The sequence below is a fragment of the Marinobacter salexigens genome (genome assembly GCF_002806945.1).
GTDB classification, from domain to species: domain Bacteria; phylum Pseudomonadota; class Gammaproteobacteria; order Pseudomonadales; family Oleiphilaceae; genus Marinobacter; species Marinobacter salexigens.
On the sequence record NZ_NIHC01000004.1, the window covers coordinates 460,131 to 506,073 of the forward strand.

The window sequence follows — 45,943 nt, forward strand, 5'->3', positions numbered from 1 at the left end:
GAATTCACTTGGAGTGCCTGAAGGTGTCGCAATACTTGGCGTGTTCCTGATGTTTCTCGGGGTGCTGGTGGGTTTTCTTTTTGGAATGCTGCCGCTCATATGGACCCAGATCAGTGCCCTTGCAGGCGAGGCACCCAGGATTATCGGTGAGTTGCAGACCTACCTTGAGTTGCTGCCGGAGGAGTATCCACACCTTATCTCTGCCAAAACCGTCAGTAACCTCTATCAGCAGGTAAACACAGAAGTAGGGCACATGACCCAATGGCTGGTTTCCTTTTCGCTTTCCAGTATTCCCGGTCTTGTCGCACTGCTCATTTATATGGTGCTGGTGCCAATCCTGGTGTTCTTTTTTCTGAAAGATCGTGAAGTTCTGCTTGGGGCTATTTCCAGGCTACTCCCGCCCCAGCGCCCGATGATGCTGCAGATCTGGCACGAGGTGAACCTTCAGAGTGCTAACTATGTTCGCGGCAAGGCCGTGGAGATTCTGATCGTGGGTGGAACAACCTATGTGGCCTTCAAGCTTCTGGGTGTTCCCTATGCAGCGCTTCTGTCACTTTTGGTGGGATTAAGCGTTGTCATTCCATACATTGGTGCGGCTGTCGTGACCGTTCCGGTAGCCGTTATTGCGTTGTTTGCCTTCGGATGGGGTAGCCATTTCATCTGGGTAATGGTGATATACGGCTTGATTCAGGCGCTGGACGGCAATGTGCTCGTTCCTGTGTTATTTTCGGAAGTGAACAGTCTGCATCCAGTTGTTATCATCATATCTGTGTTGTTTTTCGGTGGCATCTGGGGGTTGTGGGGCGTTTTCTTTGCGATTCCGCTGGCGACCATGTTGAAAGCTGTATTCTTTGCCTGGCCGGTGAAGACGCCTGTTTCCCCAGCCAGTTCGGACCAAGTGTAATTTAATTCTCTTGTGTCAGTTCGTGCCCAACATTACCATATTCGTTTTATTCGGACGGAGCTTTTATGATTACGGGTAGCCTTGTCGCACTGGTCACGCCCATGCATCCAAACGGTGACATTCACTGGGAGCATCTGGACAAACTGGTGGACTTTCATCTGGACAACGGTACTAACGGCATTGTTGCTGTAGGAACCACCGGCGAATCCGCAACGCTCGATCAGCAAGAGCACTGCCGGGTAATCGGTTACATCATCAAACGCGTGAACGGGCGTATTCCTGTTATCGCCGGCACCGGCGGCAACAGCACCCGCGAAGCCATCTATCTGACCACCGAAGCCCACAAACTGGGTGCGGATGCCTGTCTGCTGGTTGTGCCTTATTACAACAAGCCTACCCAGGAAGGTCTTTATCAGCACTTCAAAGCCATCGCAGAAGCGGTACCCGGTATGAGCCAGATGCTCTACAACGTGCCCGGACGCACGGCCTGCGATATGCTGAATGAAACCGTTCTGCGGCTGGCCGACATTCCGAACATTGTTGCTATCAAGGATGCCACGGGCAACATTCCTCGGGGTTCAGAACTGATTGAAGCGCTCAATGGCCGGCTGGCGGTTTATTCCGGCGACGATGCCACCGCAGCAGAGCTGATGCTGGCAGGCGCCAAAGGCAACGTGTCGGTTACAGCAAACGTCGCTCCCAAAGGCATGTCTGAACTCTGTGCCGCGGCCATCGCGGGCAACCGGGAAGAAACCGAACGTCTGAATGAGCTTCTGATGCCTTTGAACCGCAAACTGTTCCTTGAGGCGAACCCCATTCCGGTAAAATGGGCGCTCCAGCGTATGGGCATAATCGGCGAAGGTATACGGCTGCCATTGACTCAGCTCAGTGAGAAGTTCCACGAGGAAGTGGAAGAAGCCATGGCCGCCTCGGGTGTACTCTGAGTTTGCCGATACAAACCCTGAAACAGTCCCACACAGAGAGAAGGCCGATGCCGGTTCTTTCAAGAACCCGTAGTGTTTTTGCTTTTCGTCACATGGCTACTGCGTCCGGATTGCTGCTGATCACAGCAGTATCCGGCTGCGGCTTGATTGAAGATCGCTCTGAACGCTATGTGAATGAAAGCGAAGGGGATGCCCTGGTTCTTCCGGAAGCAGCAGATACATCCCGCTTTTCGCAAGTAATGCCCATCCGGCAGGTAAACCCGGCAGATGCAAGTAAAATGTATGTGTCTGATATACCTCGTCCTCCGGACATGACCGCCGAGATCCTCGAAGAAAACTACCTGGTTGAAGAGCTGGATGGCCGTGCCTGGTTGTTGGTAAACGATGTGCCAGGGCGTATCTGGCCAGCCGTAACGGCTTATATGAATGAGCAAGGCCTGGGCGTTGCCCACGACAATCCTCAGCTGGGCCTGCTGCAAAGTGAGCTTGCAAACTTCAGCATGCGCGCCCGCGAACTTCTTGAGCTTTCCAGTGCACCTGCCGAGGCAACCACGGCAGAGCCAAAAGCAGTATTGCAGGTGCGTATAGCACCGGGGGTTCGCCGCAAAACCACAGAGATTCAGGTGCGGAAGCTCACTTCCGATGGCATGACAGAAGCTGAATCAGCCTGGCCTGGAGAACTGATTCCCTGGCGCGAAATTACTGTGCCGTCTGTCAATCAAATCGCCTTGCAGAAACGCCTTCTTGCCGATTTGGGCGAGTTCCTCAAAACCCGCGAAGAGAGTAAAACCTTCTCCCGTGCAGCCTCAGGCATGGTCGCCAAACCCTTGGTAAGGCTCATATCTGAAAACGACAGGCCTCAGGCGATCCGTATGGACCTGGATTATGGGCGTTCCTGGGCTGAGGTTAATCGCGCGCTCGTAGAGTCGGATGTCGGCATACTTGATCTTAACCGCAGTGAAGGCTGGTTTTTTGTTGATTTCCGCAGTGCCAGCGAGCGTGAGCCGGGCTGGTTTAGCTGGTTCAGTGATAAAGAGAAGCCTCGCCATACCCATACGGTCAATCTGGTTGATCGCGACGGCCAGATACAGGTTACAGCTCAGAATGCAGAGGGTTACAGCGGCGACCGGCTTGCCGAAGATTTGCTGAAACAGCTGTTCGATTACCTATACTGATTTAGAAGGAGTGCCTGCACTGCAGGCCTCTATTTCGGAGACTTACGATGGAAAAACGCGAAGAACTTTACGCAGGCAAGGCAAAATCCGTATACCGCACCGACGATCCGGAGCGCTTTGTCCTGGTCTTCCGTGACGATACGTCGGCATTTGACGGCGAAAAGAAAGAACAGCTCAACCGCAAGGGCATGGTAAACAACCGTTTCAATGCGTTTATCATGGACAAGCTTGAGGCAGCCGGTGTACCAACACACCATGAGGGTTTGTTGTCCGCGACGGAATCGCTGGTCAAGAAGCTCGACATGATCCCTGTAGAATGCGTTGTGCGCAATGTCTCTGCAGGTAGCCTGTGCCGCCGCCTGGGCGTGGAAGAAGGGCTGGAGCTGAACCCGCCAACCTATGAGCTGTTCCTGAAAGATGACGCTCTGCATGACCCTATGGTGAACGAATCCCTGGCAGTGAGCTTCAATTGGGCAACAGAAGCCGAACTCGCGCGAATGAAAGAATTGACCTACAAGGTAAACGGCGTTCTGAAAACTCTGTTTGATGAAGCCGGCATGCTGCTGGTGGATTACAAGCTGGAGTTCGGCCGTAGCGGCGGAGAAATTGTACTGGGTGATGAGTTCAGCCCCGACGGCTGCAGGATCTGGGATAAAGAAACCCGAAAGAAGATGGACAAGGATCGCTTCCGGCAGGGGTTGGGCGACGTTATCGAAACCTATGAAGAAGTTGGTCGTCGCATTGGTATCAACTTCGACTGATTTAACGCCATAAAATCAACCAGACGCTAAAAAACACAGGTGCACCATGCGAAAGCTCACACTAGCAGTAGGCAGTTCTTTAATCCTGGCAGCCCCACTGGCCCAGGCCGACATTGTGGGCCTTGGAGCTAGCGTTGGCTACTGGGATACGGATGTGTCTGGAAAGGTAGCAACAGGCAGCGATTCTGTTGATGTGAATGATGAGCTTCGCCTCAAAGACGATGGCAAAGCCAACGCCAGCATTTACCTGGAGCACCCTGTGCCCTTGCTGCCGAATGTGCGACTGGCTTACACGCTGATTCAGCAGAGTGGAAATGGCACGCTTACGAGTGACTATGGCAACGTTAGTGTTGGCAACGTGCGTTCTGAGCTTGACCTTGAGCAGCTGGATCTCACTCTGTACTACGAAATCCTGGATAACTGGGTGAACCTGGATCTGGGTCTGACAGTTCGGGATTTTTCAGGTGAGCTTTTGGTGACTCAAAGTGGCAGCACCCCTGAGCAAACCAAAGCCGATGCTGTATTGCCACTAGGCTATATCGCCGCACGCTTTGACCTGCCGCTAACCGGCGTAGCTGTTGGCGCTGAAGGCAACTTCATTGCCTATGACGGTGATTCCATCCGCGACTTCAACGTGTACGGCCAGTTCAGCATTTCTCTGCTGCAACTGCGCGCAGGCTATCGCCAGATTGCCGTCGATTACGAAGATGGCAGCGACCTGTTCGATGTAAAAATCGACGGACCGTTCATCAGTGCGGGCGTTACTTTCTAAGAGAATTTATCGCCAATTGGCCGATTAAAAGGGAGCGAAAGACTTGAAGATTCTGGTAACGGGCACCGCAGGATTCATCGGCGCGCAGCTGGCGCACCGGTTACTTGAGCGGGGAGATGAAGTCATCGGCGTTGACAACGTTAACGACTATTACGATGTCAATCTCAAGGAAGCCCGGCTTGCACGCCTTACTGGACGCCCCGGCTTCACAGAAGTGCGTCAGGACGTTGCAGACCGCTCTGTAATGGCCGACATCTTTGCAAAGCATCGCCCCGAACGAGTTGTGCACCTTGCTGCCCAGGCAGGTGTGCGCTATTCGATTGAAAACCCCAATGCCTATGTAGATGCTAACCTTGTTGGCTTCATGAACATCCTCGAAGGCTGCCGCCATAACCAGGTGAAACACCTGGTTTATGCATCCAGCAGCTCTGTTTATGGCGCTAACGAGGCCATGCCCTTTGCTGTTCGCGACAATGTGGATCACCCGTTAAGCCTGTATGCGGCCTCAAAGAAAGCCAATGAGCTGATGGCCCATACATACAGCCATCTCTACGGGCTACCAACCACTGGCCTGCGCTTCTTCACGGTATATGGCCCCTGGGGCCGCCCGGATATGGCGTTGTTTATCTTCACCAGGAAAATTCTTGCAGGTGAGCCCATCGATGTCTTCAATCACGGCCACCACAAGCGGGATTTCACCTACATTGACGATATTGTAGAAGGCGTTATCCGCGCTCTTGATCAGGTAGCACAGCCCAACGAGGAGTGGAGCGGAGCAGCGCCTGATCCAAGCACCAGCAAGGCCCCGTACCGCATTTACAACATTGGTAGCAACAACCCCGTTGAGTTGTCCCGCTTCATAGAGATCATTGAAGACAGAACGGGAAAAAAAGCGCAGAAGAACCTGCTGCCTATGCAGCCTGGTGATGTGCCTGCCACCTACGCCAATGTCGATGACCTGATCAGTGACGTAGGGTACAAGCCGGAAACCCCCGTGGAGGAGGGCATAGCCAGGTTCGTGGATTGGTATCGCGACTTTTACAAAGTCTGATTCAGGAGGCGTTGCCGAAGCGCTCTGCTAGCCAGGCATTAATATCATTGGATTCATACATCCATTGTTCGCTGCCGTCCTCATTCTGAATCCGCAGGCAAGGCACCTTCACATTACCGCCGCCCTGTTCCAGTTCGGCCCTGTGGGCTTCATTGTGCTGTGCATCCCGTTTCTCAATAGTCAGGTTCAGCCGCGTAATTTGTTTGCGTACCTTGACGCAGAATGGGCAAGTCTTGAACTGATACAGAGCAAGCCGCTCACAAGCTGCATCCACTACCTGTTGTTCTTCTGGACTGCGTTGCACGGGCTTTCCGCCGCCCAGCTTTTCGCTCAGTAGCACAAAGGGTGTCAAAATAAGACGTAACGTCCGGAAAAAATAACGAATAACCACTCGCATTGAATAAACCTTTAATTCGACAGATGAAATTCAGTGGGCAGTATAAAGCAAAACCGGTATGGTTCGGGTAATCAGCCTGCATACGTAAGTTTTAGAAGGAACTGCAAATGAAGTCGATCTCCCTTTGGGATTTGCCCACACGACTGTTTCACTGGCTTTTAGTGATTGCTGTTACAGGCGCACTGGTGTCCGTTAGCCTTGGTGGCACCTGGATGCTGTGGCACGAACGCTTTGGTATCGCCATCGTGGGGCTGATCAGTTTTCGTTTGGCATGGGGCATCGTTGGGTCCACCTACGCCCGCTTTTCGCAATTTGTTCCGGGGCCTTTTTCAATTGCTGCGTACTTGAAGGGGGAGTGGCAAGGTTTGGGGCACAACCCCTTGGGCGCTCTTTCTGTGCTGGCGATGCTGGGGCTACTGGGGTTTCAAGCGGTTACAGGCCTGTTTGCAACGGATGCCATAGCGTTTAACGGGCCACTTTACCGTGCGGTATCGTCTGGCTGGAACGATACAATCACCTCCTGGCACAAGCTGACGGAATGGTTCATTTATGGCTTGATCGGTCTGCATATCGTAAGCGCTTTTTTTTATACGCTGGTTAAAAAAGACAACTTGATCACACCGATGATCAGCGGACGCAAAAAAGTCAGTAAAGAGCATGGCGAGGAGAGAACCGGTGGTGGCCTGATAGCGCTTATTATCGCATTGGCGGTAGCAGCATTTGCAGTTTGGGTAGCCACTGGCGGGCTATTGTCACCCCCTCCGCCGCCGCCACCCGATCTGGGTTGGTAAGCGGCAGCAAAGTGGGTTACTGGTAAGGCTTACTCGGCACGGAACTCGTCGTGGCAAGCCTTGCATGACTTCCCGACTTCGCTGAACTGAGCAGCCAGGGCGCCTTTGCCGCCGCCATTCGCTGCGACTTCCTGAAGCTTGTTCGCAGCCTGCGCAAAGCCAATGGCAACCTCGCGAGCTTTTTCTGGCTTATCAAAAAACACTGGCTTCAGCCTCGTGTTGTCGTTTTTGTCGTTGGCGGAACCAGGGCCAAAGAGCCCGCCCAGCCCGGAGTTGGCTACTGAGGCAATGGCATTCGCCGCTGCCAGCATTTGTTGCTCGTTATAGGCAACAGTGCCGTCAATCGCCTGAGCCTTGATCTTACCCATATTCCACGCTGCAAACGTAAAGGCGCTTTGGCGGGTTTCAATCTGCTCTTCTACATCCAGTTGGGCTATAGCAGGGGTGGCTACGGCGGCGCTTAATGCCAAGGCCGCGAAAATTCCGGTTTTACGCATGGTGTTTATTCCTCTCTCGTCTATCAAAATAACTACAACGGTAAAGCCAGGTTGATGATTTCACATATCGGGGACGGTTTACATCAATAATGCCGTAAAAAACGGGTAAATCCAGTAGAGGTTTGGCAAATCGCAGGCGGGAATGTCTGAAAACAAAAAAAGCCAGTTCTCACGATCTCCGTAAGTAACTGACTTTCTTGGCAGAATTGGTAGGACCACCCAGATTCGAACTGGGGACCTCTACCATGTCAAGGTAGCGCTCTAACCAACTGAGCTATGGTCCTAATTCTGCAACGAGGCGCAATATACTGATTATACCGCCGCTGGTCAACCATATTTTATCGGGTTGAGAGATTCAGAGTGCTCCGAGGTTCGCAGTCCCATAGTCGTGTCGAGTTATTTAACAATAACAAACTGGGTGAGTTAATAGGGTGTTGATAATGTTCGTCTTTTTATAGTTGGTTCGTGTTTTGCTATGGAACAGCCGAGGGAACGCAAGATGTATAAAAAAGCGACCCGTCCACGAATGAAAATGGAGTTCATACTATGAAACGAATTTTGCAGGGTGTAGCACTTTTTTCCACGGCGGTAATTTGCCAATCCGCTTCCGCGCTGGTGATTGATTCCACCTCTACCGATGGCAACGCCATGGCGAACGCATTGGTAGGGTCAGGTATTACTATTTCCAACGTGAATTATGTAGGCGGAAGTAACCAATCCGGCTTCTTTTCCGACGGGTCATCGGTTCTCGGGATAGATAGCGGCTTGATCCTGACCACTGGCAGCGCATGGAGTGCCCCAGGCCCCAATACGTCCGATGGCGCAAGCACCACTGTTGGTACGCCTGGTGATGCGGATCTGGATGCTCTTATTCCTCAGAACACACGCGATGCGGCCGTCCTGACATTTGATTTTGAATCAAATTCGGGCGATTTGTTCTTCAATTACGTTTTTGCTTCCGAGGAATATAACGAGTACGTCGATTCTAGCTTCAACGATGTCTTTGCCTTTTTTGTTGATGGCGTCAATATCGCCGAGGCTCCTGACGGGCAGGCAGTCAGTATCAATAACGTAAACTGCGGTAATCCCTATTCCGGCATAGGTCCAAATTGTGATTACTATAACAACAATGATCTAAATGATGGCGGTCCTTACTTCGACATCGAATACGATGGCTTCACTGATGTGTTTGTCGCTTCGATACTTGGCTTGAGTGCCGGTTCCCATTCGATGAAGATCGCTATTGCTGACGCGGGGGATTCTGCTCTGGATTCTGCTGTTTTCCTGCAGGGCGGAAGCTTCTCTGATACTCCTCCTGAGGTTTCAGTCCCGGAGCCCGGCAGTTTGGCCCTGTTGCTGATGGGGTTAGGTGGTCTGGTTGCCACTCGGCGGAAGCAACATAACTGATACCCTTCTGTTAAAAGCTTCATCCGGACAATTCGTTTTTACAGGCATGTTCGGGCGTCAATAAAATGGGCCGGTGAAAAATCCACCGGCCCATTTTTATGTTTTTGTTTAACCTACCCGTCCAGATAAACAGGTTTGGAATTTTATTCGAGCGTCAGCAGCTATTTGGTTTCCCTTTTTTTCTTAATGCGGCCCGGAGCGCTTTGCTTAAAGCATTCCAGCGGTTAACAATCAACGCCGCGAAGATCAATCCGCAACCGGCCAGTTGCATGGGCGCCATGGTTTCGCCAAACCAGCCGGCCGCAAACAGCGAAACCCAAACCGGTTCCAGCACCAGAATCACCGCACCGTGGCTGTGGGTGGACAAGCTTTGGGCATAGGTTTGCACAAGGAATCGGCCTGCTGTGCCCACAATCGCACTGGCGAGTACCCACCAGATCAGCAGTGGAGGTGGGTTGGCGAATGTGGGCTGCCATGGCTCCATAAAGAGCGATTCAACCAGAGTAAGCGTTCCAACGGTAAGTAACGCAATGGCGGTCAGGGGCAGTGCGGGGATGCGGCGCTTTTCGATGGATTCGCCTTTACGATTGATCGCCGTTCGCTGATTGGCTGCCCGCGTATTGAGTGTAAAGTACAAAGCAAAAATGGTTGCGGCTACCACAAAGAAAACCTGGCCTGCTTCCGGTTTAAAGCCGTTTTTAAGGGATAGTAGAGCCAGCCCCGCTATGGCAACCGGAATAGCAAACCAGGTACTTGCCGGTTGCGCTTCTTTAAAAACGATACGCGCGATAATTGGTACAATCACCACACCCAGGCTCGTGAGAAAGGCGCCTTCCCCCATACTTGTGCCGTGAAACAGCCCCATCACCCAAAAGCTCATGGCAATGCCAAACACCAGGCCAACGCCAATCCCACGCTTTAGTTGATCCACATCCAGGCGCGCCAGTGAGCGCCACGCAAACAAAGCCAGAAACCCGCCCGCAATCAGAAAGCGAAGTGCCATAAACAGCAAGGGCGGCATCAGCAGGATGGCTTCTTTCGAAAAAATCCAGCTTACAGCGGCAAGCAGGGTGACTGTTACAAGAAGCAGGTCAGATTTATGGGCGTCAGACATTGAGTGAGAACTTCAGTTTGGGGAAAGTAAGTATTCCGGCAATGTATAGTTAGCGAACTAAAAAAGAAAGGTGACTTTCGGTGTATTTGTCTCAGCCAACTCTGTGCATAAAGCCGTATCTAAGATACATTCAAGATTAACCTACTTTCCGGGCAAGCTAGCAAAGGTGAGAATCATGCGTTACCTGCAGACATTCAACAACCGGCTGCGGCAGATGCGTGAAGCCGAGTGTCTATCCTTCCAGGATGTTGCTGAGATCTGCGGGGTCGATGAGGCGCAGGTAAAAAGCTGGGAGGCCGTGGATGCGAGGCAGCGCTCTTATCCTGATCTATCAGCGTTGTTGGACTTCTGCATAAAAACCGAAACCCCTTTGGAAGACTTGTTAGACCTCGCGGAGCCTGGGGGGGAGGGCCAGCTTGAATTGTTGGGGTTGGCCTTCAGCAACAGCGACGACCTTTCGGTAGCGTTGAAAGAACTGGAACAGGAGATAAACCGGGTTCAGTTGTCAGAACAAGAGGTGGAACTGCTGCGCCGGTTCCGCAAGACAACTGCGGAGAACCGGCGCATGATTTTGCAGATTCTGGGTGCCTGAGCGCGCTTGATGCCGGCCCAGGCTCGCCATAGATCCTATTTTTTCTTGTAAATATTCTCGTAAACGTGATTGGTTGCTTCTACAAAGCCATCAATGCTGCCGCAATCAAAGCGCCGGCCCTTGAATTTGTAGGCCAGCACGCAGCCATTCTTCGCCTGTTCTAGCAGCGCATCGGTAATCTGGATCTCGCCATTCTTACCCGCCGGAGTGCGCTCCAGAATATCGAAGATGTCCGGGGTCAGAATGTAGCGACCAATGATCGCCAGGTTACTTGGGGCGTCTTCCGGTGCAGGCTTTTCAACCATATCTGTCACGCGATAAAGCCCGTCTTTCATGGATTCGCCAGCAATAACGCCGTACTTGTGAGTTTCATCCGCCGGCACTTCTTCAATGGCAACAATGGAGCAGCGGAACTGATTGTAAAGCTTAACCATCTGCGCCAGCACGCCATCCTCACCTTCGTTCGGGCCAACACAAAAGTCGTCTGCAAGCACAACAGCGAACGGGTTATCGCCCATCAGGTTGCGACCACTAAGAATCGCATGGCCCAGTCCCTTCATTTCAATCTGGCGGGTGAACGCAAAGGTGTTGTTGTCGATCAGGTCTCGTATAGAAGAAAGCAGGCCTTCTTTTCCAGAACCGGCAATCTGATGCTCCAGTTCGTAGCTAATATCAAAATGGTCTTCAATGGCGCGCTTGCCGCGGCCGGTTACAAAGCCAAACTCATGAATGCCGGCTTCAGAGGCTTCTTCAACCCCGTACTGCACCAGAGGTTTGTTAACAATCGGCAGGATTTCTTTCGGCATCGCCTTGGTAGCAGGCAGGAAACGGGTACCGTAACCGGCAACCGGGAAGAGGCACTTCTTGATCATTTGATTCGTCCTTTGGTCGGGATTCGTGGCAGGTCCATAATTTCGGAGAGTTTACCAAGTTATCCGCCCGAATGGAGAGGGCAAACAGGCTTCATTGCGTTTTGCTAACCAACAGCACGGGTCGGGGTCTTGTAAAGGCATGATGATGACATTTGAGGTATTACTTGTAAGTGTCGCCATAACCTACTGTTTTATCGATTATTAAAATTGTAAGTTTTGGAAATAGACACTGGATTCTCCAGCCTCATTTTTTTAGAGTGCTGAGGCGGATCTTTTAAGAATCTTTATCGTGATTTTACTGTGCTGAGGCTTTGCGTGAGAACCATTCTGCTGGCAACCATGATTTTTGGCATTGCTGCTGGCCAGGCTTCAGCTAACAACGTGAAGTCTCGCGGCGAGTCGCCCTTATGGGATCTGTATCCGGCCGATCTTCTCCAGTCTGTTACGCAATATGTCGCTTCACATGTTGAGTTTTCCGGTGACTCCAGCCAGAGCAACGACAGAGCCAATGGTCGACTGAACCTGACCAGCAATAACCTGATCTGGTCCCAGCACGTGCTTGGCCTGGATTTTAGTGACTCAGTGGCAAGAGAAGGGAGTGCCGAGTCTACGACGCTGGCGTTGCGTTATTCGTTCCCACTGGCGGGAAGTGATTTCCGGATAGACCTTGAAAACCGGGATTATGCCGGTGCGGTGAGCGATTCCGGGCAGCGTTACGATACCTATGGTGAGCGGCGTAACCTCAGGGTAACTGGAAAACGAGGGCTCTGGTCATGGCAAGGCGTTGAGTTGGGCAGTGTGTTTTCCCACGCCAGTAGCCGAAGCAGTGCCTTCGAAGACGAAATATGGGTAGAGGATGCCTCTCACCAGCTTTCCAGCTTCGGGCTTCAAGGCAAGGCCTCGCGAGCATTGGTCGGCGGCTTTTTCGCTACAACGTCTTTAACGGCAATCGGCGGGCTGGATTCAGAAGAGACAACAGGTGCTTCAGGCTACAGCAGTGATTCTGATGGTTTCCACAAATTGGCAGTGGAGGCGTCTCTTAGCCGCGAAGTGTTGAGCTGGAATCTTGGCCTGAACGGGCGATATCAGTTTGCACCGGGAGACTTACCCTCCTCCGAGTACATGGTCGTGGCCGGGCCAAGCCTTATGCGGGGGTTTAATGGCCAGACTGTACGGGTTGTTGAAGGTGGCTTGCTGCGGTTGAATGCACGCAGTCCTGGCTACCACTGGCCGTATGCATCCGAGCTTAACTCCTCGATCACATTATCCCTGCTACAAGGCTGGGCACCCTATTCGGAGGCACAGTCAGACCGTTTTGGCAGCACCAGTGCTGGCGAGATCTCGTTACAGTTGTATTCCAGAGATTTTCGTGCAGACCTGAGTGTTGGGCAAATGCTTGATGCCTCCAATAGCGCGATCCTCATGCCCACCAGCCCGGATCTTTCCTTTTCCATTTCAGTCGACATCTGACAGACGCTTGCCGATAAGACTGCCATTCTGTGGTGTCCAAAGCCTCATTCAGCTATGGATTGTTTACAAAATAGACGGCGGATTGTTGACAATAGTGAGTATTATGAGTAGATTTTGTCACTATCACGTCAACATTGTCGACAAACTATGCTGGACACTGCACCACAAACCTACACGCGAGCAGATGAAGCCTTTGATTGTCTACAAACGGCAATCGTAAAAGGCGATCTTGCTCCGGGTGACAAAATCGGCGAGCTGGATCTCTGCTCCCGCTTCGATCTGACCCGCGGCCCGCTCCGGGAGGCCCTTGGCCGGCTCGAGTCCCGCGGACTTTTGGTGCGACGCCCCCATGCGGGGGTGCGAGTGGTGTCGCTAAGCGCGTCGGAACTAGTGGAGTTGTACCGCATACGGGAAGTCATGGAAGGCCTCGCCGCACGCCAGGCTGCAGAACGCATGACCGACCAGGAAATTGCCGACCTGCGGGCTACGCTCGATGCCCACGAAACCATGATCGACGAAGCTCATGGACAGGCCTATTATCAGGCTGAAGGGGATTACGATTTTCACCACCGCATCGCCACGGGCAGCCGGAACACCAAGCTTGCTCAAATGTTACTGGGTGACCTCTATTACATGGTGCGAATGTACCGCTATCGATTAAGCACCTCTGCGGGACGCCCCCATCGAGCCCTTGGGGAACACCGCCGTATACTTGAAGCCATTGCCCAACGCGATGGAGAGCTCGCAGAATTTCTGATGAAAAGACACATCAACGCCGCTCGTAAAAATATCGAGAAAAAGATTCAGGAAGGCGTTTTAACTATCTGATGGCACCAACCATTTAAAGAGAAGGAATAAGCATGGCGAACAAACTATCCCCGGGCGCGCGTTTTCGCAAAGCCCTGAACGACAACAAGCCCCTGCAGATCGTAGGTACCATTAACGCATACGCCGCCATGATGGCCGAACGAGTAGGGCACCAGGCTATCTACTTGTCTGGCGGCGGTGTGGCGAACGCCTCTTATGGCTTGCCGGATCTGGGCATGACCAGTCTGAACGATGTGATAGAAGATGTACGTCGCATCACTGCCGCAACCGACCTGCCGTTGCTGGTAGATATCGATACGGGTTGGGGTGGCGCGTTCAACATTGCTCGCACTATCCAGCAGATGGAACGTGCTGGTGCCGCCGCGGTTCACATTGAAGACCAGGTAGCTCAAAAGCGTTGCGGACACCGCCCAAACAAAGAAATTGTCTCCAAAGAAGAAATGGTTGACCGTATCAAAGCGGCTGCCGATGCTCGTGAAGACAAAGACTTCTTCATCATGGCCCGCACCGACGCCTTCCAGAAAGAAGGCCTGGAAGCAGCCATCGATCGCGCCAAGGCCTGCATCGAAGCGGGTGCGGATGGCATTTTCGCAGAAGCGGTGACTGAGCTGGAACACTACAAGGCGTTCTCGGAAGCTCTGGGCGACGTACCTTTGCTGGCGAACATCACCGAATTTGGCGCCACACCGCTGTATAATCGTAAAGAGCTGGGCGAGTCCGGTGCCGCAATGGTTCTATACCCGCTTAGCGCTTTCCGCGCCATGAACAAAGCGGCGGTTACTGTTTACGAGAACATTCTTGAGAAGGGCGATCAGAAAGACGTAGTTGATCTGATGCAGACCCGTATGGAACTCTACGATTACCTGAACTATCACGACTTCGAGCAGAAGCTGGATCAACTTTTCCAGCAGTCAAAATAATTAGAGGAGAGACATCCATGGCAGAAGCAAAGAAATTAGGTGGCGCAGGCCTTCGCGGGCAAGTCGCTGGTGAAACCGCACTGTGTACCGTTGGTAAAACCGGAACTGGCCTCACCTATCGTGGTTACGACGTAAGCGATCTGGCAGATAACGCCCAGTTTGAAGAGGTAGCTTATCTGCTGCTGCGCGGCAAGTTGCCCAACCAGCAGGAACTGGATGCTTACAAGAAGAAGCTCCAGAGCCTGCGTGGGCTGCCTGCAGCACTGAAAACTGTTCTTGAGCAGATCCCCAAGGATGCTCACCCCATGGACGTAATGCGCACCGGCGCCTCCATGCTGGGCAACCTGGAAACCGAACAGGACTTCAGCGAGCAAGACGACAAAATCGACCGCATGCTGGCCCTGTTCCCATCCATCATCACCTACTGGTACCGCTTCGCCCATGAAGGCGTACGCATAGAAACAGAAAGTGATGTGGACTCCATCGGTGGCCACTTCCTCGAATTGCTCCACGGCAAAAAGCCCAGCAAGCTGCACGAGCGGGTGATGAACGTCTCCCTGATTCTCTACGCAGAGCACGAATTCAACGCCTCCACCTTCACGGCTCGTGTATGTGCATCCACGCTGTCTGACATCCACAGTTGCGTAACTGGCGCTATTGGCTCCCTGCGAGGCCCACTGCACGGCGGTGCCAACGAAGCGGCCATGGAACTGATTCAGAAATTCCAGACCCCTGAGGAAGCAGAAGAAGGCTTGATGGGCATGCTGGAGCGCAAGGAAAAGATCATGGGCTTTGGCCACGCGATCTACAGCGAATCCGATCCGCGCAACGTGATCATCAAGAAGTGGTCAGAAAAGCTGGCTAAAGAAGTAGGGGATACGGTTCTGTACCCGGTATCCGTACGCTGTGAAGAAGTGATGTGGCGCGAGAAGAAACTGTTCTGTAACGCAGACTTCTTCCATGCCTCGACTTACCACTTCATGGGCATCCCGACTGAACTCTTCACGCCGATCTTTGTTATGTCCCGCGTATCCGGCTGGACGGCACACGTGAAAGAGCAGCGTGAAAACAACCGGATTATTCGCCCAAGTGCAGAATACACAGGGCCGGAGCATGCTGAGTGGGTGCCGATTGAAAAACGTGCTTGAGTGAATTGAATACCCCCTCTCCCCCAGCCCCTCTCCCGCGAGGGGAGAGGGGAGTTGAATTGCAGTTTCGCTTCCCGAAGGAGAGCGAAGCTGAGCTACCAGTTCCGAGCTCTCAGAAGATGGGAGTCTAGTCTTTATCCCCTCTCCCCTCGCGGGAGAGGGCTAGGGAGAGGGGGCCAACACATTCCGATCAAGAGTATCTCCATGAACACCAATTACCGCAAACCCCTACCAGGCACCGACCTGGACTATTTCGATACCCGCCAGGCCGTTGAAGATATTCAAGCCGGCGCCTACGACAAGCTCCCATACACCTCCAGAATTCTGGCGGAACAACTGGTGCGCCGTTGCGATCCCGATGCACTGACGGACTCTCTCAAGCAGCTGATCGAACGCAAGCGGGATCTCGACTTCCCCTGGTATCCAGCTCGTGTAGTTTGTCACGATATTCTGGGCCAGACCGCACTGGTGGATCTCGCCGGCCTGCGTGACGCAATCGCCGAGAAGGGCGGTGACCCAGCCAAAGTAAACCCGGTGGTTCCCACCCAGCTAATCGTGGATCACTCCCTGGCCGTAGAACACGCTGGTTTCGAGAAAGACGCCTTCGAGAAAAACCGTGAAATTGAAGATCGCCGTAACGACGATCGTTTCCACTTCATCAACTGGACGAAAAAAGCGTTCAAGAACGTGGATGTAATCCCGCCGGGTAACGGCATCATGCACCAGATCAACCTGGAGAAAATGTCTCCGGTGGTGCAGGCCCGCCCGGATGGTGAAGGCAAGAAGGTTGCCTTCCCCGATACTTGTGTAGGCACAGACAGCCACACGCCAATGGTTGATGCTTTGGGTGTTATCTCCGTTGGTGTGGGTGGCCTGGAAGCCGAAAGTGTGATGCTCGGCCGTGCCTCCATGATGCGCCTGCCGGATATTGTGGGTGTTGAACTCACCGGCAAGCTGCAGCCAGGCATTACCAGCACCGATATGGTTCTGGCCCTGACTGAATTCCTGCGCACAGAGCGCGTAGTAGGTGCCTATCTGGAATTCTACGGCGAAGGCGCAGACAGTCTCACCATCGGCGACCGTGCCACTATCTCCAACATGACGCCAGAATACGGCGCCACGGCTGCCATGTTCTACATCGACGGCCAGACCATCGACTATCTCAAGCTTACCGGCCGTGAAGACGAGCAGGTGGCACTGGTAGAAAAGTTCGCCAAGCACACCGGCCTCTGGGCAGACGCGCTTAAGACTGCTGAATACGAGCGCATTCTGAAGTTTGATCTGTCTACCGTTGTTCGCACCTTGGCTGGCCCATCCAACCCCCATGCACACCTGCCAACCTCTGAGCTTGCTGAGCGTGGCATTGCCAGTGAGTGGGAGCAGGAAGAAGGCAAAATGCCGGATGGCGCAGTGATTATCGCTGCCATCACCAGCTGCACCAACACCAGTAATCCTCGGAATATGGTTGCTGCTGGTTTGATTGCACGCAACGCTAACAAGTTGGGCCTCACCCGCAAGCCTTGGGTGAAGACGTCCCTGGCACCAGGGTCCAAAACCGTCGAGATGTACCTCAACGATGCCAAGCTGTTACCCGAGCTGGAAGATCTGGGCTTTGGCGTGGTCGGCTTCGCCTGTACCACCTGTAACGGCATGAGCGGTGCACTGGATCCGGTAATCCAGAAAGAAGTGGTTGAGCGTGATTTGTATTCAACAGCGGTGCTTTCCGGTAACCGTAACTTCGACGGTCGGATTCACCCTTACGCCAAGCAGGCGTTTTTGGCCTCTCCGCCGCTGGTAGTGGCATACGCGATAGCCGGAACCATCCGCTTCGACATCGAAAAAGATGTGCTCGGCTACGACAAGGACGGCAACGCCGTAACCTTGAAGGATATCTGGCCAGATGACGCAGAAATCGATGCTATCGTGAAAGAGTCGGTGAAGCCGGAGCAGTTCCGCAGCACCTACATCCCGATGTTCGACGTCACCCAGGAATCCCACGCCAACATCAGCCCATTGTACGACTGGCGCCCGATGAGTACCTATATTCGCCGTCCGCCATACTGGGAAGGCGGCATGGTGGGTGAGAAGGCTCTTAAAGGCATGCGTCCATTGGCTGTACTGCCTGACAACATCACTACAGATCACCTGTCACCGTCCAACGCCATCCTCATGGACAGCGCTGCCGGTGAATACCTGCACAAAATGGGCGTGCCAGAAGTAGACTTCAACTCCTACGCAACCCACCGTGGCGATCACCTCACGGCTCAGCGTGCAACCTTTGCCAACCCGAAGCTGTTCAACGAAATGGTGTTGGATGAAAACGGCAAGGTGAAGCAGGGCTCTCTTGCTCGTATCGAGCCGGAAGGTAAGGTAACCCGTATGTGGGAAGCCATTGAAACCTACATGGAACGCAAGCAGCCGCTGATTATCATCGCTGGTGCGGATTATGGTCAGGGTTCCTCCCGCGACTGGGCAGCCAAAGGCGTTGCACTTGCGGGCGTTGAAGCGATTGTTGCCGAAGGGTTTGAACGTATCCACCGCACCAACCTGGTTGGAATGGGTGTTATGCCACTGCAGTTTGAAGAAGGCACAACGCGCAAGACCTTGAAGATTGACGGTACGGAAACCTTTGATGTGGAAGGCAAGCCGGCACCTGGCGCCAAGCTGACGCTGATTATCACTCGCAAGGATGGTAGCTCAGAGAAAGTGCCTGTTATTTGCAGGCTGGATACAGCTGAGGAGTTGTCCATTTACTCCGCGGGTGGTGTGCTGCAGCGGTTTGCTGAGGACTTTTTGCAGTCTGAAGGAGCAGCATAAGGGAGGACTAAAGCCCTGCTTTAATACCTCTCCCCCTCTCCCCAACCCCTCTCCCGCCGGGGGCGAGGGGCTTTACTGCACTGCTCTCAAGCTTGGGAGTCAAACTCCCAATACAGGCAGGCCATCGCTATGTGTTCCCTCTCCCCTCGCGGGAGAGGGCCAGGGAGAGGGGGGCGAGGACAATTCCTTACTCCACACCCCAAAACCAAACACCAAAGGAACCCCCATGCCCCACAAACCCCAAATAAAAATCCCCGCCACTTACATGCGTGGCGGCACCAGCAAAGGCGTCTTTTTCCGCCTGGAAGACCTTCCTGAAGCCGCCCAAAGCCCAGGTAAGGCAAGGGACAACCTCCTGCTGCGAGTCATCGGCAGCCCAGACCCCTACCAAAAGCAAACCGACGGTATGGGCGGCGCCACCTCCAGCACCAGCAAAACCGTTATCCTCGCCAAGCCTACCCAGTCGGACCACGATGTGGATTACTTGTTCGGTCAGGTGAGCATCGACAAGCCCTTCGTGGATTGGAGCGGCAACTGTGGCAACCTCACAGCCGCAGTAGGCGCCTTTGCCATTAATAGCGGCTTTGTTTCAAAAGACCGTATCCCGGAAAATGGCACAGCGGTAGTACGCATCTGGCAGGCCAATATCCGCAAAACCATCATCGCCAACGTGCCCATTACCAACGGTGAAGTGCAGGAAACCGGCGACTTTGAGCTGGATGGCGTAACCTTTCCCGCCGCAGAAGTGCAGGTGGAGTTTATGGACCCAGCCGATGGCGAAGGCTCCATGTTTCCCACCGGCAAGCTCGTGGACGAGCTGGAAGTTCCTGGCGTTGGCACCTTGAAAGCCACCATGATCAATGCAGGTATCCCCACAGTGTTCATCAATGCAGACGCCGTCGGCTATACCGGCACAGAACTGCAAGACGACATCAACAGCGATCCCAAAGCCTTGGCGATGTTTGAGACCATCCGCGCCCATGGTGCCGTAAAAATGGGGCTTATTCAGAACATCGAAGAAGCTGCCGCCCGGCAGCACACGCCAAAAGTCGCTTTTGTAGCACCGCCGGCGGACTACACCGCATCCAGCGGCAAGAAGATAAACGCAAACGATGTTGATGTGCTGGTACGCGCGCTCTCCATGGGCAAGTTACACCATGCCATGATGGGCACTGCAGCCGTTGCTATTGCAACCGCAGCAGCGATTCCTGGAACTCTGGTGAATCTTGCGGCCGGTGGTGGTGATCGCACGTCGGTCACCTTTGGCCATCCGTCAGGAACCTTGCAGGTAGGTGCCGAAGCGAAAGAGGTGAACGGCCAATGGACTGCTACCAAAGCCATCATGAGCCGCAGTGCTCGGATTCTCATGGAAGGGTGGGTAAGAGTGCCTGAAGATTGATGTAGTTGCTTGACGATCATGAGTCGGGAGCGCGGCTGTTGCCGGCTCCCGGTTGGCATCAATCAGGATTGCTTGCGCTTGCGGTTACGCAGGCCAAGACCCATCAGGCCAAGCCCCAACAGGGCAAAGGTAGAGGGCTCAGGAACCTCAGAAGTAACTGAGGTGATAACCCCTCTCAGAGTCGCTGTATTTTCCAGATTTTCTTGCGTCCAGAAAGTGTCTGTCAAAGATCCATTGTTGAAAAAGCCCAGCAAATCAATGAAGTATTCGGTGCCATCGATAGAAACACTATCAGTCGCGCCAGCATTCAAAATGAACGAGACTTCGTCGGCACATCCGTTGATGTTAACGCCATAGCCGTTGGCACCCCCATCTGCACAAGGGTTGCTCGAGTTCGGTGTTTCATTATGAGTAAAATTAAAAAACGAAGTCAGGCTATGGCTTACGCTGTCAATTTCCAGTTGGGTCTGAACTTCAAGCGTGGCTGAGGTCAGGACTGTGCCATCGTCATAGATTGGAAAGTTGAAGTGGGTGAATGTGCCGAGATCAAATGCGGTTTCTTCAGCAATGTTCCAGATTGGCGCCAAAGAATCGAATTGATAACCACTCTTCTGCGTATTTGGATAAGCCGGGTTGCCCCAGGAGATTCTATTATTGGTTCCACCATTTGCAGAACTGGTTGTAACGCCTGCCGGATTTGTTGCCGTCCAGGAGCCGTTAACGCTGGTGATGTCTATGAGTGCAGCAGATGCAGTTGCTGTTGCCAGCGCTGACGCGGCAATGCCGGCAATAACAATTTGTTTAATCATTGTGATGACCCTTCATTTGCTCATTATGTGTGAAGTTGCGAGCGCTCTCTTATTAAAAGCTCGCAGAGGGTAAAGCAAAAGCTATGCCGCCTGATAAGAACTTGGTCTTTGTTATTGGTTTTATTAAAGAAATCCGCCATCCTGGAATCTCTGTGAGTTATGGTAGTGTAAGGAAACCTGACACATGTGTGGGCTAATCCTCCCGGCTGCTGGCTTGTCGTTTTGCTCATTCACTCTAGTTAAACCGATGATCCGGAGTGGCAAGGGGAAGAGTGCTTTCTGGCCCCTGGGAACAAACCGGGCTACCTTTTACCCATACACCCAAAAGGAGACGAGTGATGACAACATTTGATCTCAACGAGCGCCCAGACTACGACGATGTTCTGCAAAAACTTACAGACTACGTTCTGACGTATCAGGTGAAGAGCAAAGAAGCCTGGAATACAGCCCGCCATTGCCTGATGGACACGCTTGGCTGTGGCCTGTTGGCGCTGCGCTTTCCGGAGTGCACCAAACACTTGGGGCCGGTTGTAGAGGGCACGGTAGTTCCCCATGGCGCTCGTGTTCCCGGTACATCATTCCGGCTGGACCCGGTAAAAGCAGCCTGGGATATCGGCTGCATTGTGCGGTGGCTTGATTACAACGACACCTGGCTGGCAGCAGAATGGGGGCACCCTTCCGATAACCTGGGTGGCATTCTCGCCGTAGCCGACCATCTGTCGCAAAAACGCGTTGCAATGGGCAAGGCGCCGCTCACCATGCGTGAAGTGCTCGAAGCCATGATCATGGCCCATGAAATCCAGGGTGTTCTGGCTCTGGAAAACTCCTTCAACCGGGTAGGGCTGGATCACGTCATCCTGGTGAAGGTTGCCTCCACGGCAGTCACCGCCAAGCTGATGGGCGCCAATCGTGAACAAATGCTCTCAGCACTCTCCCATGCCTGGGTAGATGGGCAAGCGCTGCGAACCTACCGCCACGCGCCCAATGCCGGTTCCCGAAAATCCTGGGCGGCTGGCGATGCTACTTCCCGGGCCGTTCGCCTTGCAGATATAGCCATGCGGGGCGAGATGGGGATTCCCAGCGCTCTGACAGCACCCCAGTGGGGCTTTTATGATGTGCTGTTCAGTAAAACCAATAAAGATCAGGCCCTCAAGCCGGAAGACCAGCGCCAGTTTTCGTTACCACAAGAATTCGGCACTTATGTGATGGAAAACATATTGTTCAAGGTGTCCTTCCCTGCTGAGTTTCATGCCCAGACTGCAGCTGAGGCGGCCGTCACGCTTCATCCACAAGTAAAAGACCGGCTCGATGAGATCGACCGAATCGTGATAACCACCCACGAATCCGCCATACGCATCATCTCCAAAGTGGGCCAGCTTGCAAACGCAGCAGACAGAGACCACTGCCTGCAATACATGACGGCTGTGCCGCTTATCTTTGGTGACCTGGTGGCGGAACACTATGAAGACAGCTTCCACGAAGCCAACCCCATCATTGATGAGCTGCGAGACAAGATGGAAGTGGTTGAGAATGAGCAGTACACCCGGGAATATCTCGAAGCAGACAAGCGTTCAATTGCCAATGCCATTCAGGTGTTCTTCAAGGACGGATCAAGTACAGATACGGTCGAGGTGGAATACCCCATAGGGCATCGCAGGCGCAGGGAAGAGAGCATTCCGCTGCTCGCCGACAAGTTCCGGGCTAATCTGGCAACCCGTTTCCCGGCGCAAAGGTGCGAGCAGATCATTGAGGCCTGCAGTAACCAGAAGAGCCTGGAAACGACGCCAGTTCACGAGTTCGTGAACATGTTCGTTATCTGAGGCGGCAGACCCCGCTTTTATTTTCTGCCTGGCGACAGCGGTTTTACATTGTCCGGTACGCTGATGCCTTCTTTGCGGGCGGACTGGTCCTCGGGGAAGATGGCGGCCAGCCGGCTATCAATACGCTCCAGGGCTTCCGCCATGCGTAACATGGCCTGAGCTACCCCGACCATTTCGCCCGAATGCCCGCTTTGCTCCAGAGCGGGCTGCTCTCGCTTTTTCAGACCGGTCAGCTTGGGAGTATTTGTGGGCAGTTCATCACCCAGCAAATCATGGCGAATGGATTTCAGATCATGGGGGTCGATAAACGGCCGATCTTCTGAATAGGCGCACATCATCATGCCGTCACAAAGCTTGTTGATCAGCCGGGGGATGCCCTTGCTGAGCTTGTGAATCTCGCGAACCGTATCACCATCAAATAATTTGTTGCCGCCGTGACCGGAGACCAAAAGCCGGTAATCAATGTATTCGGCGGTTTCCTTCGCGGAGAGGCCTTCGAGGTGGAAAAACAACTTTACCCGCTGGGCGAGCTGCGGAATATCAAGAACCGCCTGTTTCAACTCCGGTTGCCCTAGCAGAATAACCCGCATTGAAGGGCCGCCCATACTTTCCATGCCGGCCAGCATGCGGATATCTTCCAGATTCTCCCGGGTAAGATTCTGCGCCTCATCAATGGTCAGCACCACCGGCGTACCGGCTGTCGCCATTTTCTCCAGATAGTCGGTAATCTGGAACAGCATGGCTACCTTGCTGTCGTCCTCCACCTTCATCCCGGCCTTGCGAAGAATCAGGCCAAAGAGATCCCGGGATTCCAGGTTAGTGTAAGCAATGTTGAGCAACTTCAGATTGCCGTCAAGATTCCGAATGGTCTTCTTCAGCAATGTGGTCTTGCCCGAACCTATCTCCCCACTGATAACTACAAAGCCCTCAGAACTCCAGATAGCAGAAGACATGTACACATAAGCCCGGGAATGCTGCTGGCTCATGTAAATAAAATCGTCTTCCGGCGTAATGCGGAAGGGGTGTCTGTGGAGACCGAAAAATTCCAGATACATATTCAGTTCCTGTTCAGCTCAGTTCCCTGAATCAAGCGAGGCGCATCATTTGATCGCTGCACAGCAGGGTTTTGTCTGGTTCATAGGCATTATAGCTTTCGCTGACGGTTCCAAACCTGAAATCCCCGAGTAAGCGTTCGAGGCGACCGTAGCACTGGTCCAGATTAGTATAATGCCGGAAGCGGGAAAACCAGCTTGCGTTATTGTAACGTGGCTGCTCCGGGTCGATTTCCCAGGGGTGCAGATAAAACATTTGCGGGCGGGCGCCAAAGCCCGAGGCATTGCGGAAGAGGTAGCGGAATACCGGGTAAGGGAATTGGCGAAAATAGCCCCCCCCTGCAGCCGGAATGGAAAGCCCCATTATATTAGCCGTGGTCAACGGGAATTCACGGATAATCGCGCCGCTGGCGGTCTGGATGGAGTAGGGCGCTGTGGGCGAATCGGGAATACCGTAATTATCGTGCCGAATCGGGAAAATACTCGAATCCCAGGTAAAACCTGCCTCACTCAGTATATCCAGTGCCCAGAGAGAATCGCGGGTAATGGAATAGCTGGCTGCGCGATAACCCTCCACAGATTTACCGGTGATATCCTCCAGCAGGGCTTTTGATCGGATGGTTTCGTCCCGAAACACATCCTGGGTCTGCCGGTAAATCAACTGGTGGCTGTACCCGTGGGAGGCGATCTCATGGCCGTGGTCGGATAATTTGCGAATCAGGGCAGGGAAACGTTCGGCAACCCACCCAAGCACAAAAAAGGTTGCCTTCACATGGTGCTTTTCAAAAAGCTCCAGCAGGCGCTCAGTATTCTGTTCTACGCGGGAGGGTAGGGACTCCCACTGGTCTGGGCGGATTACGCCAGAAAGAGCCGCAACGTGGAAGTAGTCCTCTACGTCGATGCTCATAGCGTGCAAGGGTTGGGGTCGATCCTGACTAGGCATGGGTACTCCTTTCCAGTGGCACCAACAATAACTCAGTGCCGTTGGTACAATTTTCACTCACCAGCCGCGTAAATACAATTCTTGATGAAAGTTATGACCGCCCACGATGAAAAACAATGTAAAACTCTGCTGCCAAAAGATACAATGAGTTGAGATTAGGGGCTAGCCAGAGCAGAATAGGCCACTAATAAAAAAGGAACCGGCGGAAAGGGTGTCGCTCAAAGAAAATCCGAGCGTGAGCTGCCGGAGAATTTGATGTTGGTCTGGCGCAGGTTGTTGTACAGACGACAAGGAAGTTCGGCGTGACGTATATACGGTTTAGAAAACACTATCTGCATATTCCCTATCTGGTGCTCGCAGCACTGGAGTTCGCCGTACTTTACTGGATTTTTTCTTCCTTAAGTCTGTTGCTTTCACTCGCAGGCGTCGGTTACCCCTCCGTTGATACCAATGTTTTGTCAGCAAGCCTGTTCGCTCTGATTCTTAGTTGTGGAACACTGGCCATGGGCGGCTATCTCGCCATGGTTACCGAGAGTTTGTCGGCACTGTTTTTCCGTACCCTGGTTGCCTACTGCTTTGTCGGCGGCATTGGATTAAAACTGCTCTACCTGGTGGTTCCTTCCGCAAACCCCGGAAGTACAAATCTGTTCTGGGCGGTTATTTGTGCTTCTCTGGTTGTCATTGTGATGCGGCTTGTATTTCTGCGGGTTGTGGATTCGAAACAGCTCGTTCGGCGGGTGGTCATCTTCGGTGCTGGCGATTTTGCGGCCAACCTGCTTGATGAATATGAGCGCAACATGCGGGCGTTGGGTGTGCGAATCATTGGCTGCATCTCGGACAACCCAAACGTGTCTGTCGATGCTGATAAAGTGCTACCAACACCCTTCGATTTTTACCAGTTCTGCCGCCAGAATGGGATTTCCGAAATTGTTGTCGCCCAGCAGGAGCGTCGCCGCAATGAGGGCGGGTGGTTGCCCGTGCCCGATCTTATGGAGTGCAAACTTCGTGGTATAGCCATAACCAACGGCATAGATTTTTATGAGCGTGAGCTGAAAAAAGCCAAGCTGGACCTGGTTCACCCTTCCTGGATCGTTTTTTCAGAAGGGTTCAAAGCATCCAAAACCCGAGCCTTCGCCAAGCGTTCCCTGGATTTGCTGATCAGTCTCACGCTGCTGGCGGTTATGCTTCCGTTCATTATCCTCACAGCACTGGCTGTGTTTCTGGAAACCGGGCGGCCCATCCTGTACAGCCAGAACCGTGTAGGCATGCTGGGCAAGGAATTTCGCATCTACAAGTTTCGTAGTATGCGCCAGGATGCAGAAAAAGATGGCAAAGCTCGCTGGGCCTCAGCCAATGATAACCGGGTAACCCGGGTAGGCGCGTTTATACGCAACACCCGCCTGGATGAACTGCCACAGATCTATAATGTGATCAAAGGCGAGATGAGCATCGTCGGGCCGCGCCCGGAAAGGCCTGAGTTTGTCTCGGAGTTGAAAGAAAAGATTCCGTTTTACGATACCCGGCACTACGTAAAACCTGGCTTAATGGGTTGGGCACAGCTTAAATATCCCTATGGTGCATCGGTTGAAGACGCCAGGGGCAAGCTGGAGTACGATCTTTATTACTCTAAAAATCACAGCCTTTTGATGGATTTCCTGATCATGATTCAAACCGTGGAAGTGATCCTCCTGGGCAAAGGCGTACGATAATTGTTCTGTTAACCAAAGCTGGAAAACAATAAGGGATTGGAGGGGGTTTTATGATGAGTATCACGTTTATACGGATGGGCTTGGTAGCGATCCTGGGTCTGCTGATCACTGCCTGCTCAGGCTTGCCGTCTTCCATCGAAATGCCGCCGGCATCCGAGTTAGAAGTAGAGCCTTATGAGATTGGCTTGGGGGACACCGTCACTGTGCACGTATGGCGCAACCCCGAATTAGGCCAGTCCATCGTGGTTCGCCCGGACGGTTTCATCTCCTTGCCTCTGATGGGCGATGTGAAGGCCGAAGGCAAAAAACCAGAAGATCTGGCGTCTGAAATCAGCGACACCCTGGGCGAGTATATCCGCACGCCGGAAGTAACCGTAATGGTTACCAGCCCGCTCAGCAAAGAGTTCCGTAACCGTATCCGGATTACCGGCCAGGTTGCGTCGCCGCAATCCGTTGCCTTCCAGCCCGGCATGACGGTACTGGACGTTGTACTCATGGCTGGTGGCGTTACCGATTTTGCTGCCGATAGCCGTGCTGTTTTGCACCGGCAAATCAAAGGCGAATATCAAAGCTTTGGGCTGGATCTGGAAGCCATTCTTACAGACGGCGATATGCGCACCAATCACGGGCTGCAGCCGGGTGACGTTATCAGCGTGCCCCGTAAGCAGCTGTTCCGAGGCGAGCTCTAATGGATATACAGTTCATTATCGATACCCTTCGTGCGGTAAAGCTTGAGCTTTTCCGGCACAGGTTGGCAGCGGTTATCATTTTTATGATCGTGACAGCAGGGGTGTTGACACTGGGCTATGTAACACCGAAAAGCTACACATCTCGAGCGGTTCTTTACGCCGATCAGTCCAACATTCTCCAGCCTCTGCTAAGAGGCAAAGCTGAGATGACTCAACTGGATCGCATCAACGAAGCCCGGGAAATGATGCAAAGCCGCTCATTTCTCGAACAGATCGCTCTGGATACCGGGCTGATCAGGGGCGGAGAAACCGATGCTGTTCGTAACGGGAAAATCAGTAGTCTACGCAGGCAGGTAGGTATTCGGGTATCAAACCGGAATTTCCTGGAACTCAGCTATACCAGTGGCAGCCCGGACGAGTCCTTTCAGGTTCTGAGCGCCGTATTGAACCGCTTTGTTGAACGCACGGTGCGCAAAAAACGCTCCGAGAGCCAGGGCGCGTACGAGTTTATTGATTCCCAGGTAAAAACGTACCAACGCCAGCTCGAAGAAGCTGAGCAGCGCTTGAAAGAGTTTAAATCCGCCAATCAGGATGGCACCGAGGGCAGCGTGCTGGCCAGAATTGAAGGCCTGCGCAGGGATATCGAAAACCTGAAACTGGAAATCCAGCAAACTGAATCCGAAGTCCAGCTTACCCGTCACCAGCTCAACGACGAACAGCCGGTTCGCCGCATCACCATCGACCCCGGCAAGTCGTCTGCAGAACGCAGGTTGGCCGCCATGCGCCTGGAACTGGATTCCTTGCTGTTGCGCTACCATGAGCGTCATCCGGATGTGGTGAGCGTTCAGGACCAGATTGCCGATCTCGAAAAACGAGTCTCCACGCAGACCGATGAAGACCGGGATGGCGGCGTTACCGAGGTCATGGAAAACCCGGTATACGAAAATCTTAAAATCCAGCTGTCCGACAAGACAACACGGCTGGCCGTGCAAAAAAACCGCTTGGCGTCACTGGAACGGCTTCTTGAAGAATCCTTCGAACGTTCCCAGCGGGTTGCAGAGAACCAGGCGCAGCTTTCAGAGTTAACCCGTGACTACGACGTTACCCGCGGTGTATACGAAGACATGCTGCAGCGCCGGGAAAAAGCCCGGCTTTCCATGACACTGGACGTTCAGGGCGAGGGCGTAAGCTACAAAATCCAGGAGCCGGCTTCGTATCCTACCCAGTGGGATGGCCTTCAGTTGTATCAGGTAGGTCTTGCAGGGCCATTCCTGGGCAGTGCGATGGTACTGGGCTTACTGGTTATGCTGGTGATGTTTGATCAGCGCGTTCGTTCGCCGCGGGCGTTGCAACTTGCCTTGCCGGAATCTATCCCCGTGTTGACAAGTATTCCTCACTACCGAAGCACCTGGAAAGACCGTTTGTTGCGTAAAGATGTGCTGTCGATTCTGGTACTGCTGGCGGTTTTCATGGCAGCGTATCTCGCCGTTCTGGTGTTCAGTGTTATGGGCATTACCCCGGAACAATTGATTAACAAAGTTGGCGAACTAACCGGGCTAGGGGGGGGCAGCAATTGATGGACGAAAACAAACTCTACAATGCGCTTCTGAAAAGCCAGGAAGAACAACGCCAGCTCAAGCTACAGCGCGGTGAGGCCAAGGCCGAAGACAACTTTCGCAAAGAGCGCCCCTACGCAGGTTCCGACAGAGACAGACCAAATTGGGTTCAGGTCGAAACCAACGATAACGAACACCCACCCACGGTATACGACTCAGCGGTGTCGTTAGCGCTCATAGGCAACCCGCGGCCCTGGAGCCGTGAGCAGTTACGAGAGCGGAAGATCATTTTCTCCGGCATGGCTGATAAAGAAGTCATGGACGCCTACCGGGAGTTGCGAATCCAGTTGCGCAACCGCGCGGGTGAGGGCAAAAGTTTTACTGTGATGTTCAGCAGTCTTGGCAATGGCCCGGGCGGCCTGCTAACGGCCTATAACCTGGCGGCAGCATTCGCACTGGATTCCCAAACCTCCGCGTTGCTTGTGGATTGTGATCCATACAGCAACGAACTGATTGGCCTGGTTTCCAGCCCGATGAGCAGCGGCGTTACGGATTTTGTCGCCGACCGGTCCATAGCGATCAAATCCATCCTTTACCCCAGCGGTGTTGAGCGCCTCACAGTGATTCCAGCAGGCACTCAGGCATCCTCGGCAGTCGAGCTATTTTCTGCCGTGCGCATGCGAGAACTGATGACCGAACTCAAGGCCCGCTATCCGGATCGCTGCATAGTGCTGAATACACCGCCTTTCCGGGAGAACACCGAAGCGCGGATTCTCGAACGCTTTGCAGATCAGATCGTCTTCGGCGTTCCTTTTGGCGAAGTCACCGGTGAAATTATTGAAGATTCGGTGGATGCGCTTGGGTCTGATAAATTCTCCGGCCTGATTTTTCAGGAGTAGTGGCATGGAATACCGAGCAGGGAGCACAATTAAATACAGCCTCACCGCATCTAATGCTGGCACCCACTTTATTGGCGCCTGTCTTGCGGGTGCTATTTGTGTGGCTTGGCCTGTTGCAGCAAGTGCGCAGAGCCTGAGCGACAATGTTAAAACGCTCTCCGGTTCAGCCTCGGTATTTACCGGCGTTACACACACCCGAACCGACCGGGGTACGTCTACCGATACCAACACAGAGCCCAGTGTGGGGCTTTCCGGGCAGGTGGGTGGCAGTCTGCAGAGCGGGGCCAACGCCCTTGACTTGCGATATGGAGGAACCCTGGAAACACGCCGGGACACAGCCGACGGCGATCAGACGGACCGCAGTTCCATCACCGGTGCCTCCCGCTATACCCACTTTGATCCCGGCAGCCGCTTCGATTTCAACCTTGGGCATACGGTCAGCTCCGTGCGGGACAACACCGGGTTTGTGGTCAACCCCTCCAGTTACGATACCCGGAATACCCTGAGTGCAGGTGCCGGGCTGCGTTTTTATCCGGGCCAACTCTCCACCCTGCGGTTTTTCGGCCAGGCCGGTCGTAGCTTTGGCGAAGGCACCCTTAATGATCAGAAATCCTACACCGCTGGCAGTGAGCTTTCACGGCGGCTGAGTGAGCGCTCAACAGGTAGCCTAAACGTCAGTCGCAGCTGGTCTGACGAAAGTAATACCGACCTCACCATTGATTCCGCGCAGCTGGTATACAGCCTGCAGCTGGAAAGTGGCAGTTTCAGCATTGGAGCCGGGGGCAGCAAAGCTGAAACTGAATATGCTAGCGGCATTACCAGTGACTATGAAGCGGTAACCGGTTTTTTAGAGCGCAGCTGGGTTACCAGCGACTGGCGTACTGCGGTGAAATACGACCGCAGTATGTCTGACAGCGCCACGGATCTCTCACTGAATGTGCCACCTGATTTCTCTTTTCTGCCGGATAGCATTCGGTTGCAAGATCTGGTCGTCACCGATTCATTGTCGATTACCCACAACACCCAACAGGTGTGTGATGCCTGTAATCTTGGGGTATACGCCGCAGGCTCTCTCCTCGAATCACAGGTTTCCGGAACCACTACCCATGAGTACCGTGCCGGTATTAATCTTGGCTATCAGTTAACGTCGCTTCAGCGACTGAACGTTGGGTATAGCTGGCAAGGCGATGCAGATGAAGACGCCGACGTTATTGTTGATCAGATTCACCGAATTAACATGGGCTGGACGCGACAGCTTGCTGAATATACGAGTTTTGGTGTTCAGTTCAACCAATCCTATCTGCGCTCAAAGGGAACCAGAGACGATCAGGATCAGTATGAGCTGCGCCTTGTACTGAGTCGTGGTTTTGCAATGAGCGGGCAACGTTGATTACACCTATGTTTGAACAAAAAAAGGAAATACGGCTTCCGCCGGAGACACCGCCGCAATTGATAGTGGTGATCGATACCGAAGAGGAGTTTGACTGGAACGCCGAGCCAGATGCCAAGGCAAACCGGGTTTCTGCCATGGCGCACATAGATCGGGCCCAGAACATCTTCAACGAGTATGGCATTTGCCCTTGTTATGTTATTGATTACCCGGTAGCCAGCCAGCCCCAGGGCTATGGCCTGCTTAAACAGTTTGCCGAGAAAGGCCAGTGCGAAATCGGAGCCCATCTCCATCCCTGGGTGAATCCGCCCCAAGAGGAAGTGCTGTCACGCTCAAACATGTACCCGGGCAACTTGCCCGAAGGCCTGGAGCGGCAGAAGCTCAGTGTGTTGCGCGACACCATTGAGCAGAACTTCGGCCAGGCGCCGGTTGCCTACAAAGCGGGTCGTTACGGCTTCGGGCCGAATACCACCGGGATACTTCAGGAGCTGGGGTTCACTATTGACATGTCCGTTTGTCCACCTTTGGATTCCAGGGCAGACGGCGGGCCAGATTATCGCAGGTATAACGCCCACCCATTCTGGTTTGGCGGGTCGGATAAGCCCATTCTTGAAATCCCCTGTACCGGTGGGTTTATCGGTTGGGCAAGCCCGGTTGCAGTGCCACTGTACGAAGCCGCGCAGCGCCTGCGCAAATTCAAGGCACCGGGCATTTTGGCCCGGCTGGGGGCAGTAGACAGGCTGATGCTTTCGCCCGAAGGGTTTACGCCGGCAGAGCACATCAAGCTCACAAGGGCGCTCTATAACCAGGGTGTGCGCACATTTACCTGGAGCTTCCATAGCCCAAGCGTTGTGCCCGGCAACACCACCTACGTACAGAACGAAGCCCAGTTAAGGGCGTTTCTGGACAGTTTCCGACAGTTTTTCGATTTCTTTTTCAATGAATTAGGCGGCCAGGCGTCTTCGCCCAACCGCGTTCGCAAGTATATGGAGAGTAAGGCATGAAGGTGCTAGGGATATCCCCGCTAGACAAGGACTCAACCGTTTCGATCGTTGAAGATGGCAATATTCTCTTCGCTGCCGGTGAAGAGCGCTTCACCAGAACCAAGCAGCAATCCGGTTTTCCACGGCTGGCGCTTGAGAAAGCACTTTCCTATACCGGCCTCTCCATGAGCGACTTCGACCTGGTGTGCTATCCATTCCTCACCTGGGAGAATGAGCAGAAGCTGTTCACAAAAAATCTGGAAGACGAAAAGGCGTTTATCAAAGCGTTTCAGCCCAAGGATTTGGGCCCACAGATTAAAGAAGCGCTAAGCCGGGTGCCAGATCGCAACCAGCCGATCCATGGCCTGCAGCACCCCAATGCCATTATGGAAAAGGGGTTTCTGCATAACTCTTATTACAACATGGCTGGTGTACAGAAGCTGGCGTCTAATAACGCGGCGCTGAAATCTTCCCGGCATTGGGGTGAGGGCGCCACCGAGTCGTTCCAGCAGTGGGAAAATGAACTCACTCAAGGCTTGACCGAGATGGGCTGGAGCAAGCCCGTCAAGCGCATGGACCACCACCTTTCCCATGCTGCCAACAGTTTTCTGTGCAGCGGTTATGAGCGGGCATTGTGTGTGACCCTGGATGGCTATGGCTCCGGGCTTGCGGGTTCCGTGAGTGAAGGGCGGGATGGCAAGATCCACCGGCTGCACAGCCTGCCATACCCTAATTCACTCGGCACACTCTACGAACACGTTACCTCCAGCCTGGGTTTCAAACCGAGCCGTCATGAAGGCAAGATTGTAGGTTTAGCCTCCTATGGCGATCCGGACATTCTGGGCGAAATACTTCTCTCTCGTATTGAACAGAAGCCTGGCGATTTCCGTATTTATGAAGCCAATAACGTGTTTTTCTCCCGTTACCTGGCATCCAGGTTCCCGAAAATCGACGTCGCGGCTGCTTACCAGTATGTGCTGGAGAAAGTTGCCACGAACTACATCCGTTACTGGGCGGAAAAAACCGGCATAGACACCATCGTGCTGTCTGGCGGTGTAACCGCAAACGTAAAGCTGAACCAGCGTATTTTTGAAATCGAGGGAGTGAACCACATCTTCGTTTATCCAAACATGGGTGACGGTGGCTGTGGCACAGGGGCTGCCCTCTATCACAGCTGGCCAGGGGGCGTTAAACCTTCCATTACCAATAGCTACATGGGGCCAGACTATTCCGAAGCGGAACTGGAAAAGGCACTGAAGGCGGAAAAATTGCAGTACCGCCGCCCTGAGAACCTGGCTGCCGAGGTTGCTGCGCTGATTCACAGTGGCGAAGTGGTTGCTCGATTCGATGGCCGCATGGAATACGGTCCCAGGGCACTGGGCAACCGCTCCATTCTCTACCATGCCCGGGAACCAGAGGTGAACCAATGGCTGAACAAGCGCCTTGGCCGCACCGAGTTCATGCCGTTCGCCCCGGTAACCCTCTACGAAGCTCGCGAGAAGTGCTACCACAACATCAAAGGCGCAGAACACGCTGCCGAATTCATGACCGTGACCTTTGACTGTACCGACTTCATGAAAGAGAACTGCCCGGCCGCCGTGCATGTCGATGGCACCGCCAGGCCTCAGCTGATTCGGCGCGAAGCCAACCCGGGTTATTACGACATATTGGTTGAATACGAAAAGCTGAGTGGCATTCCAAGCCTGATCAATACCAGTTTCAATATGCACGAAGAACCGATCGTGAACTCCCCGGAAGACGGTGTGAGAGCCTTCATTCAAGGTGCGCTGGACTATCTTGCGATAGGGCCATTCCTGGTAAAACACCCGAACCCGGGGCATTAAGCAGGTAACGGATATAGCACCATGACAGCAGGATCGCTGACTGTGACAACCGAGCCAGCCGCCGCGTGCGCCACCTTACGCAGCGACTGGCTGGATCTGGAGCGCCGTGCACAACCCACGGTGTTTCTTTCCTGGCAATGGCTCGGGCATTGGCTGCATGTTTACAAACCAGATGCCTTAGTACTTCGTGTAATGGAAGGGGATCGGCTGGTTGGCCTGGGGTTGGTGGTAGAAACGGATGAGCGCCGACACGGTGTTCTCAAATCCCGCTGCCTGCGCCTGCACCAAACTGGCCACAAATTGCTGGATCAGATCTGGATAGAATACAACGGCTTTCTGGCTGAGTGTGGCAAGGAAGATGCTGTAGCCAAAGCCTGCCTGGGACACCTGTGCCGTGAAATGCCGGGCTGGGACGAGTTTATTCTGGGCGCCATAGATGCCGATGAGGCAGACCGATACGCGCAGATTACCGGCCTCTACAAACATCTGCGCTGGGAAGCACCCTGTTTTGGCGTGGATCTGGATGGCCTGCGCCGAAGCGGTGGTCATTATCTCGATACGCTTTCACGAAATACCCGGCATCAGATCAACCGCGCCCATCGGCTTTACGGTGAGCGCGGCGAAGTAAAGCTGGTGCGCCCGGACTCCACAGAGGAAGCGCTCGCAGTATTTGACCGCATAGGCCCAAGGCACCTTAAGCGTTGGGGTGATGGTCCCGACCAGAGCGGGTTCGCCAACCCGGATTTTGTTCGCTTTCACCGGGAGCTGATCCGCGCGCAATGGCCGGAAGGGGGCGTTGATCTGGTTTCTCTGATGGCGGGCGACGAAGAGATTGCCTGCTTTTATAACCTGCTGCACAACCAGGTCGTCTACTTCTATCTGGGTGGCATGGCCGTTGAAACGGACAACCGCCTCAAGCCGGGTTTACTGGGCCATAGTTTGTGCATTGAAGACTATCGCCACCACGGCTTTCATTATTACGATTTCATGGGCGGGGATGAACGGTACAAATCCAACCTGGGGCATTTTCATCGCAACCTGGTTCAGATCGCCTTGCAGCGCCCCCGCTTCAAACTGAAGCTTGAAGACGTGGCGAGGCGAGCAAGAAACCGTTGGCTTAAAGAGGCGAGTGCCGGCAATGAACCTTGAATTACAAGCCCGGGCCTCCCGATTTAACGTATTCCCGGCAGACGAATACAACCGTTATGTTGCAGACCACCCCCAAGCAACGCCTTACCATAAGAGCGCCTGGCTGCAAGCCGCAGAGAGCGCCTATGGCCACACGGGGTGGTTGATCAGTGTTCACCATAATGAAACGCTCTGTGGTGTGCTGCCCCTGGTGGAGGTAAAACCACCCATTGGTGCGAGTAGCCTGGTTTCTTTGCCATTCTGCGATTTAGGCGGAGTGCTGGCAGACACCGCAGAGATACGACAGCGACTGATTACTGAAGCCCAAACCCTGGCACAAACAAATCGCATCAAAACCCTGGAAATCCGTGAAGGCGGAATGGCACTGGATACCCAAAACGATGCAGCGCTGCCCGGCAACACAAAAGTACGAATGCTCTGTGGTCTGCCAGAGAACAGCGAAGCCCTGTTCAAAAGCTACAAGCCCAAACTCCGTAGCCAGATTCGCAAAGCAGAGAAGAACGGGCTAAGAGCGGAGTTGTGCACAGAAGCGAACGCCGTGGATCTGTTTTACGAAGTGTTCGCCCGGAATATGCAAAGGTTAGGTTCGCCGGTACACAGCCTGCAATGGTTTCAGGAACTGAAGGCTGCTTATGGTGAGTCAATGCTGATTGGCATTGTATTTCAGGACGCAAAGCCTGTTGGCGCAGGCATAGTGTTACTGGGCGGAAAAGAAGCTTGCATCCCCTGGGCTTCCACACTGGCAGAATTCAACCGGCTGGCGCCTAACATGCTGCTGTATTGGACGTTGCTGAGCCACGTGTGTGACATAGGTTACACCCGATTCGACTTCGGCCGTTCAACACTGGATGAAGGCACCTATCGCTTTAAAAAACAGTGGGGCGCTCAGCCCTATGAATTGATCTGGACAGAATACCCTGGCGGCAAATCAATCCCGCAGAGTGCACCAGCAAGCGCTAATGGGATATCTACAGCCTCCCGGCTCCGGCCTCTTATTGAAAACATCTGGCGACGCTTGCCACTGCCATTTGCCAACTGGCTTGGCCCAAAATTGAGACGATACATCACCCTATGACGTTTGTACTGTTGTTAACACTGCTTTGCCTCGCCGTACCCGTGTACGTGTATTTCGGGTACCCGGTGATATTGTGGCTGCTTACCCGTGGCCTGCCAGAGATCACCCACCGCCGGGGCGAGCACAAACCTTCAGTGGCATTGATTATTTCCAGCTACAACGAAGCAGACGTAATCCGCGAGAAACTGCAAAACGCGCTGGAGCTGGACTACCCGCAAGAGCTGCTCCAGATCATTGTGGTATCAGACGGTTCAGACGACGGCACAGATGAGGCCGTAAAAGAGTTTGAAGACGACCGAATCCTGTTGATCCGCCAGGAAGGCCGGTTAGGCAAAACCATGGGCATCAACCTGGCCATGGAACAGGTAAAAGCCGACATCACCGTATTCAGCGATGCTAACGCCATGTACGCCACCGATGCCATCAGCAAACTGGTACGCAACTTCGCAGATCTGGATGTGGGTTACGTGGTGGGCGCAGCCCTCTACACTGATGCAGGTACCGGTGCCAGTGCGCAAAATGAAAACCTCTACTGGCGCTACGAACTGGCCATCAAAGCCATGGAATCCCGCCTGCATTCCGTCGTGGGCGGCGATGGCGCTATCTACGCCATTCGCACCAAGCTGTGGGAGCCGCTGCAGCAGCAGGACATCAATGACTTTGTGAACCCCCTGCAGATCATCGCCAAAGGCTACCGGGGCGTGTTCGATGCAGAGGCAAAGTGCTTCGAAGAAACCGCCGGCGATTTCGATCGGGAAGTGGCCCGCAAAGAACGCATTGTAAACCGTAGTATTCGTGGCCTGATGCGGGTAGGGCAGGTAATGAACCCTGCGAAATCAGGAATATTCGCATGGGAAGTGATTTCCCATAAGTTGCTCAGGTGGTTGATCCCGTTGTTCCTGCTCGTCGGTGTTTCAGGTAGCGTGATTCTGGCTTTCGCAGGTTTTGGCCTGTTCAAGCTTATCACTGCAGGCACAGTGTTGATCTTAGCACTGACGCTTGTGGGGCACCTATCTGAAAATCGCAACCAATTGCCCAGCTGGATTGCCACGCCTTATTACTTTGTGATGGTGAACGGCTATGCGGTGCGAGGTATTGTGAAGGCGCTGCAGGGGCGGACTCAGGTAACGTGGAATAGTGCCAGAAACACAGAAACAGGGAGCGTTCAGAGTGACATGCCAGTGAGTAAGCTACGTGTACTTCAATTCATTACCCCGGCCGGTTTTTATGGGGCAGAGCGTTGGGTTCTGGCGCTGGCCAACAACATCAACCGAGATGACGTTATCTGCGATCTTGCAGTCACCCGGGAATCTCCGGATCAAGATCTTTCGGTGGCCGAATACTATCCTCGCGATGATGGCCAGCAGGTTTATTACCTGGACATGAGCGGGCGGTTCGATTTTCGAGTGGTTAGCCAGTTGTGTGATGTTATCCGCAACAACAAGATTGATGTCATTCATACCCATGGATACAAATCGGACATATTAGGCCTCCTGGCCGCCAAGCGAACGGGTATTGCCTGTGTGAGCACACCGCACGGATTCTCCGGCAAGGTGGGTTTCAAACTCGCCACGTTTATTCGTATTGGCACTTACATGCTTCGTTACTTCGACCGTGTTGTTCCGCTGTCGGAGGAACTGATGGACGACATGAAGCGATTCAAAGTGCCCGAAGCCAGAACATCGTTCATCCGCAATGGTGTGGACCTCACAGAAATTGATGCAGCTTTGGCAAATCTGCCTCAGGTAAATGCCTCTGATGAAGATTCCCCAATCATCGGCTTTATCGGCCAGATGATTCCCCGAAAGGGAATACCGGATCTTATAGAGGTTTTTGACCAGATCTACCAAGCGCAGCCAGACCTCCGTTTGCAATTGCTGGGTGATGGCAGCCAAAGAGTGGAGTTGGAACAACAGGCGGCACAACTGAAAAGTGTTAACGCCATAGAGTTTTTGGGTTTTCGAAGTGATCGCCTGGAACTGCTGTCCAAATTCAGTTTGTTCGTTATGACCTCGTCACTGGAGGGCATTCCCCGGTGCATGATGGAAGCCATGGCCGTAGGTATTCCTGTGGTGGCTTATGATATTCCCGGTGTCGATCAGCTAGTAGAGCATGGCAAAACAGGCTTACTAGCACCCTTTAGTGACAAGGCTGCACTGGCGGCCTGTTGTAAGCAAGTTTTGGAAGACCCCGAACTGGCGACCACGCTTAGCCAAAATGCCCGGGAGATGGTGCATGCACGCTACTCTGCCGCCCGCATGGCCGATGAATATGAAGACTTGTTCCGGGAGCTGACCGGTAAAGCCAAACCTGTCTCCACCACAGAACCCTATGTACAATCCCTGGCAAAGCGAGAGGTGGGTTAATGTGTGGATTGGCGGGCTTCCTTCGCACTGCCTCAACACCGGGTAGAGAAGCCCATCAGGGCTGGCTCGAGAACATGGGGCAGGCCATTCTCCACCGTGGCCCGGATGCAGGTTCAACTTGGCTTGATGACTCGGTAGGTCTGGTACATCGAAGGCTGAGCATCCTTGACCTGAGCGACGCCGGCATCCAGCCTATGGTGTCCGCATCCGAGCGCTATGTAATTGCCTATAATGGCGAAATCTACAACTTTCAGGAGCTGCGTGACGACCTTTTAAGCCAAGGCCATAGCTTCCGAACGCGCACAGACACGGAAGTTCTACTTGCGCTTTACGAGATACATGGCCCCCAGTGCCTCCACCTACTGAATGGCATGTTCGCACTGGCCATTTGGGATCGCACCGCCCGAAAACTGTTCCTGGCACGGGATCGCCTTGGTAAAAAGCCGCTGTATTTCTACGAGGCCAATGGGCAGTTCGCATTTGCGTCAGAGCTGAAGGCTCTCACACCCGCTCCCTTCGTTAAAACCGAGTTACGGCACGATGCAATCAAAGACTTTTTTGCCTACCAGTATGTGCCCGACCCGAAAACCATCTACAAAAACGTCCACAAACTGGCACCAGGCTATTGGTTAGAGACGGACGGCTCCCACACACACCAGCAACAGTATTGGGATGTGTCATTCAACTCTCCTTTAAGTGCGAACCTGGATGAACTGCAAGACGGCCTCTACAACCTGATTGACGATGCCGTTCGCCTGCGCATGGTAAGCGATGTACCCCTTGGCGCATTCTTGAGTGGCGGTATCGATTCGAGCGCGGTAGTGGGGTTGATGGCCGGCCATACCAGCCAGCCAGTCACAACCTGCGCCATCGGGTTTGATTCCAAGCGGTTTGATGAAGTGCACTGGGCCAAGAAAGTGGCCGAGCAATTCAAAACTGATCATCACGAATTTACCGTGAAGGATAATGTCGCAGACAGCCTCGGCAGCATTGCTCGCTTTTTCGATGAGCCCTTTGCAGATCCATCTTTTGTGCCCACCTATTTCGTATCACAACTGGCCCGCCAGAAAGTCACCGTGGCACTGGCGGGCGACGGTGGGGATGAGAATTTTGCAGGCTATAGCAAATACTACACAGATCACGTTGAAAACCGGTTACGGGGCCTGTTCCCAGCAGGAATTCGCCACAACCTGTTCCCCAGCCTTGCCCACCTGGCAGGAATGGTCAACTCCGGCCCTACACGCAAAGCCAAATCACTGTTGGGAACTCTCGCTCTGGAGCCGGATGAAGCCTTTTTTATCACCAACAGCTTCTTTCGCAGAGATGTGTGGAACGATCTCGTGACCGGGGAGCTGAAACGGGAAACCCAGGAGTACGATCCTGCGGACATTACCCGAGCCCATTACAAGAATGCAGACACGGAGGATCATCTTTCCAGCATTCTCTATACAGATATAAAAACCTACCTTCCCGGGGATATTCTGGTAAAGGTAGACCGCATGAGCATGGCAAATTCACTGGAAACCAGGGCCCCGCTTCTTGATTATCGAGTGGTGGAATACGCTGCGCAGATACCAGCGGCCCTTAAACTCCACGGCAAAGAAAAAAAGTACATTCTGAAAAAAGCGTTTGAACGCCTGCTCCCAGAAGATGTTCTGTACCGAAAGAAGATGGGCTTCTCCGTGCCCTTGGCGCACTGGTTGCGCCATGAATTGAAGCCTACCGTTGAGCAGCTTTTGCTGGCTTCAAATAGCGGCGTGGCCAACTTCTTTGAACCTGCAGGCATCCGCAAGCTATGGCAAAAACACCTGGCAGGGGACGACCAGTTCACACAGGAGCTATGGTCGCTACTGGCCTTTGAACTCTGGTGGCAGCAGTATCAGGTGAGTGCATGACGATGGAAAAACGCAACAAGGCAATACAGCCATCCCAAGCGCTACTGCGGGTTCTGCACCTCACCTTCAACATGGGGATCGGCGGCACAGAGCAGGTTATCCGGCAACTTGTTGAAGGCATGAGATCCGAAGGCATCGAATCTGAAATTCTCTGTATTGATGGGCACATAGGCCCTATTGGAGAAGCGCTTCAGCAGTCCGGTATACTTGTTCATGCGATAGCGCGAAAGCAGGGGTTTGACTGGTCGCTGATTGCAGCAATCCGAAAGCGCGTGAGGGAGGGGTGCTTTGATGTGGTGCACTGTCACCAGTATACGCCTTGGGTGTATGGGTGGTTGGGAGCCTTAGGAACAAGTGGCAAAGTAGTCTTTACGGAGCATGGACGTTTTTATCCGGACAGGTACCGCTACAAAGCAGCACTTATAAACCCTGTGTTCGCTTTATTAACACCCGCCATTGTAGCTATTTCATCGGCAACCCGAGATGCCTTGGCCCGCTATGAATTTATTCCAAAATACAAAGTCAGGATTATCTACAATGGGATATCACCGCTGGTCTCAGACGAGGAAGCGGTGAGAAAGTTGCGGAAAGAACTAGGTATTCCAAACGGGGCGTATGTGGTAGGGACGGTTTCCAGGCTCGACCCAGTCAAGAATCAAGCTATGATGTTGCGCACCTTTAAAATGCTCCTTGAGGAGCGCCCGGATAGTTGGTTGTTGATAGTCGGCGATGGGCCGAGTAGACCGATGTTGGAAAATATGGCCGAAAAGCTCGGGATTGCTCACAGAACGAGCTTTACGGGTTTTGTTAATGCGCCTGTCCATCATTTGGCAATGATGAATATATTCCTGCTCTCCTCGTTCACGGAAGGCACTTCAATGACGCTGCTCGAAGCGATGAGCCTTGGCATACCGACTGTCGCGACCAATGTTGGTGGTAACCCGGAGATTCTGGAGGATGGAGGTTCCGGCGTTTTAGTGCCAAGTGATGATGCAGCATCTTTCCACCAAGCTATCTTGCTTTTAACAACCGATGAGGATTCTCGAAAAGAGAAGTCAAAAGCTGCAACCTCAGCGTTCAGGAATAGATTCTCTAGCGAAATTATGGCTGACCAATATGCCACTATCTACAGATCTATATGCAATTGAAAAATGCAGGGAAATTTGTGCGAATAATCCAGGAGGATGAATCATGGAATTAGGCATTGTCATGCCGCTCAAAGCTAAAGCTGTTGCAAAAGATTGGTCAGTGACGAGCGAAAACTTGAAGGCGACAGTAGATAGTGTGCTGGCACAAAACTCTGATGCTTTCCATGCCGTTGTTGTTGGGCATGACTGCCCCGCATTTTTCGCAGAGCAGTCTTATCAGGATAGTAAATGCGAGTTTTTGCCTTATAGTGATTTTGAGCCTCCAAAGGCGGGGCCAGATGAACCGGAAAATCAGTTGAAGTATGAGTTTGATCGCTGTACCAAAATTCTTCGGGGTATTATGCACCTTAAGCAAAAATACCCGTCGATTACTCATTGGTTTTCTCTTGATGCAGACGACCTGGTCAGAAATAACTTTGTTGAGGTGCTTAAGAAACATGAGCAATTTGATGCGATTATATTAGAAAAAGGCTATTTTTACTTTAAAAACACTGGCATCTTTCATGAAGAGAATGAATTTAGTGCATATTGTGGATCCAGCTCAATAATTTCAGATAGAGTTTTCGATTTGCCAAGCCAGGTTAATGAAAAAAGCTATAGGGATACGCCGTTTGGAAATATTTCTCATGTTCACATGAGGAAGCGATTGCATGAGGGAGGCTGGTCAATAAGCATCCCTGAGGAAAGGGTAATAATGTATGTGCGTGATAATGGCGAAAATATAAGCAATGATGCTTTTCGTAAAACATATTACAATCAATTTAAAAAGCTTGCTAAGCTGATTTTAAGGTACAAGTTCGTGGGAAAAGATGTCAAAAAATCTTTTGGCCTTACGTAATATGTTTATTTATTTCTAAGAAAAGCCTCAGGAAGACTGATGTCCAAGTTTGCTTTGTTATTTTTAATGGTTTTTTTTGGCGGCATTCTTAGTGCTTTGCTTTTTACACCTGTAGCATCTTTTCTTGTCTACCAGCTTGTCTATTTCTTGAATCCGGATATTCGTTGGTGGTCTGCAAGCATTCCCGGAATCAGGTATTCATTTATTACAGTAATTGTGATGTTTATGGTGCTTCTTTCCCGCTATAGTAGTTTGTCCTTGATTGCTCCTTGGAAAGAACAACCTGTTTTCAAGTGGATGCTAGCGTTAGTCGCACTTTATTTTATTTCTCTGATGTTTGCTGTTGTACCTGAAGTACATAAACGCTTTGCAATTGATTTTGCAAAGCTTGTTTTAATCGTGATGATTGCATATAAGCTAGTGCATACAGAAAAAGCACTTGATGCATGCCTTTGGGCTTATATCGTCGGAGCTACGTATATAGGTTACATGGCTCGAGAGGTGGGTCGAGATGGTCAGGGCAGGGTAGAAGGTATCGGTATGGTTGACACTGGTGGTGATGGCAACATGACCGCTGCTGCGATGGTACCGGCATTGATAATGCTTATATATCTGGCTTGGTTAGGGAATAAAAGGATCAGGTTTTTTGCGCTTGTATGTGGTGCCCTTATCGCCAATGGCATCGTGCTTATTAACAGTCGGGGCGCATTCCTGGGAGCCTTGGTTGGTGGCTTATTTTTTCTTTTCTTTATGATTTTTTCGAAATATCAAAGAAAAGGCCAGCGTGGAACTGCCATATTTATAATCTTAGTGGCACTTGGCGGCACGATATATGTGGCAGATGAGCTTTTTTGGGCTCGAATGCAAACGATTCAGGAAGTTGACGATGGCGGGAAAAGCGGTTCTCATCGGATAGATTTTTGGATGGCAACATTCGATGTGGTCCGAGATTATCCGCTGGGAGTTGGTATCCAGGGCTACACCGAGTTGAGCCCCAGTTATCTTCCCGAGCACTATTTTGAGGGGCGAAAAATAGGTAAAGCCGTGCATTCAACCTGGTTTCAGATGTTGTCGGAGCTTGGCTGGCTTGGGCTTTTCTTATTAATCGCACTTCTAGTTTCAACATTGAAGTTGTCTAAACGTACAAAACAGCATCTCTTGGATATGGAGAAATATAACGCTTACTTCAAGGTGTTAGCACTGGAGGGGGCGTTAATAAGTTTTCTGGTGGCGGGCAGTTTCATCGATAGAGCCAGGTCAGAAGTGCTTTATTGGTTGATTTTATTCATTGCAATAGCAGCCAATATATATTTATTTCGCGATACACACCAATCAGATGATACGAGCCTCAAAACACGTAGTTAAGGAAGTCTATAAGTCATGAAGGGATTAGTGTCTGTTATCGTGCCAGTCTATAATCGCGCCCACCTTGTGGCGGAGACTATAGAAAGTATTCTTCTTCAATCTTATAAATCTGTTGAAATTGTCTTGATAAATGATGGATCTACCGACAATTCACTGGCTGTCCTCAGGGAATATGAGAGTAGGTTTCCAGATCGGATTCGCGTGATTGACCAGCCAAATCAGGGGCAGATCATCGCTAGAAACAATGGCATTAAGAGGGCTCGTGGAAAATATATCGCGTTTCTCGACAGCGACGATCTCTGGATCGAGAATAAACTCGAGTGGCAAATACCTCTATTTAGTGAAGGGGTTGGGCTCGTCTATGGAGGCGTCGAACTGATCAATGAATACGGGGATACCACGGGCTTTGACCCCTGTGATGCCGCTATTCAGGGCGAAATCTACCCACAGTTATTGGTCAAAAACAGAATGACGGGGGGATCCGTTGTGGTTCTACGGGAGGCACTGGAGAAGGTCGGAGTGTTTGATCCCGAATTCAGCGCCGCAGAAAATTGGGATCTCTGGCTTAGAATCTGCAAAGAGTACCAAGCTCGGCTGGTTGACAAGCCGGTAGTCAAGTATCGGCTGCATCAAAATAATATGTCGAAGGATGTGGCGTTAATGCAACATGCGAAGTTGCAGATTATGGAAAAACACTGTGATAAAAAGTCGCCGGACAATTTGGTCGCACGGTATTCCAAAATGGCAGAAGCCGATCTTTTCTACCGATTAGGTGTGTATTATTTTTCGCAGGAGCAGTTCGGAGAAGCGATTCGGAACTTTCTGCGAGTGATGGTAATCTCCCCATTCTACGAGGACACCCCAGTGCGATTACTTAGAAGTTTGCTTGGAAGCCAAGGTAACCGCATGCTTCGAAAGTTCAAAAAAACGCACTGATGTTCAGGTTACTTCACTATTTTATCGAAGTGCCAACTTTACTAATTCTCTCAGGTGTGTCCAATTGCCCAGTGTAAAACAGGCTATTCTATATTCGTCTCTAGGACGATACCTTCTAATGGTCATTGGCTTGATAAGTTCCATGGTCATGGCCCGATTACTTTCGCCGGAAGAAATCGGCACCTTTGCTATTGCAAGTTCGGTGGTCGTGATCATGGCAGAGTTCCGAATGCTTGGAGCGAATACCTACCTCGTTCGACAGGCTGAAATAACCAGTGAGAAAATTCGGTCAGCCTATGGCCTTACGATATTAATTTCGTGGAGCTTGGGCATAGCGCTCGCTACGGCGTCATCCTCATTGGCAGGCTTTTTTCGGATAGAAGGACTGACTTTTGTTTTTCTTATCCTCGCTTTCTCTTTTCTGTTAGCACCTTATATCAGCATACCTGATGCTTTGTTAGCAAGAGACTATCGTTTCCGGGAAATCTTTACTATTAATTTAACATCATCCGTGATTCATTTCGGTGTGGTGGTGGTTCTCGTCAAGAATGGGCACAGCTTTTACTCATTGGCCATTGGCCAAGCCACCTCAATATTCGTGAAGTTCGTGCTAAGCCTGTACTTTACTCGTGAAATAAAAGTCTATATGCCGAAATTTACCGGAATCAAAGAGATTGCTAAGTTGGGTGTGTTTACATCGGTGAGCCACATAGTGCGTAACTCACAGCAGACATTTCCTGACATGTTGATTGGTAAGTTAGGTAGCCCGACGCAGGTAGGCCTTTTTTCCCGCGGACTCGGTTTTACTATGTTCATCTCAACTCTGCTGCTCTCCGGTATATCTCCCGTCGCGCTGCCTTATTTTTCAGAGATAAGGAACAAAGGTGAGGATGTGGTAGCAGCCTATCATCTCGCCTCAGAGTTGATTGCCGGTATAGTGTGGCCCGTTCTTGCAGTAGCCAGTGTTGCGAGTCTTCCCGCTATTCGACTGATGTTTGGAGATCAGTGGGATCAGGCTGCACCCATTGCTACTGTGGTCGCCTTCTGGGCAATCCTACGTTCTGCTCATGTTATGGCGCCCAATGCAATGATCGCAGTGGGTAAAGAGAGTTCTATGTTAGTGAAAGAAGTATTAGTTTTTACAGTGTTTCTAGTGAGTACATCAATTGCGTATATACAGTTAGGAATGCCGGGGGTTGCATATGCATTCGTGTTTTCTGGTTTTACTGACTTCCTAGTATCGTCCTGGTTTATGAAAAATAAAGTTGGAGTGGGCTTTCTAAAATATTGCGTTGGAATGAGCAGTAGTGCTCTTGTTGCAATTATTTGCTGGAGTGCAGTCAGTTTACTTGATTGGTACATTTCATTTGATGATACATCTCCTTTCGTGGTCTTGATATACATTATATGTGTGCTTCCACCAGTATGGGTTCTCTCGATTTTAGTTTTAAGGCATCCGTTGAAAAAGCAATTCGGCGAAATTTACCAAAAATTTTTTTCTAGGGAGACTCTGAATAAGTCTCAAAATCAGCGATAATACGGCCATCGTCAACCGCACAGGATTCGTTGCCACCATGGATCAGATTACCTTCTCCGAAGCCGAGTACCAGACCAAGAA

Annotated in this window: 39 protein-coding genes and 1 tRNA gene (1 of these 40 running past the window's edge); 32 read left to right on the forward strand and 8 right to left on the reverse strand. The window is 52.3% G+C overall.

Annotated elements, in window-relative coordinates:
- The 6 genes from CDH47_RS10065 to CDH47_RS10090 all read left to right on the forward strand — a co-directional run.
- Positions 1 to 904 carry the 3' portion of an AI-2E family transporter gene (locus CDH47_RS10065; protein WP_100639731.1) on the forward strand. The gene continues 176 nt to the left of window position 1, outside the view, so the window shows 904 of its 1,080 coding nt (coding positions 177-1,080); the start codon falls outside the window, past its left edge; its stop codon occupies positions 902 to 904.
- Positions 905 to 969: 65 nt separating this feature from the next.
- A complete protein-coding gene (dapA, locus tag CDH47_RS10070) occupies positions 970 to 1,848 on the forward strand; it encodes a 4-hydroxy-tetrahydrodipicolinate synthase (protein WP_100639732.1) in 879 nt (292 codons plus the stop codon).
- Positions 1,849 to 1,895: 47 nt separating this feature from the next.
- On the forward strand, positions 1,896 to 3,023 hold the full coding sequence (gene bamC / locus CDH47_RS10075; RefSeq protein ID WP_100639733.1) for an outer membrane protein assembly factor BamC: 1,128 nt from the start codon (positions 1,896 to 1,898) through the stop codon (positions 3,021 to 3,023).
- Positions 3,024 to 3,070: 47 nt separating this feature from the next.
- Positions 3,071 to 3,784: a phosphoribosylaminoimidazolesuccinocarboxamide synthase gene (purC, locus tag CDH47_RS10080; RefSeq protein ID WP_100639734.1), complete on the forward strand. Its 714-nt coding sequence runs from the start codon at positions 3,071 to 3,073 to the stop codon at positions 3,782 to 3,784.
- A 46-nt stretch (positions 3,785 to 3,830) separates the two neighbouring features.
- On the forward strand, positions 3,831 to 4,556 hold the full coding sequence (locus tag CDH47_RS10085) for a TIGR04219 family outer membrane beta-barrel protein (RefSeq protein WP_100639735.1): 726 nt from the start codon (positions 3,831 to 3,833) through the stop codon (positions 4,554 to 4,556).
- 43 nt (positions 4,557 to 4,599) lie between these two features.
- Positions 4,600 to 5,607, forward strand: coding sequence for an NAD-dependent epimerase (locus CDH47_RS10090; RefSeq protein ID WP_100639736.1), 1,008 nt, complete (start codon positions 4,600 to 4,602; stop codon positions 5,605 to 5,607).
- Position 5,608: 1 nt separating this feature from the next.
- Here CDH47_RS10090 and CDH47_RS10095 read toward each other — a convergent pair whose 3' ends face one another.
- The gene (locus tag CDH47_RS10095) at positions 5,609 to 5,911 is read right to left on the reverse strand and encodes a glutaredoxin family protein (protein WP_239985695.1); all 303 of its coding nucleotides are present in this window, start codon (positions 5,909 to 5,911) and stop codon (positions 5,609 to 5,611) included.
- 200 nt (positions 5,912 to 6,111) lie between these two features.
- On the opposite strand from CDH47_RS10095, the gene CDH47_RS10100 reads away from it, so the two are divergent.
- The gene (locus CDH47_RS10100; RefSeq protein WP_100639738.1) at positions 6,112 to 6,795 is read left to right on the forward strand and encodes a cytochrome b/b6 domain-containing protein; all 684 of its coding nucleotides are present in this window, start codon (positions 6,112 to 6,114) and stop codon (positions 6,793 to 6,795) included.
- 29 nt (positions 6,796 to 6,824) lie between these two features.
- Here the strand turns inward: CDH47_RS10100 and CDH47_RS10105 are convergent, their stop codons facing one another.
- Together CDH47_RS10105 and CDH47_RS10110 are read right to left on the reverse strand one after the other, a co-directional pair.
- A complete protein-coding gene (locus CDH47_RS10105) occupies positions 6,825 to 7,292 on the reverse strand; it encodes a c-type cytochrome (protein WP_100639739.1) in 468 nt (155 codons plus the stop codon).
- Positions 7,293 to 7,499: 207 nt separating this feature from the next.
- A tRNA-Val gene (locus tag CDH47_RS10110) sits at positions 7,500 to 7,576 on the reverse strand.
- Between the two features lie 262 nt (positions 7,577 to 7,838).
- On the opposite strand from CDH47_RS10110, the gene CDH47_RS10115 reads away from it, so the two are divergent.
- Positions 7,839 to 8,699: a choice-of-anchor L family PEP-CTERM protein gene (locus CDH47_RS10115; protein ID WP_100639740.1), complete on the forward strand. Its 861-nt coding sequence runs from the start codon at positions 7,839 to 7,841 to the stop codon at positions 8,697 to 8,699.
- Between the two features lie 154 nt (positions 8,700 to 8,853).
- On the opposite strand, the gene CDH47_RS10120 is transcribed toward CDH47_RS10115, so the two are convergent.
- A complete protein-coding gene (locus tag CDH47_RS10120; protein ID WP_100639741.1) occupies positions 8,854 to 9,813 on the reverse strand; it encodes a DMT family transporter in 960 nt (319 codons plus the stop codon).
- A gap of 175 nt (positions 9,814 to 9,988) precedes the next feature.
- Between CDH47_RS10120 and CDH47_RS10125 the strand changes: the two genes are divergently transcribed.
- Complete coding sequence (locus CDH47_RS10125; protein ID WP_100639742.1) at positions 9,989 to 10,405, forward strand: helix-turn-helix domain-containing protein; 417 nt, start codon at positions 9,989 to 9,991, stop codon at positions 10,403 to 10,405.
- 35 nt (positions 10,406 to 10,440) lie between these two features.
- On the opposite strand, the gene galU is transcribed toward CDH47_RS10125, so the two are convergent.
- On the reverse strand, positions 10,441 to 11,277 hold the full coding sequence (galU, locus tag CDH47_RS10130) for a UTP--glucose-1-phosphate uridylyltransferase GalU (protein ID WP_100639743.1): 837 nt from the start codon (positions 11,275 to 11,277) through the stop codon (positions 10,441 to 10,443).
- 315 nt (positions 11,278 to 11,592) lie between these two features.
- On the opposite strand from galU, the gene CDH47_RS10135 reads away from it, so the two are divergent.
- From CDH47_RS10135 to prpF, 6 genes are all read left to right on the forward strand, one after another.
- Positions 11,593 to 12,747, forward strand: a complete 1,155-nt coding sequence (locus CDH47_RS10135; protein WP_100639744.1) for a ShlB/FhaC/HecB family hemolysin secretion/activation protein — start codon at positions 11,593 to 11,595, stop codon at positions 12,745 to 12,747.
- 147 nt (positions 12,748 to 12,894) lie between these two features.
- The gene (locus tag CDH47_RS10140; protein WP_100639745.1) at positions 12,895 to 13,575 is read left to right on the forward strand and encodes a GntR family transcriptional regulator; all 681 of its coding nucleotides are present in this window, start codon (positions 12,895 to 12,897) and stop codon (positions 13,573 to 13,575) included.
- Between the two features lie 32 nt (positions 13,576 to 13,607).
- Entirely contained in the window at positions 13,608 to 14,495 is an 888-nt protein-coding gene (gene prpB, locus CDH47_RS10145; protein WP_100639746.1) for a methylisocitrate lyase, read from the forward strand.
- A gap of 17 nt (positions 14,496 to 14,512) precedes the next feature.
- Positions 14,513 to 15,643, forward strand: coding sequence for a bifunctional 2-methylcitrate synthase/citrate synthase (prpC, locus tag CDH47_RS10150; protein WP_100639747.1), 1,131 nt, complete (start codon positions 14,513 to 14,515; stop codon positions 15,641 to 15,643).
- Positions 15,644 to 15,847: 204 nt separating this feature from the next.
- The gene (gene acnD, locus CDH47_RS10155) at positions 15,848 to 18,460 is read left to right on the forward strand and encodes a Fe/S-dependent 2-methylisocitrate dehydratase AcnD (RefSeq protein WP_100639748.1); all 2,613 of its coding nucleotides are present in this window, start codon (positions 15,848 to 15,850) and stop codon (positions 18,458 to 18,460) included.
- 226 nt (positions 18,461 to 18,686) lie between these two features.
- Positions 18,687 to 19,859: a 2-methylaconitate cis-trans isomerase PrpF gene (gene prpF, locus CDH47_RS10160; protein WP_100639749.1), complete on the forward strand. Its 1,173-nt coding sequence runs from the start codon at positions 18,687 to 18,689 to the stop codon at positions 19,857 to 19,859.
- A 62-nt stretch (positions 19,860 to 19,921) separates the two neighbouring features.
- Here prpF and CDH47_RS10165 read toward each other — a convergent pair whose 3' ends face one another.
- A complete protein-coding gene (locus CDH47_RS10165) occupies positions 19,922 to 20,668 on the reverse strand; it encodes a THxN family PEP-CTERM protein (RefSeq protein WP_100639750.1) in 747 nt (248 codons plus the stop codon).
- Positions 20,669 to 21,006: 338 nt separating this feature from the next.
- Between CDH47_RS10165 and prpD the strand changes: the two genes are divergently transcribed.
- Positions 21,007 to 22,488 carry a 2-methylcitrate dehydratase gene (prpD, locus tag CDH47_RS10170; protein ID WP_193601637.1) on the forward strand — a complete coding sequence of 494 codons (1,482 nt, stop codon included), beginning with the start codon at positions 21,007 to 21,009 and terminating at the stop codon, positions 22,486 to 22,488.
- 17 nt (positions 22,489 to 22,505) lie between these two features.
- On the opposite strand, the gene CDH47_RS10175 is transcribed toward prpD, so the two are convergent.
- Positions 22,506 to 23,543 (reverse strand): ExeA family protein, encoded by a 1,038-nt coding sequence (locus CDH47_RS10175; protein WP_100639752.1) that lies wholly within the window; start codon positions 23,541 to 23,543, stop codon positions 22,506 to 22,508.
- 31 nt (positions 23,544 to 23,574) lie between these two features.
- Entirely contained in the window at positions 23,575 to 24,483 is a 909-nt protein-coding gene (locus CDH47_RS10180) for an XrtA system polysaccharide deacetylase (RefSeq protein WP_239985696.1), read from the reverse strand.
- A gap of 302 nt (positions 24,484 to 24,785) precedes the next feature.
- Between CDH47_RS10180 and CDH47_RS10185 the strand changes: the two genes are divergently transcribed.
- The 16 genes from CDH47_RS10185 (at position 24,786) to CDH47_RS10265 (ending at position 45,862) form a co-directional block, all read left to right on the forward strand.
- Positions 24,786 to 26,192: a TIGR03013 family XrtA/PEP-CTERM system glycosyltransferase gene (locus CDH47_RS10185; RefSeq protein ID WP_100639754.1), complete on the forward strand. Its 1,407-nt coding sequence runs from the start codon at positions 24,786 to 24,788 to the stop codon at positions 26,190 to 26,192.
- A 50-nt stretch (positions 26,193 to 26,242) separates the two neighbouring features.
- Entirely contained in the window at positions 26,243 to 26,881 is a 639-nt protein-coding gene (locus tag CDH47_RS10190) for an XrtA/PEP-CTERM system exopolysaccharide export protein (protein ID WP_100639755.1), read from the forward strand.
- On the forward strand, positions 26,881 to 28,458 hold the full coding sequence (locus tag CDH47_RS10195) for an XrtA system polysaccharide chain length determinant (protein ID WP_100639756.1): 1,578 nt from the start codon (positions 26,881 to 26,883) through the stop codon (positions 28,456 to 28,458). Before CDH47_RS10190 ends, CDH47_RS10195 begins: the two co-directional genes overlap by 1 nt.
- Positions 28,458 to 29,336 (forward strand): P-loop NTPase family protein, encoded by an 879-nt coding sequence (locus tag CDH47_RS10200; protein ID WP_100639757.1) that lies wholly within the window; start codon positions 28,458 to 28,460, stop codon positions 29,334 to 29,336. The genes CDH47_RS10195 and CDH47_RS10200 overlap by 1 nt, the downstream gene beginning before the upstream one ends.
- Before the next feature lie 4 nt (positions 29,337 to 29,340).
- Positions 29,341 to 30,726, forward strand: a complete 1,386-nt coding sequence (locus CDH47_RS10205; RefSeq protein WP_100639758.1) for a hypothetical protein — start codon at positions 29,341 to 29,343, stop codon at positions 30,724 to 30,726.
- Between the two features lie 8 nt (positions 30,727 to 30,734).
- Positions 30,735 to 31,730 (forward strand): polysaccharide deacetylase family protein, encoded by a 996-nt coding sequence (locus CDH47_RS10210; protein ID WP_100639759.1) that lies wholly within the window; start codon positions 30,735 to 30,737, stop codon positions 31,728 to 31,730.
- Complete coding sequence (locus CDH47_RS10215; RefSeq protein ID WP_100639760.1) at positions 31,727 to 33,553, forward strand: carbamoyltransferase family protein; 1,827 nt, start codon at positions 31,727 to 31,729, stop codon at positions 33,551 to 33,553. Before CDH47_RS10210 ends, CDH47_RS10215 begins: the two co-directional genes overlap by 4 nt.
- A 21-nt stretch (positions 33,554 to 33,574) precedes the next feature.
- Positions 33,575 to 34,702: a GNAT family N-acetyltransferase gene (locus tag CDH47_RS10220; protein ID WP_193601639.1), complete on the forward strand. Its 1,128-nt coding sequence runs from the start codon at positions 33,575 to 33,577 to the stop codon at positions 34,700 to 34,702.
- A complete protein-coding gene (locus CDH47_RS10225) occupies positions 34,692 to 35,777 on the forward strand; it encodes a FemAB family XrtA/PEP-CTERM system-associated protein (protein WP_100639761.1) in 1,086 nt (361 codons plus the stop codon). The genes CDH47_RS10220 and CDH47_RS10225 overlap by 11 nt, the downstream gene beginning before the upstream one ends.
- Positions 35,774 to 38,143 carry a glycosyltransferase gene (locus tag CDH47_RS17700; protein ID WP_239985698.1) on the forward strand — a complete coding sequence of 790 codons (2,370 nt, stop codon included), beginning with the start codon at positions 35,774 to 35,776 and terminating at the stop codon, positions 38,141 to 38,143. The genes CDH47_RS10225 and CDH47_RS17700 overlap by 4 nt, the downstream gene beginning before the upstream one ends.
- Entirely contained in the window at positions 38,143 to 40,038 is a 1,896-nt protein-coding gene (gene asnB / locus CDH47_RS10240; RefSeq protein WP_100639762.1) for an asparagine synthase (glutamine-hydrolyzing), read from the forward strand. The genes CDH47_RS17700 and asnB overlap by 1 nt, the downstream gene beginning before the upstream one ends.
- Positions 40,035 to 41,186 carry a glycosyltransferase gene (locus CDH47_RS10245; protein WP_338038008.1) on the forward strand — a complete coding sequence of 384 codons (1,152 nt, stop codon included), beginning with the start codon at positions 40,035 to 40,037 and terminating at the stop codon, positions 41,184 to 41,186. The genes asnB and CDH47_RS10245 overlap by 4 nt, the downstream gene beginning before the upstream one ends.
- 43 nt (positions 41,187 to 41,229) lie before the next feature.
- On the forward strand, positions 41,230 to 42,024 hold the full coding sequence (locus CDH47_RS10250) for a glycosyltransferase family A protein (RefSeq protein ID WP_100639763.1): 795 nt from the start codon (positions 41,230 to 41,232) through the stop codon (positions 42,022 to 42,024).
- Positions 42,025 to 42,063: 39 nt separating this feature from the next.
- Positions 42,064 to 43,389: an O-antigen ligase family protein gene (locus tag CDH47_RS10255; RefSeq protein ID WP_100639764.1), complete on the forward strand. Its 1,326-nt coding sequence runs from the start codon at positions 42,064 to 42,066 to the stop codon at positions 43,387 to 43,389.
- 15 nt (positions 43,390 to 43,404) lie between these two features.
- A complete protein-coding gene (locus CDH47_RS10260; RefSeq protein WP_100639765.1) occupies positions 43,405 to 44,325 on the forward strand; it encodes a glycosyltransferase family 2 protein in 921 nt (306 codons plus the stop codon).
- A gap of 64 nt (positions 44,326 to 44,389) precedes the next feature.
- Positions 44,390 to 45,862: an oligosaccharide flippase family protein gene (locus tag CDH47_RS10265; RefSeq protein ID WP_275667849.1), complete on the forward strand. Its 1,473-nt coding sequence runs from the start codon at positions 44,390 to 44,392 to the stop codon at positions 45,860 to 45,862.
- The last annotated feature ends 81 nt before the right edge of the window (positions 45,863 to 45,943 follow it).

Excerpts from the sequence above, each read along its gene's own strand:
- CDH47_RS10105 (WP_100639739.1), bottom strand. The coding sequence starts at position 7,292 with ATGCGTAAAACCGGAATTTTCGCGGCCTTGGCATTAAGCGCCGCCGTA.
- acnD (WP_100639748.1), top strand. The coding sequence starts at position 15,848 with ATGAACACCAATTACCGCAAACCCCTACCAGGCACCGACCTGGACTAT.
- CDH47_RS10140 (WP_100639745.1), top strand. The coding sequence starts at position 12,895 with ATGCTGGACACTGCACCACAAACCTACACGCGAGCAGATGAAGCCTTT.
- CDH47_RS10190 (WP_100639755.1), top strand. The coding sequence starts at position 26,243 with ATGATGAGTATCACGTTTATACGGATGGGCTTGGTAGCGATCCTGGGT.
- CDH47_RS10195 (WP_100639756.1), top strand. The coding sequence starts at position 26,881 with ATGGATATACAGTTCATTATCGATACCCTTCGTGCGGTAAAGCTTGAG.
- CDH47_RS10180 (WP_239985696.1), bottom strand. The coding sequence starts at position 24,483 with ATGCCTAGTCAGGATCGACCCCAACCCTTGCACGCTATGAGCATCGAC.
- CDH47_RS10200 (WP_100639757.1), top strand. The coding sequence starts at position 28,458 with ATGGACGAAAACAAACTCTACAATGCGCTTCTGAAAAGCCAGGAAGAA.
- CDH47_RS10175 (WP_100639752.1), bottom strand. The coding sequence starts at position 23,543 with ATGTATCTGGAATTTTTCGGTCTCCACAGACACCCCTTCCGCATTACG.
- CDH47_RS10120 (WP_100639741.1), bottom strand. The coding sequence starts at position 9,813 with ATGTCTGACGCCCATAAATCTGACCTGCTTCTTGTAACAGTCACCCTG.
- CDH47_RS10210 (WP_100639759.1), top strand. The coding sequence starts at position 30,735 with ATGTTTGAACAAAAAAAGGAAATACGGCTTCCGCCGGAGACACCGCCG.
- prpF (WP_100639749.1), top strand. The coding sequence starts at position 18,687 with ATGCCCCACAAACCCCAAATAAAAATCCCCGCCACTTACATGCGTGGC.
- bamC (WP_100639733.1), top strand. The coding sequence starts at position 1,896 with ATGCCGGTTCTTTCAAGAACCCGTAGTGTTTTTGCTTTTCGTCACATG.
- prpC (WP_100639747.1), top strand. The coding sequence starts at position 14,513 with ATGGCAGAAGCAAAGAAATTAGGTGGCGCAGGCCTTCGCGGGCAAGTC.
- prpD (WP_193601637.1), top strand. The coding sequence starts at position 21,007 with ATGACAACATTTGATCTCAACGAGCGCCCAGACTACGACGATGTTCTG.
- CDH47_RS10165 (WP_100639750.1), bottom strand. The coding sequence starts at position 20,668 with ATGATTAAACAAATTGTTATTGCCGGCATTGCCGCGTCAGCGCTGGCA.
- CDH47_RS10205 (WP_100639758.1), top strand. The coding sequence starts at position 29,341 with ATGGAATACCGAGCAGGGAGCACAATTAAATACAGCCTCACCGCATCT.
- CDH47_RS10255 (WP_100639764.1), top strand. The coding sequence starts at position 42,064 with ATGTCCAAGTTTGCTTTGTTATTTTTAATGGTTTTTTTTGGCGGCATT.
- CDH47_RS10250 (WP_100639763.1), top strand. The coding sequence starts at position 41,230 with ATGGAATTAGGCATTGTCATGCCGCTCAAAGCTAAAGCTGTTGCAAAA.
- CDH47_RS10260 (WP_100639765.1), top strand. The coding sequence starts at position 43,405 with ATGAAGGGATTAGTGTCTGTTATCGTGCCAGTCTATAATCGCGCCCAC.
- CDH47_RS10125 (WP_100639742.1), top strand. The coding sequence starts at position 9,989 with ATGCGTTACCTGCAGACATTCAACAACCGGCTGCGGCAGATGCGTGAA.
- CDH47_RS10220 (WP_193601639.1), top strand. The coding sequence starts at position 33,575 with ATGACAGCAGGATCGCTGACTGTGACAACCGAGCCAGCCGCCGCGTGC.
- galU (WP_100639743.1), bottom strand. The coding sequence starts at position 11,277 with ATGATCAAGAAGTGCCTCTTCCCGGTTGCCGGTTACGGTACCCGTTTC.
- CDH47_RS10225 (WP_100639761.1), top strand. The coding sequence starts at position 34,692 with ATGAACCTTGAATTACAAGCCCGGGCCTCCCGATTTAACGTATTCCCG.
- prpB (WP_100639746.1), top strand. The coding sequence starts at position 13,608 with ATGGCGAACAAACTATCCCCGGGCGCGCGTTTTCGCAAAGCCCTGAAC.
- CDH47_RS10245 (WP_338038008.1), top strand. The coding sequence starts at position 40,035 with ATGACGATGGAAAAACGCAACAAGGCAATACAGCCATCCCAAGCGCTA.
- purC (WP_100639734.1), top strand. The coding sequence starts at position 3,071 with ATGGAAAAACGCGAAGAACTTTACGCAGGCAAGGCAAAATCCGTATAC.
- CDH47_RS10215 (WP_100639760.1), top strand. The coding sequence starts at position 31,727 with ATGAAGGTGCTAGGGATATCCCCGCTAGACAAGGACTCAACCGTTTCG.
- CDH47_RS17700 (WP_239985698.1), top strand. The coding sequence starts at position 35,774 with ATGACGTTTGTACTGTTGTTAACACTGCTTTGCCTCGCCGTACCCGTG.
- asnB (WP_100639762.1), top strand. The coding sequence starts at position 38,143 with ATGTGTGGATTGGCGGGCTTCCTTCGCACTGCCTCAACACCGGGTAGA.
- CDH47_RS10115 (WP_100639740.1), top strand. The coding sequence starts at position 7,839 with ATGAAACGAATTTTGCAGGGTGTAGCACTTTTTTCCACGGCGGTAATT.
- CDH47_RS10100 (WP_100639738.1), top strand. The coding sequence starts at position 6,112 with ATGAAGTCGATCTCCCTTTGGGATTTGCCCACACGACTGTTTCACTGG.
- CDH47_RS10085 (WP_100639735.1), top strand. The coding sequence starts at position 3,831 with ATGCGAAAGCTCACACTAGCAGTAGGCAGTTCTTTAATCCTGGCAGCC.
- dapA (WP_100639732.1), top strand. The coding sequence starts at position 970 with ATGATTACGGGTAGCCTTGTCGCACTGGTCACGCCCATGCATCCAAAC.